Consider the following 56,282-nt stretch of genomic DNA (forward strand, 5'->3'; position numbering starts at 1 on the left):
CAATCGTCTCCTGTGACGAAAAGCCGGGAATCCAGGCTATCGCAACCACGGCGCCGGATTTGCCGCCCGAGCCTGGCGCTCACGCCACCTTTGCGCGGGATCACGAGTACAAACGTCATGGCACGCTCAGTCTGTTGGCCGGGATCGATCTGCTGACCGGCAAGGTCCATGCTCTCGTGAGGGATCGCCATCGCAGCCGAGAGTTTGTCGAATTCCTTAAGCTTCTCGATGCCGCTTATCCGAGAGGCACCGCAATCAAGCTGATCCTCGACAATCATTCCGCGCACATCTCGAGAGAAACCACAGCATGGCTCAACGCCTGCCCCGTCGGACGCTTCGAATTCACCTTCACCCCCAAGCACGGCTCCTGGCTCAACCTGATCGAAGGCTTCTTCTCCAAGTTTGCTCGCTCGGTGTTGCGCCACATCCGTGTAACCTCCAAACACGAACTGAAGGCACGCATCATGGCTGGCATCGACGACGTCAACCGCCATCCGGTCATCCATACCTGGTCCTACAAACTTGCCGAGGCCGCCTGAATATGATTCGAATCAAGGAAACGATCGTCTAGTTCTGCTTCACCTTCTTCGCCGCCGTCACCTTCGGCTCACGGCGCGCGCCATCGAGCGCACTGTCCTTGCCGGCCTTCAGCACCTCGTCCGACAGTTCGCTCGAACCGGCGATGCGCGCCAGCAGCATGGTGCCGGCCATCGTCGCCAGTGTCGCAATCGCCTGCTTGCGTGCGGCCTTGCGCGGCTGGCCGGGAATGTAGTCCGCCATCGTCTCGATCATCTCGTCGAGCTTGCCGGCAAAGGCCTTGCGCGTCTTCGGGCTCTCTCGGGAGATCTCCGCACCCAGCGCCGGAATCGAGCAGCCGTGGCCGGGATTATCGCGATGTAAGGGCGAAAGATAGGTTTCGACGATCTGGGTGAGTTGCTTCTCGGGCGCGACCTGATCGGACTGCTTGCGCCAGTGCTCCATCGAGCGGTCCATGGCGTAGGCAAAGGCCTCAATCACCAGCGCTTCGCGCGAGTCGAAATGCGCGTAGAAGCCGCCATGGGTCAGGCCCGCCTCCTTCATGAGGTCGGCGACACCAATGCCGTGGGCGCCTTTTTCGCGCAGCCGCACGGAAGCCTTCTTCACGATGCGGTCGTGAGTTTCCTGCTTGTGTTCCCGGGAATAGCGCATGCGCGTCTCATTGAATGTCGGAGATCATCTCATAACACAGGAATGACCCGGGCGGTGCATTAATTCACGTCAAGACATTGCCGATCATGGAAAAGATTGCAGTTGCATGGACCGCGAGCGCGCCCTTGCCGTCGTGCACGAAACCCTCGGTGTAGCTGGTCTGGCGTCCCAATTTGATGATCCTGCCTTCGGCCGAGATCAGCCCGGAACGGACCGACAGCGGCCGCAGGAAGGTCATTTTCAGGTCGAGCGTCACGGACGACTGCCCGGCCTCCAGCCGGGTCGAGATCGCGCATCCCATGGCGGTATCGATCAGCGCTGCGGCGGTCGCGCCGTGCAGGAGGCCGATGGTATTTTCGAGGTCCTCGCGCGGCTCCAGTTCCATGACGATCCGGCCCGGCTCGACCACCGCCATAGTGAAGCCGATCAGCTTTGCGAAGGGTGGCGGCGGCAGCCGGCCGTTGCGGATGCCCAGCATGGCGTCCATGCCTGAAAGCCCCATCACCACTTTTGCAACCGGCGCAGGCACCTGCCAGTCCACCACGCGCTCGCGGCGCTTCGCGGGCGAAAACAGGCCGAGTTGATCGTTGTCAGTCATGGCCGGCCCCCATTTATATGATGTAGCTCATACTATGCGGCGGGCTTCGCGATGGCAACTGCCCCTCTTCTGCCTGCTTGACAACCAGAGCGTTTCGGCAGCGAATTGATCCCGACCCCCGCACCTCGCGCATGTCCGCGAAACCTCCGAGATGCCACGATGGAAATGCTCAACAATCACTGCGGCGTGACGCGCGATGCGCGCGGCGTCGTTCATGTCGCGATCTGCAACGCCGGCCCGCTCAACATTTTGGGCTCGCCCGTCACCGATGCGGTGCGCAAAGGCCTGCAGCAGCTTGCCTCCGATCGCAGCATCCGCGTCGTGGTGCTGCGCGGCCAGAGCGAGAAGAGCATGATCGGCGGCGCCGACATCAAGGAGATGGCCAAGCTCGACCAGACATCGGCCGAAGCCTTCATCAGCCGCCTGCGCGATCTCTGCGAGGCCGTGCGCGCCTTCCCCGGCCCCGTGATCGCGCGCATGCCCGGCTGGTGCCTCGGCGGCGGGCTCGAAGTGGCGGCCGCTTGCGATTTCAGGATCGCCGCGCATGATGCGCATTTCGGCATGCCGGAGGTCCGCGTCGGCATTCCCTCCGTGATCCATGCCGCGCTGCTGCCGCGCCTGATCGGCTGGGCCCGCGCGCGCTGGCTGGTGATGACGGCGGAAAACATCGACGCACCGACGGCGCTGGCCTGGGGACTGGTCGACAAGATCGCGCCGAAGGGCGGGCTGGATGCCGAGGTCGAGCACCTTGTGAACGTACTGCTCGAATGCGGCCCCGAGGCGCTGCGCTCGCAAAAGGCGCTGCTGCGGCAGTGGGAGGAACTGCCATTGACGGAGTCGGTCAACCTCAGCGTCAAAGTGTTCGGCGAGTCCTTCCTGACGGAGGAGCCGACGCGGCTGATGCAGGCGTTCGTGAATCGGAAGCGATAGGCTGTATTCGCCTCCTCCGATCGGCCGACCAAATCTCATCCGAGGCACGACAATTTCTCATACCGGGCGCGATTGCTTTTTTTGCGCCGCATCATATGATGATCATAATCTTACATACCGACATCCTACGGAGCTCTACCATGGCCGAAGCCGCCGATCCCGTCGTCATCGTCTCCGCCGTCCGTACCCCGCTCGGCCGTTTCATGGGCGAGCTGTCGCCGCTCCCCGCACACAAGCTCGGATCGCATGTGATCGGCGCGGCGCTGGAGCGCGCCAGGCTCGCGCCCGAGAAGGTCGACGAGGTCTTCATGGGCTGCGTGCTGCCGGCCGGCCAGGGCCAGGCGCCGGCGCGTCAGGCGGCGCGTGCGGCGGGCCTGCCCGATGCCACCGGCGCGACCACGGTCAACAAGGTCTGCGGCTCCGGCATGAAGGCGACCATGCTGGCGCACGACATCATCCGCGCAGGCTCGGCCGACATCGTCGTCTCCGGCGGCATGGAGAGCATGAGCAACGCGCCGTATCTCTTGGCAAAAGCGCGCGGCGGCTACCGTGCGGGCCATGACCGCATCATCGACCACATGATGATGGACGGGCTTGAAGACGCCTACGAGACCGGCCGCTCGATGGGTGATTTCGGCGAGGCGACCGCGGAGGCCTATCAGTTCACCCGCAAGGACCAGGACGCCTATGCGATGGAGACGCTGAGCCGCGCCCGCAAGGCGGTCGAGGGCGGTGCGTTCAAGGCCGAGATCGCGCCGATCACGCTGACCGAGAAGGCGGGCCCGCGCATCGTCGCCAATGACGAGCATCCGCTGAAGGTCGATCCCGCAAAAATCCCCGGATTGAAGCCGGCGTTCCGCGCCAATGGCACCATCACGCCGGCTGCCTCCTCTGCGAACGCCGACGGCGCCGCTGCGCTTGTGCTGACGAAGCGGTCGCTCGCCGATCGCAATGGGCTGCCTGCGCTGGCCGAGATCAAGGGCCACGCCACCCACAGCCAGGAGCCGCAGTGGTTCACCACGGCGCCGATCCCGGCGATCCGCAAACTCCTGGACAAGGTCGGCTGGAGCGCAGGTGACGTCGATCTGTTCGAGATCAACGAGGCCTTCGCCGTGGTGGCGATGGCGGCGCAGCGGGATCTCGGCATTCCCAGAGAGAAACTGAACATCAACGGCGGCGCCTGCGCGCTCGGCCACCCCATCGGCGCCACCGGCGCGCGGCTGATCGTGACGCTGCTGCATGCCCTCGAGGCGCAAAACCTCAAGCGCGGCGTTGCGGCACTCTGCATTGGCGGCGGTGAAGCCACCGCGATCGCAGTGGAGCGTCTGATGCACTGACGCCAGAAACGTCCGAAAATGAGGGAACTCTGTCGTTTCCGCCAAACACGTCCCGTGCCATTCTGCAAGCTCGCTCAGGCCTCCCAAAAGCCTGCCAATCAACATTGAGGTCCAATGATCTCGAACCGGCTCGCGGCAGCGCTTTCTCGCCGCAATATCCACTACGGCTGGGTGATGGTCGGCGTGACTTTCCTCGCCGCGCTGATCAGCGCCGGCACGGTCGGCGCGCCCGGCGTATTCATCGTTCCCCTGCAAAAGGAGTTTGGCTGGAGCACTGCTGAGATCTCGTCCGCGCTCTCGATCCGCTTCATCCTGTTCGGGCTGATGGCGCCGTTCGCGGCCGCGCTTCTCAACCGCTACGGCCTGCGCAACGTCACGCTGACCGCGCAGCTCATCGTCGTATCGGCGCTGGTGGCTTCGCTCGGCATGACGCAAGTCTGGCAGCTCGTGTTGCTGTGGGGCGTCGTGATCGGGATCGGCACGGGCATGACCGCGCTGGTGCTGGGCGCGACCATCGCGACACGCTGGTTCGCGGCGCGGCGCGGGCTCGTGGTCGGCATCATGACCGCGAGCGTCGCCACCGGCCAGCTCGTATTCCTGCCGCTGCTCGCAAGCCTGACCGAACGTTTCGGCTGGCGGCTTGCGCTCGGCTTCGTCTGCATCGCGCTGGGCGTCTCCGCCGTGGCGGTTCTCCTCGTGATGCGCGACCGGCCGAGCGATGTGGGCCTGCGCCCGTTCGGCGACGAGGGCACGGCGCCCCTGCCCGCCCCGCCCGTGAGCCATGGCTCGATCACCGGCGTTGCGCTCGGTACGCTGCGCGACGCTTCGAAGTCGAGCGCGTTCTGGATTCTCTTTGCGACTTTCTTTGTCTGCGGCGCGTCGACCAACGGGCTCGTCCAGGTTCACCTGATCCCGATGTGCCTCGATTTCGGCATCCCGCAGGTGCAGGCCGCGAGCCTGCTGGCGGCGATGGGCATCTTCGATTTCTTCGGCACCATCATGTCGGGCTGGCTGTCCGACCGCTACGACAACCGTTACCTCTTGTTCTGGTACTATGGCCTGCGCGGGCTCTCGCTGATCTTCCTGCCCTTTAGCGATTTCTCGTTTTACGGCCTGTCGATCTTTGCGATGTTCTACGGCCTCGACTGGATCGCGACGGTGCCCCCCACGGTGCGGCTCACCGCGCAGAAATTCGGACCCGAGCGCGCCAATCTGGTGTTCGGCTGGATCTTTGCCGGCCATCAGCTCGGCGCAGGCACCGCCGCCTTCGGCGCCGGTCTGTCGCGAACGGTCTATGAGAGCTACCTGCCCGCGTTCTTCATCGCGGGCGCGCTCTGCGTGTTCGCGTCGTTGATCGTGCTGGCGCTCGCGCGGCATCCGAAGCCGGCCGCCGTGGCGGCCTAGGCTGGTATCTTCCCCTGACGCAGCGCGGCTTACGATGCTGCGCTGCTCAATGGGACCCCGCAGGCCTCGTGCAACCCCGTGTCCCGGCTCTGCACCGCGTCATTGCATGCCGCGCCTTGTCCGGGACACGAGATAAACTCTTACGCGGGGTATGGGCACAAGGTTGCTCGCGGCCGCCGCCTCCCGGCCCCCGCCTCACGACGATCGCGAAACACTCCTTGCGGCGGGCCGAGACGCGATCTGATACGCCAATTCCAATTGTGGTGAGGCGAATCTTCGTTGCAGCTTGACAGTGTTTCGCCCGACAGACGATGTTTTGTCCGACGGCTAAGTTTGTAGGCAGCGCCCACCCATCAGCTCATGGAAAGCGCGTTGTTACAGATCAAGCCGGCGCCAGGTGCAACCGTCGTCCGCGGCCTCTCAGCGAAGACCACCGTCACCGTGCTCGAAAGCAAGAACGGCTGGTCGCTGATTGCGCGCGAAGGCAAGCCACTTGGCTACGTCGCCACCCGCGATCTCGCGCCGGTGCGATGACGAGGAGCAGCTACCCGGGCACGCGTCTGTCCTGCACATGCTTGGGCGCGCGGCCCGCGCTTGCGGGGCGGGTTACGCTGTTGCGATGCGGCTCGTCAGTCTTGCCCAACTGACATCCTGCGGCGCCGGTGAAGAGCACCCGCGGAGCGAGTTCTTCCCGGCTTCCCGGTTCGAGCCACATTGCCGTTAGACTCCCCGGCCCAAACGTGGACAATACCCCTCAGCACGTCACGTGCGCAGTGCACACCAAGATGCGCCAGGGGAAACAAAATGCCGGCTGCCTTCCCGTCGTCCGAACCCGTTATCCCGACTGCTCCCTTGACCGCCCCAATGCGCAATGCGTTGCGCGCGATCGTGGGCGAGAAGGGTTTTATCGAAGACGAACATGGCAAGCAGCCGTTCGTGACCGACTGGCGTGGATTGCTGGTTGGCGCTGCCGGCGCCGTCGTTCGTCCAGGCAGCACCGAGGAAGTCTCGAAAGTGGTCCGGCTTTGCCATGAATACGGGGTCGCGATCGTGCCGCAGGGTGGCAACACCGGTCTGATGGGTGGGGCCACGCCCTGGCCCGCGCACACCGGCATCGTGTTGTCGCTCGGCCGCATGAACCGCGTGCTGGATGTCGATGCCGTCGGATACGCGATGACGGTCGAGGCCGGCTGCGTTCTTCAGGCGCTTCAGGAGACTGCAGCCGATCACGACAGGTTCCTGCCTCTCAGCCTCGGCGCCCAGGGCTCATGCATGATCGGCGGCAATCTGTCGACAAACGCCGGCGGCGTGCAGGTGCTCCGTTATGGCAATGCCCGCAATCTCGTATTGGGGCTCGAGGTCGTGCTGGCCAACGGCGAGGTCTGGGACGGATTGCGTGCGCTCAAGAAGGACAACACCGGCTACGACCTCAAGCACCTCTTCATGGGCGCCGAAGGGACGCTGGGCATCATCACCAAGGCGGTGCTCAAACTGTGGCCTGCGCAGAAGGACGTCTGCACAGCGTGGCTGGCGATCCGCGATCCGCGCGCGGCCCTGGAGATCCTGTCCGAAGCGCATGCGGCATCCGCGGACAATGTCGGCTCTTGCGAGCTGATGAGCCGCAGCGCCATCGACATGGTGCTCCGCCACATCCCCGGCACCCAGGACCCTCTCAAGGCGGACACGCCATGGTATCTCTTGCTTGAATGGTCGTCCGCGCGGGCACGCCACGACGGGACTGAGGGCATGTCGGAGAAGCTGGAGCAGTTTCTCGCCGATCAGCTCAAGGCCGGTCGCGTGCTCGATGCGGTGATCGCGCACACGGGACAGCAATCGCGCAACATGTGGCGCATCCGGGAAAGCGTCGCCGAGGCCTCCCGGGCCGAGGGGCCGGGGCTGAGCTACGACGTGTCGGTGGCCATCTCCAAGATTCCGGAGTTCATCGATCGGGGCCTCAAGTCCGTGCTCGACATTCTCCCGAGCATTCGCCCTTTGGGACACATCGGCGACGGCAATCTGCATTTTTCGTTCATGGGGCCCGAGGGCATGGATCAGCAGACGCTGACCCAATATTCGGCCGCCATCACGCGGGCCGTGAACGATCTCGTCACCTCCATGGGCGGCTCGATCTCGGCGGAACACGGCATCGGCATGGACAAGCTCGACGAGCTCGGTCACTACCGCTCGAAGACCGAGCTCGACATCATGCGGACCATCAAACGCGCACTCGATCCGCAGAACATCATGAATCCCGGCAAGGTGCTGCGGCTGTGAATGATTCCGGGCAACCTCGCCATTCTCTCAACTCTTCGAGCCGCGCGGATTGACGACGGTGTAGCCCCGCAGCGAGCGCGCATGCATTCGCGTTGCGTGACCGCCCGAATTGGCGTCGTACGCCATCCACGTGTCGCCTCCGAGGTGCTGCTCCAGAACGAAGACATGCCCGCGTCGCGCTGCGACCATTCCCGGTGCCGGCGACGTGCGCGGAAAGCGCAGCCAGTTGGACGCGAGATTCAATTCCGGAACCAAATGGCCGAACACACGCAGTGCCGCGCCGCAGCCACAGAAAGACGATGGGCAGCCGGCCGGCCGACCGCCCATCACGCGATCCCCACCGGCAGCGGTCATCGTGGCGGCGCCGGGGTCCGTCACTGTCAGTTGCGTCGAGCGATATGCTTGTAGCGAATGCCTGGGAGCGCGCTCGCGGCGCGTTTGCGAATACGAGAAGTCGCAGGGCATGGTGACGTTGCATTCGGAAGCTTGGAGAATGCGATAAGGCCGCGCTTCAGAGGCGACGGAACTGACGGCAACAAACAGACACGCAGAAAGAACTTGCTTGATCATTGCAGGACTCTGAGCTGGAGGGTCCTGCCCCGATCAGGAGCAACCAATATCGATTTGGCCGAAATGCGCCCGAAGAGCGGCGGAAAATGGCTGCCGTGGTGCGCTCCTAACCTGGATCATGTCCCCGATTGGAAACCAGGACGAACGTTGCGATGTTTGACGGCCTCGGCGAGGCCTCGAGACAGATCATGAAAGAGTACGGGCGGCGACGGCCGAACTTACGGCCTGATCGTCATGTTCTCCGGCGGCCCCACTTTTCGCAGCGGCTCCGCCAGCCGCGCGAACTCGCACAGCAACGACCGCGTCTTCCTGGGATCGATGATCTCTTCGACCCAGAATTTTTCGGCCGAGCGGAACGGCGAGCGCAGCTTGTTGAGGCGATCCTCGATCTCCTTCAGCTTGGCCGCGCCGTCCTCGGCCGCGTCGATGTCGGCGCGGTAGGCGGCTTCGATGCCACCCTCGAGCGGGAGCGACCCCCAATAGGCTGACGGCCAGGCGTAGCGGATCGAAAAACGGTCGGCCGGCTGATGCACTACGCCGGCAACACCGAAGGCGTTGCGCAGGATCACGGTGCACCAGGGCACCGTGGTCTGGTTGACTGCGGCCATGGCGCGGACGCCGTGGCGGATGGTGGCCGCCTTCTCCGCATCGAGGCCGATCATGAAGCCGGGGCAATCCATCAGATAGACGATCGGCAAATGGAAGGTCTCGGCGAAATCGACCCAGCGCACCACCTTCTGGCAGGCATCCGCCGTCCAGGAGCCGCCATAGTGAAAACTGTCGCTGGCGAGCAGCATCACCGCCCTGCCCTCGAGCCGCGCCAGCCCGACGATGATCGGCTTGCCGAAATTCTTTGCGACCTCGAAGAACGAGCCCTTGTCGACGACCGACTCGATGATCGGCCGCATCTTGTAGACCTGCTTACGGTTGCGCGGCACCGCGTTCATCAGCGCTTCTTCTGTGCGGTCGGGATTGTCGGTGCAGGGCAACGTGGGCGGAAGCTCATGGACCGACGACGGCAAATAGGAGAGGAAGCGGCGCGCGCAGGCAAAGGCCTCCTCCTCGGACTCGACGGCATGATCGACCGCGCCGGCGCGGGTCTGGATATCGGCGCCGCCGAGTTCCTCCTTCGAGAGGTCCTGCCCCAGCGCCTTCACCACCGGCGGACCCGCGACGAACATCGCGGATTTCTTGGTCATGATGGAATAGTGGCTGGCGGCAAGGCGTGCGGCGCCAAGACCCGCGACCGAGCCGAGGCCGAGCGCCACCACCGGCACGCGCGACAAATTCTCCGTCGTGAAGCGATACCAGCGCGTGCCGCCGATGCCGCCCGGCAGATTGGCCGCTCCCTTGGTCTCGATGGTCTTGACCGAGCCGCCGCCGCCGGAGCCTTCGATGATGCGGACGATGGGCAGACGGAAATCATGCGCCATCTCCTCCGCCATCAAGGGCTTGGCCGAGATCGACGCATCCGCCGAACCGCCGCGCACGGTAAAGTCGTCGCCGACCACGACGACGGTGCGGCCGTCGACGCGCGCGCGGCCGAACACGCAGTTCGCCGGCGTCAATTTCTGCAGCTCGCCGCTGGTATCGTACTCGCCGATGCCGGAGACGGCACCGATCTCGTGAAAGCTGCCTCTGTCGATCAGTCTGTCGATACGCTCCCGAACAGTCAGCCGGCCCTGGTCATGCTGACGCTTGACCTTGTCAACGCCGCCCATCTCCCGCGCGAAGGCTTCGCGCCGGGCGAGCTCGTCGAGTTCCGGCTTCCAGTTCATCCACTCCCTCCGAATTGATCGGCTTGTTATTGTTAAGCACGGCCATCGCGACCGGTTTACGCGAGATCCGGGCGTTGAAGACATCGCCTTCCGCGCCCTCGAGCAGGCTGCCGAGCGAGCGGCCGAGCGCCACCATCAGCGGCGCGACCTCCGCATGCAGACGCTGCTCGTCATATATCGCCGACAGAAGACCGATCGTGATCACCACGAAGGTCTGATACTGCGGCGACCAGATCGGCACCGCGAGCCCGTTGATGTGCGGGCTCCACAGACCGCAGGCCACGACATAGCCGCGCTCGCGCAGCAATTCGCGGTTGGCCTCGATGCGGGGCTTGAGGATTTTCGCAGCCTCGGGCGCTTCCCGCTCCATGTCCGCGATGAAGGCATCGCCGACCTCGGGCGCCAGCGCCGCGGTGTAGGCCGCACCCGCAGCGGTCGAGGCCATAGAGATGCGGCTGCCGGTGCCCTCGTGCAGGCCGAGCGCGGTCGCCGAGCGCGCGAACTGGAGATAGACGAGATGGAAGCGATCGGGCACGACGAAGCCGACAGTGCCCGGCAGTTGCTCGGCGATCTCCTGGAGCCGCTGCCGGATCATGCTGCGCAGCTGCGCACCCTTCATCATCGAGGCGCTCATCGCCACTGCGCTCGGGCCGATGCGATATTTCTGATCGCGCGGCAGATAGACGAGCTGTCCCATCCGCGTCAGCGTGTGCGTGAGTCGCGACACCGTCGAGCGCGGCAGGCCGCAGCGATTTGAAATTTCGAGATTGCCGAGCCTGCTATCGTGGCCCTCGAAGCATCGCAACACGTCAAACGCGCGCGACACCACCTGGATGACATCACCCTCACCGGCATCGCCGGCGAGCGCACCTTGCCTACTCAACCGCTCTGAACGTCGTCCCATGTTCCCTACCACTTGTTCCGCTGTGCGGAATTAAATTCCACTTGCAGACGACGCTACCTCAGGCATTTTGCAACGACAACAAAAAGGCGATGGCATGCCAGAAATAAAGATCGTCACTGAAGTTGCGGGACGCATCTGCGCAACTCCCGTGCAAGTTGGAGGAACCGTTGCGGATGGGGATGAAATTGTAATCGTCGAAGCGATGAAGATGGAGATACCTGTGCCCTCGCCCGCGAGCGGCACAATCACGTCGCTGCTCGTGAAACTCGACGACGTCGTTGCCGAGGGACAGGCGATCGCGATCGTCGCGAACTGACTGCATTACCCGCACTTTCCGCGACATTCTGTCAGCCTGATTCCTGCGCTCGCGGTACGGCGTTGCCATCGCCGATGCCCGGTGACATGATCCGATTCAAGCAAGAAAATCTTCGCGGCAAAAGCGAGGATAATGTAGGAGGGAAAACATGTTTCGTGGGCTGATCATGCTTGCGCCTGCCTTGGTGGCGGGCATTTCTTTTGTGTCTACACGCTATGCATTCGCCGAAGACATCAAGCTGCCGGCGACATTAACCTTCACCGCCTACGACACCGGCACCGCCGGCTTCAACATCGCGGTCGGCGTCGGCAAGATGATGAAGGACAAATACAGCACGGACGTGCGCGTGCTGCCGGCCGGCAACGACGTCGCGCGTCTGGCGCCGCTGCGCGCCAAGCGTGCCGCCGCATCGGCAATGGGATCCGGCTCCTATTTCGCGCAGGAAGGCGTGTTCGAGTTCGGCTCCCGGGAATGGGGTCCGCAGCCGCTTCAGATCCTGCTCTCGTCGGTCGATTGCAATTGCGGCACGCTCGGCGTTGCTGCCGATGCCGGCGTGAAGGAGCTCAAGGACCTCAAGGGCAAGCGCGTCGGCTTCGTCGTCGGCTCGCCCGCGCTCAACCAGAACTCACTCGCGGTGCTCGCCTTCGCGGGGTTGACGCAGAAGGACGTCAAGGTCGTCGAGTTCGCAAGCTACGGCGCGATGTGGAAGGGCCTGATCAACAACGACACCGACGCCGCCTTCGGCACCACCATCACCGGCCCCGCCAAGGAAGCCGAGACCTCGCCGCGCGGTCTGGTCTGGCCACCACTGCCCGCCAAGGACAAGGAAGGCTGGGCACGGATGCAGAAGGTCGGCTCGTTCTTCTTCCCGCAGACTGCCACCTGCGGCGCCGGCATCTCGCCGGACAAGCCGATCGAGCTCGGCAACTATCCCTACCCGATCTTCGTCGCCTACGCCTCGCAGCCGGCCGATCAGGTTTATGCGATGACCAAGGCGATGATCGTGAATTACGACGCCTACAAGGACTCCGCGCCCGGCGCCGGCGGCCTTGGCGCCGACCGGCAGACCAAGAACTGGGTGGTGCCGGTGCACCCCGGTGCGGTGAAGGCGATGAAGGAAGCCGGGCAATGGAGCGACGCGCAGGACGCGCACAACAACAAGCTGATCAAGCGGCAAGAGGTGCTTGGCGCCGCGTGGGCCGACTACGGCAAATCCAACCCGCCTGCGGATGACAAGGCATTCCTCGACGGCTGGATGAAGGCGCGCGCGGCTGCGCTCACGAAAGCCGACATGCCGAACGGGTTCGAGGACTAATTTTTCGATGGAATTGATTGTTACCCGGACGGCAGTGCGCCCCCTCTCCCGCTTGCGGGAGAGGGTTGGGGTGAGGGTCTCTCCACGGTGGGATTCCCCCAGCGGTGAGAGCCCTCACCCGGCGCTTCGCGCCGACCTCTCCCGCAAGCGGGAGAGGTTAAGCGAGCCCGCGGCCGCATTGGATTCAACCAGCAGTCATTCGCTTTAATCAGCGCCTAGCAGCCTACGCGCGGGGTCGATCATGTCGTCTGCTTCAGTCTCCACCGCCCCGCAGCACGAGGCCAAGCGGATCGTATTCGACGATCCCCATGGTGCCGCCGCCAACATGCAGGAAGCGGAAGTCACGCGCGTCCGCACGTTGCGCGGCGCCTGGCGCTGGACGCTGGTGGCTGCGACGGCCGCGACGATCCTGCTCTGCATCAACCAGCAATTCTCGCTGCGCTTCTTCGTCGGCTACACCCAGCTCAACACGGAGTACTTCTATCTCCTGATCGCGCTGATGCTGCCCTTCACGTTCCTGATCTTCCCGGGAACCACGCGCGCGCCGCTCGACCGCATTCCCCGGTATGACCTTCTCTGCTTCGTCGTGACCTTTGCCGCCGCGCTGCTGCTGATGTCGAACGTGCGCAAGGCCGCGGAGGCCGGCTGGGAATTCGGCGGCGCGCCGAACAGCGTCATCGCCGCCGGCCTCGTGATGTGGGTGATGCTGATGGAGGCGCTGCGCCGTACCGGCGGCTGGAGCCTGCTACTGAGCGTGCTCCCATTCACGGTCTATCCGCTGTTCGCAGAGTCCGGCTGGCTCGGGCCGTTCCGCGGCACGCAATCGACGCTGGAGCAGGCGACCGCCTATCACGTGCTGTCGGGCGAGAGCCTGCTCGGCATTCCCATCCAGGCGTTTGCCGACACCGTGATCGGCTTCCTGGTGTTCGGCACCGCGCTGATGATGACCGGCGCCGGAAAGTTCTTCATCAACCTCGCCTTCGCGCTGTGCGGCACGTTCCGCGGCGGCGCGGCGAAAGTCTGCATCTTTGCCAGCGGCCTGCTCGGCATGATGTCGGGCTCGATCATCTCCAACGTGCTCACTGCCGGCACCATGACCATCCCGGTGATGAAGAAGAGTGGTTTTCGCGCCTCCTATGCCGGCGCGATCGAAGCCTGTGCCTCGACCGGCGCGGTGCTGGCGCCGCCGGTGATGGGCGCGACCGCCTTCGTAATCGCACAGTTCCTCAATGTCAGCTACGCCGACGTCGCGCTTGCCGCCATCATTCCCGCCGCGCTCTATTACATCGGGCTGTTCATGCAGGTCGATTCCTATGCCGCAAGACACGGGCTGAAAGGCATCCCGCGCGCAGAGCTGCCGCGGGTCATGGATACGATCCGGGACGGCTGGTACTACGTCTTCGTCATCGCGCTCCTGATCGTGATGCTGCTCTACTTCAAGCGCGAAAGCCATGCGCCGTTCTATGCCACCGCGCTGCTGCTCGTGCTCAACCAGCTGTTCTCGAAGGACACACGTTGGACTGTCGCGACCATCGGCAAATTCCTCGAGGTCAATGGCCGCACCTTCGTCGAGCTCGTCGGCATCCTCGCCGGCTGCGGCCTGCTGATCGGCGCCTTCTCGATGACCGGCGTGGTGTCGAGCCTCGCCAACGACCTGCTGCGCATCGCCGGCGACAATCCGTTCTTGCTGCTCGGCATGTGCGCCCTCACCAGCCTGATCCTCGGCCTCGGCCTGACCACGACGGCTTGCTACATCTTCCTCGCCATCCTGGTCGCGCCCGCGCTGGAGAAGCTCGGGTTGAACAAGATGGCCGTGCACATGTTCATCTTCTACTGGGGCATGCTGTCGTCTATCACCCCGCCGGTCGCGATTGCTTCATTCGCAGCCGCAGGCATTGCCGGCTCGCCTGCGATGAAGACGGGCTGGGAATCGATGTGGGTCGGGAGCATCATCTATTTCATTCCGTTTTTCTTCGTGCTCAATCCGGCGCTGGTGCTGCAGGGGGAAAGCCCCTATCTCGCCGGCCTCGGCCTGATGGCGCTTGCGGCGTTCGGCACGCTGTTCATCTGCGGCGGCATCCAGGGCTACCAGCCCTTCGTCGGCGATCTCCGCGGCGCCGGTGCGCTGGAATGGCCGATCCGCGTGCTGCTGGTGATCGGCGGGTTCGTGGTGGCCACCCCCGGCGGCGGCATCATGCCGCTGTCGCAGATGCAGGTGACGCTGCTCGGCCTCGCCATCCTCGTGCCCACGGTTTTGCTCGCCCTTGTTCTGGTCCGGCGGCAGACCATGGTGCCGGACGGGTTGCGCGTGCCCTGATTGCGTTGCACAAAGAGAGGCGATGAAACCGCTTTCGCCGCTCGCCACCGCCTGGACCCGCTCAAAGCCGCCTTTGCTGCGGTTTCTGGACAATTGCCTCAACGAATTCTCGGCGGAGACCTCGGGCGCGGTCGCCGACTACATTCCCGAGCTGAGCAAGGCCGATCCTGCCCATTTCGGCATCAGCCTCGCGACCCTGGACGGCCATGTCTACGAGGTCGGCGACTCCAGGGTGCCCTTCACCATCCAATCAATGTCAAAGCCGTTCGTGTTCGCGCTGGCGCTGGACCTGCTCGGCGCGAACAGGGTCGAGAGCGCGATCGGCGTTGAGCCCTCTGGCGATCCGTTCAACTCGATCCGGCTCAATTCCGAAAACCATCCGTTCAACCCGATGGTCAATGCCGGCGCGATCGCCTGCACCGGGCTGATCTACGACAGCAAGGGCGCAGACGCCTTCGAGCAGATTCGCCTCGCGCTCGGTCGTTTTGCCGGGCGCGACCTCGCCCTGGACGAGGCCGTCTACGCTTCCGAAAGCCAGACCGGCGACCGCAACCGCGCCATCGGCTATCTCCTCAAGACCAATGCGGTGATCTCGGACAATGTCGCTGCCGTGCTCGACGTCTACTTCCGGCAATGCGCGGTGCTGGTCACCGCGCGCGATATCGCGGTGATGGCGGCAACGCTCGCCAACCGCGGCGTCAATCCGGTCACGGGCGAGCAGGTGCTGACGCCTTACGCGATCTCGCGCACGCTGTCGGTGATGACGTCCTCGGGCATGTACGACTATGCCGGCGAATGGATCTACCGGATCGGCATTCCCGCCAAGAGCGGTGTCGGCGGCGGGATTCTGGCCGCCCTTCCCGCCCGCCTCGGGCTCGGCAGCTATTCGCCAAAGCTCGACAAGCACGGCAACAGCGTGCGCGGCATCAAGGTCTGCGAGGCGCTGTCCTCGCATTACGACCTTCACATGCTCAACCGCAGTGACGATGCGCGCAACGCCGTCATCGCCGACTACGACATCGGCAAGAGTCCGTCGCGGCGCGTGCGCCGTCCGCAGGAGCGCGATATTCTCGCGGCGCACGAGCAGGAGGTGCGGATCATCGAGCTGGTCGGCACGCTGTCGCTGTCGGCGGTCGACTATGTCTCGCGCCGGCTTGCGGGTCGGCCGCGGCCGCAATTCGTGATCTTCGATCTGCACCGCGTCACCTCCACCACGCGCGCGGGTGCGCGGCTGGTCGCCGAAGCGTTCGAGGAGCTCGCGGCGCTGAATGTGACCGTCGTGCTGTCAGGCGTCAGGCGCGCCTCCAAGGAATGGGACAGCCTGCGGGAATGGACAGCGGAGCTGAAGAACGTCCGCGACTTCTACCTGCTCGACACCGCGATCGAATGGGCCGAAGACCAGATCGTCTATCGCTATGGCGGCTCGATCGATTTCCACGAAACCACCGAGCTTGCCGAACAGCCGCTGCTTGCCGGCATGGGCGAGGAAGAGCTGACGGATCTCGCCTCGATCTGCACGATCAGGACCTATCAATCCGGCGCCAAGATCCTTACCACGGGCGATCCCGCCGATTCCCTGTTCTTCCTGCGCAGCGGCGCGGTGCATGTCACCCTGCCTGACGGCGTGCGGCTGGCGACGCTGACCGCCGGCATGGCCTTCGGCGAGATGGCGCTGCTGGAGCCGACGCGCTCGGCCGACGTGTTCGCAGACATGGCGGCGACCGCATTCGAGGTGCCGCTGAAGGATTTCGAGCGCTTCCGCAAGCAGCACCCGCGCGCCAGCGAGCGCGTGATGCGCAATCTGGCGCAGCTCCTCGCCGACCGCCTGATCGTCGCCAACGCGAAGGTAGATATTTTGACGTCGACGTGAGCGGCAGCCGCCATCTTCATCTCTCCCTACGCGAGGCAGGGCTATCGCATATGAAGAAAAGCGGGCGGGCAGCTTGCTTGCGGCTATCCTTCGAGACGCCCGCCTACGGCGGGCCCTCAGGATGAGGTCGCGTTTGGCGGCGAGATATCAGACCTTCATGGTGAGGAGCCCGCCAAAGCGGGCGTCTCGAACCATGCAGGCCGAGCACGTCCGGCAAGCTCTCAGCTGCCATATGCGATAGCGCTGCTACGGGAGGAGTGAATAGTCCTCAGCTCGCATCTGCCTCAGCGGCTCGCGGCCTCGCCCAGCCGCCGGTTGATCCTGGCCGCGCTTGCCTTGAGCAGCTCCGACGGCTGCTGGCCAGTCGCCGCGCAAAGGCAGGCCCAGTAGTAGATGACGTCGCCGAGCTCGTCGACGAGGCCCGCCTGGTCGAGCCAGCCATCGCGCAACAGCTTCTTGATGTGCTCGGCGACCTCGCCGGATTCGCCGGCGAGGCCGAGCCCGAGATAGGACAGTCGCTCGTTGGAGGGATGTTCATCGACTTTCGCAATCATCGCGGCCCAGGCCGCATATTCATCGATCGTCATCGGCATCTCTCGCGCTGCTTCGGATCAGCCCACCACTTCCGTGACCGGCTGAAGATCGATCTCAAAAGTCTCCAGAAACTTCGAGGTCATGATGTAGAAGCCGACCGAAAGCTGGAGTTCGACCAGCGCGGCAGCCGTCAGCTTCGACGCGATGGTCCTGAAGATCGCATCCGTCGGCTTGTTCAGCTTCACGATCTCATCGGTGAACGCGAGTGCGGCACGCTGCACCTCATTGAAACAGCTTGCGGCCTGCCAGTTCTCGAGCGCTTCGTTCTGCTCGTCGGTGACGCCGACATTCTTGCCGATGCGCTTGTGCGCGACAATCTCATACGGCGCCTCGCACAAAATGCCGGTGCGGGTGATCGCGAGCTCGCGCACGATGGGATCGAGCTCGCCCTTGTGGCGGATGGCTCCGCCGAGACGGCAGTATTGCTCAAAATAGCTCGGCGAATGCGCCATCATGCGGAAGATGTTGGCGTTGCGGTTCTTGTCGAGAATTTCTCGGGTGCGGTCGGATGCCTTGGACGGGTCGCTGTAGTTGATGCGGGCCATGATTTACCTGAAGTTTTTCCCTGAGCCTTTGATGTTTTTTGTCGCTACCGGCGAAAGTTCCACGAAACTGTATTCTGACGCCACCGCAGGAGCAACATTATCGAGTCAAAATGCCGCCGCATTGCTGATCAACCCTGGCACAGTCGATATTCGCTGCATGGGGACACGTTGCAGCGGATACTCGAAATGGGGTGTTCCGAGTAACAAAATATGGCCGCCGTTTGCGCTCGCGCGCAGCGATGAGTCACGCCCAAGTCTAGGGAGAAAACGGCATGAAGGAAGCCACCAAGGGGGCGGCCTCGGGAGCGCTCGCGCATATGCTTGCGGTGACCGCGATGCTCGTCATCGCCAGCATCTTGTTCTACGGGCGTTAGTAAGAGTTATAGGAGTTTTCGTCATTCCGGGGTGGCTCTCCCGGGACCGCGCAAAGCGTGGCCCTAGCAGGCCAAGCCCAGAATTCCCGTTCCAGGCTCGGTCCCGTGGACCGCCCCCGAATGACGAATCCCGCAATTTCTTCTTCATGAAAAACGGCACCAGCTTTCCGGCAAAGGGCTTGAAGCCCGCGGTCACTTCATCGCCGATGGCGAGATCGTTCTCGCCATGCGCCATCATGCGAAAGCCCTCGGCGCAATCGACCAGCAGGATGTTGTAGGGCACGTGCGCACGCGTCTCGGGCGTGGCGGCGCGGCAGACCAGCGAAGTCGCATAGACCCTGCCTTTGCCGCTGGCAGGCTGCTCGCGCGGATCGGGCGCGCCGCAGGCCGCGCAGAAGGCGCGGTGAAAATATTGCACATGGCTGCATGTGCCGCAGGTCTGGTAGGTGATGGCCTGTTCGCCCTTGGTCCAGTCCGCCAGACGCTCGCTCATCGCACCCGCTCCAGAAACATGCTGACGTGGGACGACAGCACGCCGCCGTCGCCGTGCAGCAGCGCAATCGAGGCGTCGCGCACCTGCCGATTCGCAGCCCGCTCCGTCATCTGTAAATGCGCCTCGACCAGATGCGCTATGGCGCCCCCGACGCCGCAATGGCCGTAGCTGAGCAGGCCGCCATGGGTGTTAAGCGGCACCGCGCCGTCGCGGCTGAAATGACCGGCGCACACGTGGGCTGCGGCCTCGCCGCGGCCGGCAAGGCCGAGGTCTTCCAGCAGCATGGCGAGCGTGATCGTAAAACTGTCGTAGATCGCGGCGTAGCGCACGTCGGAGATCGCAAGGCCCGTGGCCTCCTTGGCGCGGGCGATGGAGATTTCAGCACCGAGCTCGCTGAACGCGGGCGCGGCCGTGACATGCTGATGGGTATGCGCCTGGGCGCAGCCGCGGATGCGCACGCCGGCCTCGCCGGTCCGCTCGCGGCTGATGACGAAGGCTGCGCCACCGTCGGACACCGGGCAGCAGTCCAGCAGCTTGAGCGGAATCGCCACCGGCTTCGAGGCCATGACGTCTGCGACCGTGATGGGATCGTGGAATTGCGCGCCAGGATGGGTGCAGGCATGCGCGCGCATCAGCACCGCGAACTCGGCGAGCTCCTCTTCGGTCACGCCATATTCGTGCATGTAGCGGCTGGCGACGAGGCCGTAATAGGCGGGAATGGTCGGGCCGAGCGGCACCTCGTAATCGGGATGACCGACCTGCGCCAGCGCCTGGATCGAGGCGTCGCGGCTCTGCCCGGTGAGACGGTTCTCGCCAGCGACGACGAGCACGTTACGCGCGACGCCTGATACAACGAGGTGATGCGCCAGCATCGTCATCGCGAGCCCCGTCGCGCCACCGACCTGCACGGCGTGAGCGTAAGCCGGGCGGATGCCAAAATGCTCGGCGAACACTGTTGCCAGCATGATGTGCGGCGAGACGGTGGAGTAGCCGCAGAGGATGCCATCGATGTCCGAGCGTTTCAGCCCGGCATCATCGAGCGCGAGCTGGGCTGCCTTGCTCATCAGGTCGAGCGATGACGAGCCTTCATGCTTGCCATAAGGCGTGAGGCCAACGCCGGTGATGAAGCTCATGGTGTCACCTCTCCGCTGTCGTTCCGGGGCGCGCCGTTAGGCGCGAGCTCGGGCGGGCGGACGTTGTAGACCAGCACGTCGGCGTCCTTCAGCAGCCGCAGCACGGCGTCACGGCCGATTGCGCGGATTCAAGGCGCGGCCCGCGATTTCGGTCCAGCTAAATGCAGCGGCACCCTGCGCGCAAGGGCGGCGGGCGTATGGCCGCATGCGCTGCATGGCGAAGCTGCTGCTATTTCTTCAGGCGGGATTCGCGGACCTTCAACAGCCGATCGAGCTCGTCATTCTGCTGATTGATGCGGTCGGCGATACGCGCCTCGTTCCGCTCGCCCGAAGCGGCGGCAGCCTGCTCGATGAGCTGCCGGATATTGTCTTCGAGGATTGCGATGCGGTCGTTGAGTTCGTCCATCGACAGCGAGTCTTCGTAGTCATTGCTCATGATGCATTCCCCGTGGGCAAAGCGCAGCGTGCCCACCATGATCTAGCGCAAAAAGAGGTGGGCACGGCGCAAGTGCGCCTTTGGCCATCCTACAAGAATCAAATCTATTTCAGCGGCTCCAGCACGGAGACGTAGTTCGCGACGGCGGCGCCGCCCATGTTGAAGATGCCGCCGAGCTTGGCATTCTTGATCTGCATGCCCTCGGGCGCTTGCCCAGCGAGCTGCATCGCAGTCATCACGTGCATGGACACGCCGGTGGCGCCGATCGGATGGCCCTTGGCCTTCAGGCCGCCGGACGGATTGATCGGCAGCTTGCCGTCCTTGAGGGTCCAGCCTTCCTTGATGGCGCGGGCGCCCTGCCCCTTCGGGGTCAGGCCCATCGCTTCATATTCGATCAGCTCGGCGACCGTGAAGCAGTCATGGGTTTCGACAAAGGAGAGATCGCTGAGCGCAACACCCGCCTTCTCCAGCGCGCGCTGCCAGGCGACCGTGCAGCCCTCGAACTGGAGGATGTCGCGCTTCGACATCGGCAGGAAGTCCTGGGCATGCGCAGTGGCGCGGAAGCCGATCGACTTGCTCATGCCCTTGGCGGTCTCGGCATCGGCCAGCACCAGCGCCGCAGCGCCGTCGGAAACCAGCGAGCAGTCGGTGCGCTTCAGCGGACCCGCGACGTAAGGGTTCTTCTCGCTCTCGGCGCGGCAGAACTCGAAGCCGAAATCCTTGCGCATCTGGGCGAAGGGGTTCGCAACGCCGTTCTTGTGGTTCTTGGCCGCAATCAGCGCCAGCGCATCGGACTGATCGCCGTATTTCTGGAAGTAGGAGCTTGCGATCTTGCCGAACACGCCGGCAAAGCCGCCGACGGTGTCGCCGTCCTCGGGCAGGTATGAGGCCTTGAGCAGGTTCTTGCCGATCTCAGGCCCCGGCGTGCGCGTCATCTGCTCGACGCCGACGACCAGCACGATCTTGGCCGCGCCTGCGGCGATCGCGCGAACACCCTGATGCACGGCGGCCGAACCCGTGGCGCAGGCGTTCTCGACCCGGGTCGTCGGCTTGAAGCGCAGCTTCGGGTCGGCCTGGAGCACCAGCGAGGCGGTAAAATCCTGCGGCGAGAAGCCAGCGTTGAAGTGGCCGAGTACGATCTCGTCGACGTCGGAAGCGGAAATGCCGGCATCCGCCAGCGCCTCATTGGCAACGCGGGTGACGAGGCTTTCGACGGTCTCGGTGTCGAACTTGCCGAACGGCGTATGGGCCCATCCGACGATGCTGGCGGTCATGGTCTTTTCTCCTGGGATCTCTCACCTGAGCTAAGTCTTAGCGCAGGGATGGCAAGACTTCACGCAGCTTTCAGGGCCTTGAGGGTGCGCTGGCAGATGGCAGTTATGCCGGCCCAGTTCCCGGCTCTCACCTCCGCCGCCGGGCACAGCCAGGAACCGCCGACCGCCACCACGTTGGGCTCGGCGAGCCAGGTCGCCGCATTGGCTTCGCCGACCCCGCCTGTGGGGCAGAACCGCACATTCGGGAACGGACCGCCGAGCGCGCGCAGGCCCTTGATGCCGCCGGCCTGCTCGGCCGGGAAGAATTTTGCGACATCGAGGCCGTGCGCCAGCGCCATCATCAGTTCGGAGGCGGTCGCGATGCCCGGCGCGAACGGCAAGGCGCTGTCGGCGGCAGCCTTCAAAAGGTCGGGGGTCAGGCCCGGGCTGATGCCGAACTTGACGCCGAGCTTCTCGACACGGGCGAAATCGGCCGGATTGAGAATCGTGCCGATGCCGACGATCGCCTCGGGTACTTCGGCCATCATCGCCCTTGCTGCCTCGATCGCAACAGGGGTGCGCAGGGTCACCTCCAGCGTGTGGACGCCGCCGGCGACCAGCGCGCGCGCCAGCGGCACAGCATCCTGGATACGCTCGATGGTGAGGACGGGAATAACGGTCGCTGCCTTGAACAGCGCGACGAGGTGGTTCTGTTGGGCAGTTGTGGTCATCTCGTGGATCTTGGCCTTCGTTTCACTTGGTCGCCTGGCGAGAGGTCGCCGGTCGGTGCCGCTTCTTCGGCGGCATGGCATAGCCCGGAATGATGGCGCCGGGATAGCAGATCACGAGGCTCGCCAGGCGATGCCCGGCCTGGGCGGCCTCGACGGGGTCGGAACCGCCGAGCCGGGCGGCGATATAGGCCGCGGCAAAACTGTCGCCAGCGGCAGTGGTGTCGGCCACGGGCCTGGTCATGGGTTCGGCGCGGACCTCGCTGGTGCCGCCGGGGAAGCGCAGCAGGCTGACGGGCTCGGCGAGCCGGAACACCAGCTCGGGCGACGGTATGCGCGCCATCAGTTGGTCGTGGCTCTCGCCGGGATAGAGCGCAAGCAGATCCTCGGTCGAGGTCAGCACGATGTCGGCGGTCGCGAACGCCGTGGCAAAGACCTCGCGCGCGAGGTCGCGATCGGGCCAGCCGCGCGCGCGAAAGTTGGTGTCGAACACGAAGCGGGTGCCGAGCAGGCGCGCGCGCTTGATCGCGGCGAACAGGCGCTCGCGCCCGGGCGCATCGTAGATCGAGAGCGTGATTGCCGAGAGATAGACGATGTCGTAGCTCATCAGCGAGTTGAGGAGCTCGTCCGTCTCCGGCAGGTTCATCAGAAGGCGCGCCGCCGCACTGTCGCGCCAGTGGAAGAACTGGCGCTCGCCCTTCGCATCCGTCTGGATCATGTAGAGCCCGGGCAGCTTGCCCGGCAGCCGCATGACGCGGCGGGTCCCGACCCCCTCCGCATTCCAGGCCGCGATCATCTCATCGCTCAAGACATCATCGCCGAGCGCGGTGAGATAGTCGACCTTGACCTCGAGCCGCGCCAGATACACGGCCGTGTTGAGGGTGTCGCCGCCGAAACCGCGCGAGTACAAGCCGCCGCCCTGCCCTTGCCCGCTGGACTGTCCAGCAGAATGTCCCCCTTGGGCCTGCCGGAGCTCGACCATGCATTCGCCGACGCAAGCAACGCTCGCCATCACCTTGCCCGCTCAGTCAGAGATCACGCGACGAAATTGCCGCCGAGCTCGTCTTCGATGTGAATGCGGATGATATCGTCGAAGGTCTTTTCTTCGGTGGTGAAGCCGAGCTCGAGCGACCGCTTTGCATTGAAATTACGCGGCCAGCCGCCGACGATGCTGACGATGAAGGGATCCGGCTCCCGCTTGATGCGGGCGGCGACCTTGTCGCCCGCAACCCGCTTCAGGGCGGCGATTTGCTCGCCCACCGTGGCCGAGAGACCCGGCATGGTCAGGTTGCGCCGCGGGCCGACAGCAGCGAGGTCTATGGTGCCGGCATGGAGCAGGAATCCGACGGCGGAGCGCGGCGTGGCGTGCCAATGGCGGACGTCCTCGGAGACCGGAAGCACGATCTCCTTGCCAGCGAGCGGCTCGCGCAGGATGTTGGAGAAGAAGCCCGATGCCGCCTTATTGGGCAGGCCGGGCCGGATGCAGATGGTCGGCAGGCGGATGCCGATGCCGTCGAGGAAGCCGCGGCGCGAATAGTCGGCCAGCAGCAGTTCGCCAATCGCCTTCTGCGTGCCGTAGCTCAAAAGCGGCGTGTGGAAGAACTCGTCGCCGATCGCCTCCGGGAACGGAGCGCCGAACACCGCGATCGAGGACGTGAAGACCACGCGCGGCTTGTAGCCGCCGCCGGCGAGGCGGATGGCATCCAGCAGCATCCGCGTGCCGTCGAGATTGATGCGGTAGCCCTTGTCGAAATCGAGTTCGGCTTCGCCGGAAACGATCGCGGCCAGATGGAAGATCACGTCCGGGCGGCCTGCGATCAGCCTCTCGGCCGCGCCCGGCACGGCGAAATCGCCGGAGACGGTCTCGACGGCAAAACCGGCTTTTTCCGGCGTCTTGGGCTCGACCACGTCATGCATCGTCAGCTTGGTGATGTCGCTCTTGCCGAGCCGGCCGTCGCGCAACAGCCGTTCACACAATTTGCGGCCGACCATGCCGGCGGCGCCCAGAACCAGAATGTGCAAGAGCCTACTCCTTCTTATTGGCCGGAACGCGCCGCTCTTGGCACGTTCGCTTCGGTTTCCCTTGGCGCGCTCTCAAGGCAGGCCCCGCGATTACTCCTTTACGGCGCCGGTCATCGCCGACACATAATACTCCACGAAGAAGGAATAAAGGATAACTACCGGGACCGAGCCGGTCAGGGCCGCCGCCATCAGCGCGCCCCAATGGTAGACGTCGCCATTGACGAGCTCGGTGATGGCGCCGACCGGGATGGTCTTGTTCTCGGACGAGGAGATGAAGGTCAGCGCGTAGATGAACTCGTTCCAGGACAACGTGAAGGCGAAAATGCCCGCCGAGATCACTCCCGGCAGCGACAGGGGCAGCGTGATCTTGGTCAGGATCTGGAGCCGCGTCGCGCCATCGATCAGCGCACACTCCTCCAGCTCATAGGGAATGGTGCGGAAATAGCCCATCAAGAGCCAGGTGCAGAACGGGATCAGGAAGGTCGGATAGGTCAGGATCAGCGCCAGATTGCCGTCGAACAGGCCAAGCTGGAACACGATCGCCGCCAGCGGAATGAACAGGATCGAGGGCGGCACGAGATAGCCGAGGAAGATCGCAAGGCCGATATAGCGCGAGCCCTTGTAGCGCAGCCGCTCGATTGCGTAAGCCGCGCACACGCTGGCAAACAGCGAGATGCAGGTCGAGGACACCGACACGATCACGGTATTCCACATCCAGAGCGGATAGTCGGTGTCGAAGAACAGCTTCTTGATGTGCTCCAGGGTCGGATGCACGATCCAGAACGGATTGTATCTCTCGTAGTCGTACATCTCCGCGTCCGGCTTGAAGGTCGCAACCGCCATCCAATAGAACGGGAACAGCAGGAAAAATACGATCAGGCCAAGCGGGAGATAGACGCGGAGAAACCGCCGCGGCAGGCTTTCCAAATAGGACATTCCGACGGTTTGGTCGTCCACAGTGGTCATGATCAGTCCCTCCCGCCCTGCTGCCAGCGAGAACGCTGAAGTCCGAAGAAGCTGAGCAGAATCGCCGCGACCAGGAACGGAATCATCGCGTTTGAGATCGCCGCGCCCTCGCCAAGATTGCCGCCGGTGATCGCGCGCTGGAACGATAGCGTCGCCATCAGATGCGTGGAATTGATCGGCCCGCCCCGCGTGATGGTGTAGATGAGCTGGAAGTCGGTGAAGGTCATCAGCACCGAGAACGTCATCACGACCGCGATGATGGGCGACAACATCGGCAGCGTGATGTGGCGGAAGCGCTGCAGATTGGTGGCGCCGTCGAGATTGGCGGCCTCATACAGCGAGGGCGAGATGGTCTGAAGTCCCGCCAGCAGCGTGATCGCCACGAACGGCACGCCGCGCCAGATATTGGCGGCGACGACCGACCAGCGCGCATTCCAGGGATCGCCGAGGAAATCGATATAGCGCGTGATCAGGCCGGCCTTGATCAAGACCCAGGAAATGATCGAGAACTGGCTGTCATAGATCCACCAGAACGCGATCGCGGAGAGCACCGTCGGCACCACGAAGGGCAACAGAACGATGGCGCGGATCATCGACTTGAACGGCAGCCGTTCGTTGAGCAGCAGCGCCAAGTAAAGTCCGACGGCGAATTTCACGACGCTCGCGGTCACCGTGTAGAAGATGGTGTTGAACACCGACAGCCAGAACACGGAATCTTTCGCAAGCGAGACGAAGTTCTGGAAGCCGATGTAGCGCCCCGCCCCGCCGATCTTGGTATCGGTCAGGCCGAGCCAGAACCCCAGCGCCAGGGGATAGGCCAGAAACAGGATGAGGATGGCGATTGCCGGCACCATGAACATCGCGCCGAGAAAATTCCGGCTCTCGAATGCTCTGGTCCACAGGCTGCTGCGCTTGACCTGCGCGGCAACGGACTCGGCCATAACTGCCATGTCGGATTCCCCTCGACGAAGAGTCGCGGCGTCCGGCGAACCGGACGCCGCGCGGATTGGAGCTGATCAGACCTGGTAGTAGCGCTTGGCGCGCTCGGCAGCGCGTGCGGCCGCCTGCTTCGGCGTCGCAGAGCCTGAGGCTGCCTCGGCGAACATATCGACGACAACGAAGTCGCCCATCACGGCGGCGGAGGCATAACCGAGATCGCCGGCAAAGCCATTGTCGCGGCAGCGCTTCAGGCAGTCGCGGTACGGGGTGATCTTGGGATCGGAGGTCCACACAGGGTTGTCGTTGTAGGCCGGTAGCGGCGGCGACACGTAGCCGTTTGAGGCGACCTCCCAGGCGTCGTAGTTCTCCTTGTCCCACATGAACTTGATGTATTCCTTCACCGCCTTGGGATATTTGGAGTGCTTGTAGCCGTAGGCGACCAGCACGTTCTGCTGTTCGGTCGGCACGCCGACGGGACCGATCGGCATCGGCGCGTGATCCATGTCCTTGGCGATCTCCTGCTGCTTCGGATCCGTGGAGTTCTTGCCGACGGTCCAGATCGAGATGCCGTTCAGGGTCAGGCTGAGTTCGCCGTTCAGGAACGCCTTGTTGTTGTTGCTGTCGTTCCACGACAGCACGCCGGGGATGAAGGTCTCGTAGAGTTGCTTGACGTATTCGAGCGCCGCGATCGTTTCCGGCGAGTCGATCACGACCTCGTTCTTTTCGTTGACGACCTTGCCGCCGTGCGACCACAACGCCCACTGGCACCAGCCGTTGGCATCGCCCGTGGCGTGACCCAGCGCGAAGCCGGCGGGCGTATTGTTCTTCTTCAGGGCCTGGCAGAGCTTGAGGAAGCCGGCAGTGTCCTTGGGGAATTGCTCGAAGCCCGCAGCCTTCATGTGGCTGACGCGGTAGTTCAGGCAGCCGCCGGTTGCACCCTGCGGAATGGCGATCCAGCTTTTGCCTTTCTTGCCGTACTTTTCGGCGACCGGATACCAGCCGCCATACTGAGCACCGAGATAATCGGCGACGTCAGTCATGTCGATCAGCTTTTCCGGGAATTTGTGGGGATCGTCGAGCGTGCCGATGATGAGGTCGGGACCGGCGCCGACATTGGCAGCGACAGCGGCCTTCGGACGGATGTCTTCCCAGCTCTCGGCTTCCAGCTTCACCTTGACGCCGGTCTTTTCGGAGAACTTCTTGGTCTGCTCGGCGAACTTGTCGAACTCGGCCTGAATGAACTGCTTCCAGCGCAAGACGCGGATAGAGGCGTTCGGCTCCGGCACGTTGGTCCACCCCGCCGCGCGAACCGGGACGATGCCCGGGCCGGCCAGCAACGCGGCGCCGCCCAGGCCAGCTTTGAGCACACTACGCCTGTCGAAATCGCTCATCGTTCTCTCCCTGATTTTTTATATTTGTATTGGGTCGTTCTGACGTCGCTACAAATCGCTACATGCGTTTACCGGTCGCCTCGTCGAACAAGTGAACCACGGAAGGATCGGGCTTCAGCCGGACCTTGTCGCCGGGGTTGAACTGATGACGTTCGCGGAAGACCGCGACGACCTGCTCACCACCGACCTTTGCAAACACCTGCGTTTCGGAGCCGGTCGGCTCAACCACGACGATCTCGGCCTCGGCGCCGTCGTCGGCGATGGTGAAGTGTTCGGGCCGTACGCCGTAGACTGCGGGACGGCCGTCAGACGCCGCCGGCGCGTTCTTGAGCGGCAACTTGACGCCATTCGGACCTTCGAAGGTCGCAACGCCGTTGACGCGGACATGCCCCTTCAGGAAGTTCATGGCGGGAGAGCCGATGAAGCCGGCGACGAACTGGTTCTCCGGCTTGTCGTAGAGCTCGAGCGGCGTGCCCATCTGCTCGACGATGCCATCATGCATCACGACGATCTTGTCGGCCATGGTCATGGCCTCGATCTGGTCGTGGGTCACGTAGACGGTGGTCGTCTTCAGCCGCTGATGCAGCTCCTTGATCTCGGTGCGCATCGCGACGCGCAGCTTGGCGTCGAGGTTCGACAAGGGCTCGTCGAACAGGAAGACCTGCGGATCGCGCACGATGGCGCGGCCCATGGCGACGCGCTGGCGCTGGCCGCCGGAGAGCTGGCGCGGATAGCGCTCGAGCAGCGGCGACAACGCCAGGATTTCGGCAGCGCGCTTGACGCGCTTGTTGATCTCGCCGGTGCTCTCGCCGCGCAGCTTCATGGAGAAGCCCATGTTCTCGCCGACGGTCATATGCGGATAGAGCGCGTAGTTCTGGAACACCATCGCAATATCCCGCTCCTTGGGCTGGATATTGTTGACGACGCGGTCGCCGATCGAGATCGTGCCGGAGGTGATGTTCTCGAGACCGGCGAGCATGCGCAGAAGCGTCGACTTGCCGCAGCCGGAGGGACCAACCAGGACGACGAACTGGCCGTCCTCGATCGGAATCGAAACGCCGTGCAGAACTTCAAAATTGCCGAACGATTTCCGCACGTCGCGGATTTGCACAGACGACATCTAGCTCCCTCCTCCGACTCGACGGCGCAATTGTCGCGCCGCCACCGTCTTGTTTTTCAGACTTCACCGAACGAAACCCGATCTTAGCGGGCGATATTGTCGGCAGTTTGCGCGGCTTTGGCAATTTGTCTTTGGTTAGTCGGTGCTGGTAGCGCTGTCAACGTTCCTTTGTTTGCAGGAGTGACTGTGTTAAGAGCAGAAAATGGGTCGAAAACGCACCAAGTCAGGCAAAATCCGGCTGGCGGAAGTCGCCGAGCTTGCCGGCGTGAGCCCGATTACAGCGTCCCGCTTCTTCCGCAATCCCGACGCCCTGTCGCTCGCCAAGCGGACCCGGGTCGAAAGCGCCGCCAAGGAGCTCGGCTATGTGCCGAACCTGGCCGCACGCGCACTGGCCTCGCACCGCACCGAGGTGATCGGCGTGCTGATCCCGTCACTGACCAACAACGTGTTCTCCGACGTGTTGCGCGGCATCTATGACGCGTCCGAGGGCAGCCCTTACTCGATACAGCTGTCCAACACCCGCTACAGCATCCTCCAGGAGGAGAAGCTGTTGCGCCTGTTTCTTGCGCAGAAGCCGGCCGGCCTGATCGTCACCGGCATCGACCAGACCGCGGAATCGCACGCGATGCTGGAGGCAGCCGATTGCCCGATCGTGCAGATCATGGAGATCGGGCCCAATCCCGTCGACATGATGATCGGCTTTTCGCACTATGAAGCGGCCCGTGCCGCGGTTGCACACCTGTTCGGACAAGGCCACCGCAAGATCGGTTTCGTCGGCGCGCGCATGGACCCAAGGGTGCAGCGGCGTCTCGACGGTTACCAGGCCGCGATGAAGGATGCCGGCCTGTTCGATCAGCGCCTGATCGTCGCGACGGCAACGCCGACCTCTGTCACGCTGGGTGGCGCGCTGTTCACGGATCTCCTGGCCAAGTCGCCCGATCTCGACGCGGTTTTCTGCGCCAATGACGACCTTGCGCTCGGCGTGCTCTTCGAATGCCGCCGCCGCGACATCGCGATCCCAGAACAGATCGCCATTATGGGATTCAACGACCTCGAATTCATGGCGTCGGCCGTCCCCACCCTCACCAGCGTGCGCACCAACCGTTACGAGATGGGCCGAACCGCCGCCACCATGCTGATTGATGCGATCGAGGGACGGCGCCCCGAGCGGCTGGTGCTCGATCTCGGCTTCAAGGTGATGGAGCGCCAAAGTTCGTCATTGCGACGTTCAGAGATCAGGCCGGCCCTGTCCGGCGCGGCCACCGCGAACAAAATGGTAGCGTTACCAAGTAGCCGTGACTAGTATCGGACTTGTGAGGAAACGCCCCGCCAAGGGGCAGGCTTACCATTGCTCAGGCCGTTGGGCATCGCACAAGCCGACCCCCCAAGGACCGACGCCAGTGCGTTTGCATTGCAGGAGAAACCAATGACAAAAAAGCCAACCAATGGGCACGCGCCCGCCGGTAACGGCACTCGCCGCCATCTTCGTTCGCAGGAATGGTTCAACAACCCGCATAATCCGGGAATGACCGCGCTCTATCTGGAGCGCTATTTGAACTACGGCCTCACCCGCGCGGAGCTTCAGTCCGGCAAGCCGATCATCGGCATCGCCCAGACCGGCAACGACCTGTCCCCCTGCAACCGCCATCACATTGAGCTCGCGCACCGCGTCCGCGAAGGCATCCGCGAGGCCGGCGGCATCGCGATGGAATTCCCGACCCATCCCATCCAGGAGACTGGCAAGCGCCCGACCGCCGCGCTCGACCGCAACCTCGCCTATCTCGGCCTGGTCGAAATCCTCTACGGCTATCCGCTCGACGGCGTGGTGCTGACCACCGGCTGCGACAAGACCACGCCGGCCTGCATGATGGCGGCCGCGACCGTCAACCTGCCCGCGATCGTGCTGTCGGGCGGCCCGATGCTGAACGGCTGGCACAATGGCGAGCGCACCGGCTCCGGCACCATCGTCTGGAAGTCGCGCGAACGGCTCGCCGCCGGCGAGATCGATTATGAAGAGTTCATGGAGATCGTGGCGTCCTCGGCGCCGTCGGTCGGCCATTGCAACACCATGGGCACCGCCTCGACCATGAACGGGCTTGCCGAAGCGCTCGGCTTCTCGCTGCCGGGCTGCGCGGCGATCCCGGCGCCCTATCGTGAGCGCGGCCAGATCGCCTACGAGACCGGCAAGCGCGCCGTCGAGATGGTCTGGGAGGATCTAAAACCCTCGGACATCCTGACCCGCAAGGCATTCGAGAACTGCATCGTGATCAACTCGGCAATTGGCGGCTCGACCAACGCACCGATCCACATCAACGCGCTGGCGCGCCACATCGGTGTCGAGCTGTCGATCGACGACTGGCAGAAATTCGGCCACGACGTGCCGCTGCTCGTCAACATGCAGCCGGCCGGCTTCTATCTCGGCGAGGAATTCCACCGCGCCGGCGGCGTGCCGGCGGTCGTGCGGGAACTGATGAAGCACAAGCGCATCCATGAGGACGCAGTCACGGTGAACGGCCGCGGCATTGGCGAGAACTGCGCCAATGCGCCGGTGCCCGACAACGACGTGATCTGGGCTTACGACAAGCCGCTGGTGAAGGACGCCGGCTTCCTGGTGCTGAACGGCAATCTGTTCGATTCCGCCATCATGAAGACCAGCGTGATCTCCAAGGAATTCCGCGACCGCTATCTCAGCAACCCGAAGGATCCCAGCGCATTCGAGGGCCGCGCCGTCGTGTTCGAGGGTCCCGAGGATTATCACGCGCGGATCGACGATGCCTCGCTGGATATCGACGAGCGCTGCGTGCTGTTTATCCGCGGCACCGGGCCGATTGGCTATCCCGGCGGCGCCGAGGTCGTGAACATGCAGCCGCCGGCGGCGCTGATCAAACGCGGCATCCTGTCCCTGCCCTGCATCGGAGACGGCCGCCAGTCCGGCACCTCGGGCTCGCCCTCGATCTTGAATGCCTCGCCGGAGGCCGCCGCCAATGGCGGGCTTGCGATCCTCAGGAACGGCGACAAAGTGCGCATCGACCTCAACAAGGGGAGCGCCAATATTCTCATTTCGGACGACGAGGTGAAGAAGCGTCATGCCGAGCTCAAGGCCAACGGCGGTTTCAAGCACCCGGCGAACCAGACGCCGTGGCAGGAAATCTATCGCAACACCGTCGGCCAGCAGTCGACCGGCGCCTGCATGGAGCTCGCCACGCGCTACCAGAACGTCGCCGGCACCTTTGGTGTGGCACGGGATAATCACTGAGGCACACGCAGCGCGGATGGAGCGTAGCGCAATCCGGGGTCACCATCCGCGAATGCAATATCCCGGATTATGCTGGCGCTCCATCCGGGCTACGGCGCTACGGCAATCAGAAAATCAAGGAGAACAAGAAAATGGCAGACCGCCTCAAGGGTAAGCGCGCCGTCGTCACGGCTGCTGCGGCAGGCATCGGGCGCGCATGCGCCATCGCTTTCGGGCGTGAAGGCGCAACCGTCATCGCTACCGACATCAACGTGTCAGGCATCGCGAGCCTGGCCAAGGAAGGCATCGCCGAAACCGCAAAGCTCGACGTCCGCAACACCGCCGACGTCAACGCCTTCGCCAAGCGCATCGGCAAGGTCGACATCCTGCTCAATGCGGCGGGCTTCGTGCACCACGGCACCATTCTGGAGTGTTCGGAAGAAGATTTTGATTTCTCGTTCGACCTCAACGTCAAGTCGATGCACCGAACCATCAGGGCGTTCCTGCCCGAGATGCTGGCCGGCGGCGGCGGTAGCATCGTCAACATCTCCTCTTGCGCGGCGCTGCGGCCGCCGGCCAACCGCTATGTCTACAGCGCGTCGAAGGCGGCGGTGTCGCTGCTGACGCGCGCGGTCGCGCTCGACTTCATCACCAAGGGTATCCGCTGCAACAGCATCTGCCCCGGCACCGTCGAGACCCCGTCGATGCTCGACCGCGCCGCCGCGCAAGGTCCGCAGGGCAAGGACATGTTCATCTCCCGCCAGAAGATGGGCCGGCTCGGCACCGCCGACGAAATCGCGTCCATGGCGGTCTATCTCGGCAGTGACGAAAGCGCATTCACGACCGGTGTCGACCTCGTCGTCGACGGCGGCTACATGCTCTGATCACTCCTCATCCCGAGGAGGCGCGACAGCGCCGTCTCGAGGGATGGGCCACGGGACTCTATGGTTCGAGACGCGCGCCAAGTGCGCGCGCCTCACCATGAGGGATAGAGAAAGGGATTTTTCCATGAACAAGATCGATCTCAACGGCCGTGTCGCAATCGTCACCGGCGGCGCGCAGGGCTTTGGCCGCGCCATCGTTCAGCGTTTCGTCGATTCCGGCGCCAAGGTCGCGATCTGGGATTTTGACTCGGCTCTCGCCGAGAACACCGCCAAGGAGATCGGCGACAACGTCCGCGTCTTCAAGGTCGATGTCACCGACGCCGCAGCCGTCGAGCAGGCGCGCGATGCGACGCTTGCCGCCTTCGGCAAGATCGACATCCTCGTCAACAATGCCGGCATCGCCGGTGTCAACAAGCCGGTCTGGGAGACCGATCTCGATGAATGGCGGAAAGTTCTGCGCATCAACCTCGACGGCCCCTTCATCTGCTGCAAGGCGGTCGTGCCCGCGATGCTCAAGCAGAAATACGGGCGGATCGTGAACATCGCCTCGATCGCCGGCAAGGAAGGCAATCCGAACGCCTCGCACTATTCGGCGTCCAAGGCCGGACTCATCGCGCTGACGAAATCGCTCGGCAAGGAGCTCGCCGCGCACGACATCCTGGTCAACGCAGTGACGCCGGCCGCGGCGAAGACCGCGATCTTCGACCAGATGACGCAGCAGCATATCGACTTCATGCTGTCGAAAATCCCCAAAGGCCGCTTCGTACTGGTGGAAGAGCTCGCCGCGATGGCCGCCTGGCTCGCATCCGAGGACTGCGCGTTCTCGACGGGCGCCGTGTTCGACATCTCGGGCGGGCGCGCAACCTATTGAGGATACCATGATCCGGCAAGGCGGATGCCTGTGCGGCGCAGTGCGGTTCAAAGCGGAGGGCGAACCGCTCAACGTCCGCATCTGCCATTGCCGCATCTGCCAGAAGGCGATGGGCTCGCCCTATTTCGCGCGCGCGCAATTCGACCAGCGCGCACTGACGGTCGAGGGTGACACCGAGCGTTATGCGTCGTCCGCGCACATCGATCGCGTGTTCTGCAAGCGCTGCGGCACGCGCCTGTTCGCCTGGCGGCGCAACGGCACGCTCGCGGGTGTCTCGCTCGCCACCTTCGACGACCGCAACGCCTTTGCGCCGACCGAGCACATCTGGGTCTCGGAAAAGCTCGCCTGGGTGAAGCTCGACGACGGCTTGCGGCAATATCAGACGACGCTTCCTGCGTAAATTCGGACAGCGCCAGAACAGGCTCGGCACGCCGGCTACGCGTCCGGCCGCTTTGCAGCGTGGCATTTCAGAATCGGCCACCCTATGTTGAGGTAAAGCGTCGCTGTACCGCCGGTCTGGCTGGAACGGCTGCAAGGCCAAAGGCAAACCGGAACGGATGAGCTGGTGAACATTTCCATTTATGATCTCTCCGTCTGGGTGCTGCCGCTGGTGCTCGCCATCACCTTCCACGAGGCCGCGCACGCCTTCGTCGCGCGTCAGCTCGGGGACAACACGGCCTCGCAACTCGGCCGCGTCAGCTTCAACCCGCTCCGCCATATCGATCCGTTCGGCACGCTGATCCTGCCGGCGATGCTGCTGTTTGCGCATTCGCCGTTCCTGTTCGGCTATGCCAAGCCGGTACCGGTGAACTTCCGCAAACTCAACAATCCCAGGCTCGACATGGTCTGGGTGGCGCTGGCCGGGCCGGTCACCAACATCCTGCTGGCGCTCGTGGCGGCCCTTGCCCTCCATGCGCTGCCCTGGGCGCCGGCCAGCTCGGCGCAGTGGATCTTCGACAACCTCAAGAACGCACTGCTCATCAACGCGGTGCTGGCGGTGTTCAACATGATGCCAATCCCGCCGCTCGATGGCGGGCGAGTCGCGGTCGGGTTGTTGCCCCGGCCGCTCGCCCTGCCGCTGGCCCGGCTCGAACCGTTCGGGATGCTGATCCTGATCGGCCTGTTGATCCTGCTGCCGCTGGCGGGCTCGCAGTTCGGTCTAAATCTTGATGTTATTTCAGCAATACTGCGAACGTTGACCGGTTATGTGATTCAGGCTGTTCTCTTCCTGACCGGCAATGCGTAGCTGAACAGCGACACCCGAACACACGCCGAAGGGCCAGAGGCCGACTTGGTCAAAGCTGCCGATATGCTGATCGCGCGACGCGCCGACACCCGCGCCCGCGCCGATTTTGCCACCTGGAAGATGATGGCCAAGCTCAACGGGTCGTCCGCGCTGCCTCTGGAGGCGCAGGAGTTCCTCGTCAGCTATAAAAATCTGCTGGCGCAGATGAGCGAGAGCGAGGCCAGCGAGACCACCATCGGCGCGATCTACAAGTCCTACTATGCCGAGATGGGCGGCACGGGAACGCCACCCGATGTCCGCACCCGCCCGGCCGAGCCAGCGGCGGACAATGTTACCGCTTTCCGCCGCCAAGCCCCGAAGGCGAAGAAGAAGGCTGCCTCCTCCGGCGCGGCGGCGTTCGATGGAACCCAAAAGCGGCCGCTCCCGGTGGCGCTGATCTTCGCCTGCCTGGTCGTGGTCTATGTCGGGATCCGGCTCTACTGGCCCTGAGCTGTCTTTTTCTTTTTCTTCGCGTCCGGCGGCGTAAAGATGATGTCAACCGTGCGCTCGAACCGATCTTCGGTCAGTCCGGCAGGCGGCTGCGGGACGGGATCGGACTTACGGACAATCGAGATCGCGGCCGCATCGTAAGCTGCATCCCCGGACGACTCCACAACGTCGACCGAAAGCACGTTGCCCCGTCGGTTGATCGCGAAGCTGACCTTCACCTTCTGATTGCTGGGCTCCTTGCCCTCCGGGTTGACCTTGTGGGCCGCCAGGTGGGCGCTGATCTTGCGGTTCCAGTCGACCGTCAGCTTCAGGATGTCCTTGCCCAGGCCAATCACAGGCGCCAGGGCCTTTTCGGCCTCGCGCGCGTCCTCATCGAGTGTCTGCCGCGCCGTTGCTACCGACTTCGGCGAGGCCTCCGCAGCAGGCGTTTCGACAGCCGCAATCTTCGGATCCTCGTCCTGCGGCTTCCTTGAGATGTTTTCCGTGACGACCCGATCGGGATCATCGACCTGTTGCGACTGATCCTTTAGAAGCTCGGTTTCCTTGGTCTCGGCTTTTTGCTCGGGAAGCGCCTGCTGCTCCTGCATCGCTTCGCTGTCCGGTCCTGCCGGAAGGTCGGTGTCAGGCGCCTTTGGCGAAGCCATCTCGACAGCGAATTCCGCGCCGGCCGCACCAAGGCCGTCGCCCTCGTCGTCGGTGCGCAAATGAGCCAGTGCAAGCGCGGCACCACCCAAATGCAGCGCGAGCGCCGCCACCGCTGCCACAATCCAAAGCTTCCGGGATGGTCTGGATTCGTCGGACATAGCGGGGGACCCTAAGGCTGAGCGGTGCCTGCCGCAGGCGCCCCCGGAGCGCCTTCCAGCGCAACCAGTTTCACCCGCGTATAGCCGCCTGCGCGCAAGAGCTCCATGATGCCCATCAACTCGCCATACGGCACCGAGCGATCGGCGCGCAGGAAGACATACTTGTCCTTGCTCATGTCGGACAGACCGTCGAGGCTGCCAATCAGCTCGGCCCGGTGGACCGGGTTCTCTCCGATCGCGAGCGTCAAATCGGGCTTGATGCTGAGATAGGTCGGCTTGTCCGGCTTTTTCTGCGGCGTCGCGCTCGACGTCGGCAAATCGATCGGCAGATCGACCGTGGAGAGTGGAGCTGCGACCATGAAGATGATCAGCAGCACCAGGATGACGTCGATGAACGGCGTGACGTTGATCTCGTGCGTCTCGGCGAAATCGTCGTCGTCATCATTGTCTGCGAGCGAAACGCCCATGGTTCACTCCGCCGCGCGCGAATGCACGCTGCCGTGGCTGCGGTCGAGATCGCGCGAGAGCAACCGCCCCGCCGCACCCGCGGCACGGCTGACGAGCTCGAGATAGCTCTTCGTCACGCGCGAGAAGTGGTTGTAGATGATGACAGCGGGAATGGCGGCGACCAGACCGATCGCGGTGGCGAGCAGCGCCTCGGCGATGCCGGGCGCGACGACGGCGAGATTCGTGGTCTGCGACTTCGAGATGCCGATGAAGCTGTTCATGATGCCCCAGACCGTGCCGAACAGGCCGACGAAAGGCGAGGTGGAGCCGATGGTCGCGAGCACGCCCATGCCGACGCGGATGCGCCGCGCCTCCGCGCGCACGATCTCGGAAAAGCTCGAGGCTGCGCGCTCCTTGATGCCGGCATCGCTGGACAGGCCGGCCGACATCCGCGCCTCACGCAGCGCCGCCGCCAGGAACGACGGCAGGATGCCCTCCTTGGAGCCGAGCGCCATCTGCGCTTCCGCGAGCGAGCGCGCCTCCGCGATCTTCTTCAGTGCCGAACGCAGCTTGGTCGAGGCGACCGACAGCTCGATCGATTTTGCGATCAGGACGGTCCAGGTCACGATGGAGGCAAAGGCGAGCCCGATCATCACCGCCTTCACGATGATGTCCGCCGACTGGAACATCAGCCAGGGCGACAATTCCTTCATGGCGGGCGCGACGCCAGCCGCCGCATCGGGCTTTGCGGCCGCCGGCGCGGTCGCTGAGGGCGCCGCAGGCGCTGCCGCGGTTGGAGTTGCAGCCGGAGCTGGGCTGGCCGCGGACGGCTGAACTGTCGATTGAGCCGGCGCCGCCGGCTGGGTTTGTGTCTGGGCAGAAACAGGGGATGCAAGCCAGGCGGCCGCCAGCATCAAAGCTGCGGCAAGGCTTGCTTGGAAGGAGATGATCTTCATACTTCGGCCCAGTAGCGAATGAGGTTGTGATAGATACCCGTCAATTTGACCGTTTCGGGATCGTCACGCCCGAGCCGTTCCACCAGCGCCTGAATCGCGGTGTCGAGGTCAAAGATCATGCTCCGGGCTTGATCGTCCCGTATCATGCTCTGAAGCCAGAAGAAAGAAGCAACCCGCGTTCCCCTTGTCACCGGCGTGACGAGATGGAGGCTGGTCGAGGGATAGAGCACGCAGTCGCCTGCTGGCAACTTGACTTCGTGCGAACCGTAGGTGTCCTCGATCACAAGTTCGCCACCATCATACTCTTCCGGCTCGGCCAGGAACAGCGTGACCGACAGGTCTGTGCGGATGCGAAGACCGGTCAGGCGGTCGCCGCGGATCGCATTGTCGACGTGCAGGCCGAAATGATGGCCGCTGTTCGCCGCATAACGGTTGAACAGCGGCGGGAAGATCTGGAGCGGGATCGCCGCCGCGAGGAACCGCGGGTTCGACGTCAACGCCGAAATGATGCGGTGACCGAGCTTGCGCGCGACCTCGCTGTCGGGCGGCAATTGCTCGTTGCGCTTGACCATCGCCGACTGCGCGCCGGCGGTGGAGCGCCCGTCTTCCCATGCGCTGGCGTCCATGATGCGACGGAAATCCGCCACGTCATTTTTGCTGAGAACACCAGGCAGGCACACCAACATGATCAGAACTTCGCCGTTGTCACAAGATAGAACGCCCGGCCCGGTGCGACCGCCACGAACGGCACAGCGCTGCGATAGAACGTATCGTAGTAGAGCTTGTTGGTCAGGTTCTGCGCGTAGAACTTCATGGTCCAGTTCTGGTCGATCTTCTTCTCGACGAACGCGTCGAAGCGCCAGTAGCTCGGCAGCTCGTTGGTGTTGGCCGCGAACGTGCCGCCATAAACTTTCGAGCGGTACACCGCCTGCCCGCCGAGCTCCCAGCCGCCGTCGAACTTGTATTTGGTCAGCATGCTGAACGACTGGTGGGCAATATTGGCGAGCTGAAGGCCGATGTTGGAAGCGATGTTGCTCTGCGTGACCCTCGACTGCATCAGCACCAGGCCGCCGAAGATGCTCCAGCGATCGGTGATCTTGCCCTCGGCCTCGATGTCGATGCCCTGAATGCGGTAGGCCGCGTTCGAGGTGAGCAAGCCCGCGGCATTGTTCTCGCGCGCATTGTCCTTGGTGGTCTGGAACAGCGCGCCGCTCACCAGCAGATGGCGGTCGGCGAGCTCCCATTTGGTGCCGAGCTCGACGGCCTTGTTACGCTCCGGTCCCAGCAAAATCGCCGTGTTGGGCGGAACACCACCGTATTCGGTGCCGGTCGCGTCAAGCTCCGACCCGAACGGATTGGCGGAGGTCGCATAGGCCGCATAGACGCTGCCGATCGACATCGGCTTGTAGACCAAGCCGACGTTGTAATTGACGAGATCGGCGTTCATCTTGAGGAATTTCGGCGAATTGGTCGACGCGCTCATGTTGTAGCCGTCGTAGCGGACGCCGCCGTTCACAATAATGGTGTCCTGCCAGTTCGCGGTGTCCATGACGTACACGCTGCTGGTGTTGACACCATAGCGCGTCGGGTTTCCAACCAGCGACGGCGTATTGCCGAATGGAATGTAGGTGTACTGGGGCGAGTAGACATTGACCCCCGAAATGGCGCCGTTGCTCGTGAAGCCGGCGCCGGCCAGTTCCGAGGAAAGGCCGGTGTAACGGTCGATCGAGATGTTCTCGTTCGAATATTCGACTCCGAGCACCGCGGTGTGCTTGACCCCGCCGGTGTCGAGCTTGAACGCGGCCTCGTTCTGGTTGGCCCACACGTCCACGTTCTGGTAGCGGCTCTGCGCGCTCGCCGTTGTGGTCCAGAGCAACGGATTGGGGTTGGTCGTAATCGGGTTCTGCGGCAGCGTGCCGATGTAGTTGAGCAGCGAGTGCTCGCCGCGCACCTTGCTGCTCAGCGTGATGGCCTCGTTGACCTTGTACTCGATCGTGCCGGTGCCGAAATCCTGTCGCGCGGTCTGGAAGTCGCGATTGAGGAAGCCGTACCAGTTTCCGCGCGGAATGCCGGCCGACGTCACCGGCACGTTGCCCTGCTTGTAGTAGGGCACGCCAAAGTCCGGATAGCCGCTGAGATCGGTGTGGACGTAGTTCGTCGTGATCTTGATGTCGTTGGTCGGAGTGTACTTGGTCGAGATGAAGCTACCCCAGCGGTCATCGGTCACGTAATTGCGGCCGGCGACGTTGGCGTCCTGGAACAGGCCGCCAACGCGCACCGAGAAGGTCGGATCGACGACCTGGTTGACGTCGAGCGTGACGCGCTTGGTCCTGTCGGTGCCGAACTCGGTATCCATTCGCTTGAAGTTGACGTCGCCGGCCTGCTTGGTGACGATGTTGATGGCGCCGCCCGCGGTGCCGCGGCCGGCGTAGGAGGATGCCGGTCCGCGCAGGATCTCGATCTGCTCGGTGAAGAAGTTCTCGCGGATGGAAACGGCGGGATCGCGGATGCCATCGATGAAGACGTCGTTGCGCGCGTCGAAGCCGCGGATGAAGAAGCGGTCGCCGAACGCGTTGCCGCCCTCGCCCGAACCCAGCGTCACGCCGGCGGTCGAGCGTCCGATCTCCTTCAGCGTCGTGGCGTTCTTGTCCTCGAGCACTTCCTTGCTGAGCACGGTGATGGTCTTGGGCGTGTTCAGCATCTTTTCGGGAAACTTGCCGGAGGCCTGGACGTGGTCGACCTTGTAGGGCGCCGCCGGATCGGAATACGGATTGCGATCTACTTCGCCGGCCGGGACGGCGGGAGAAGCCTGCTGCGCCTGCTGCCGCTGCGCGGCGCGGCGAAGCGCATTGCGGGCGCGGACCTGATCCGGCGTCGGCTTGGAGGCCGTCGGACGCGGGCGCTGGATCGGAGCATCGACCGTCACAGGCGGCAGGTTCGACTGCTGCGCCTGCGCGCCGCCCGATACCGACGCCACCGCGATCAAGCTCGCGACTGCCGAGACCTTCTTGCCGGAAGTTCCCGCGGACTTGTCATCCATCGGATTGAACGCTGCGACCGAACGCAACGACTTCGGTGCGACCACCTGCCCCATTACCCAACGCCCCATCTTCTTGTTCGCTCATTCACTTCGACGAACGACGGGTGTTGGTATCGGCCGCAAAATAGCGGGTCAATGCGGGCAAGCGGCGAGAACGCTTGAATAAGTCCAGATCAAAACGATTCTAAATTGGCCTTTGAAATCGTTCTAAATCAAGATTGGATTCGTTCTAAGCGAGCACAAAAAATACCGCCAAGTCAGCGCCGCGCGGGGCATCAATCGCTGCTCGGCGGCTTCATCAGCGAGAACAATTCGTCGACGGTCTGCCGCGCGACTGCGCGCACGCGGTCGCTGTTGTCCATGCCGGCGATATTGACGCCGTTGACGACCGCTTTGATCTCGTCGCGAAAGTCGGTCAGGAATCGCAAGGGATCACGCTGCTCGTTGGCGACGCGCGCGATCAGTCCCGTGATCAGAATCTGACACGCGATCAGCTTGCCGTTCAGCTCGTCCATCCTGCGCTCCCGTTGTGGCGGAGCCGATATGACCGATGCTGATTTTCCTGACAACCGAAACGCCGCGCACGCGATTTAGAACCGTTCTTGCAACCCCTCGCACCCTGCTGCTCTGTGCGGCGCGACCCGGCCTGCACACACCGCTTCCGAGCATTGCACAAGATCTGCGCGCAGATCGTTCGCGGCGGGAAAATGCAGCACTGCACACCGCCGCGCCAGAAGGCTGCCTAAGCGGTGCAAAGCTTTCCAATTGTTTAGGATTCTCAACTCATAGTGCTGTTTACACTGGAACTTGGCGTGTATTATACAAGCGCGCTGGAACCCTATGATTGCTCCATAATTCGTTGCTTAGGGCATACGAGCCGACACGAGACGATATGAACAAGTCCCGGCCGATCCTTTGGATTCTGATCATCGCGGCCGTGACCTCCGCGGGTTACTATGGCTGGCAGAAATTCGGCTCGCCGGGGACCGGGAAAACCCAGACCGCGCAAAAGGGACCGCCCCGCGCGCCCGCCGTCCCGGTGAGCGTTTCGCCGGTCCAGAAGGCCGATTTTCCGGTCTACCTGACCGGTCTCGGCACGGTTCAGGGCTTCAACACCGTACAAGTCCGCAGCCGGGTTGACGGCCAGATCGACAAGATCGCCTTCACCGAAGGTCAGATCGTCAAGCAGGACGAGCTTCTGGTCTCGATCGATCCCCGGCCCTATCAAGCCACGCTCGACCAGGCCAAGGCTAAGAAGGCCCAGGACGAGGCCAATCTGGCCAACGCCAATCTCGAACTTCAGCGCGCCATGAAGCTCGGCGAATTCGCGACCGCGCAGCGGGTCGATACCCAGCGCTCGACGGTCGCCCAGCTCAACGCCCAGATCGCGGCCGACGAGGCCTCGATCTCCAACGCCCAAACCCAGCTCGACTACACCAAGATCAAGGCGCCGATCACCGGCGTGGCCGGGCTGCGCCTTGTCGACATCGGCAACATCGTCAACGCCTCCACGCAGACGGGCATCGTCACGATCTCGCAGGTCGAGCCGATCTCGGTGATCTTCACCGCGCCGGAGGATCAGCTTTCCTACATCGCCGAGGGCCAGAAGGCCGGCGCGCTCAAGGTGATCGCGTTCACCACCGACGGCAAGAAGACGCTGGCCGAAGGCAAGCTCGCCGTCATCAACAACCAGGTCGACACGACCAGCGGGACCATTCGGCTCAAGGCGGTGTTCGACAATAAGGACCACGCGCTGTGGCCGGGCCAATCGGTTTCGACGCGCCTTCTGGTGCGCACTCTGAAAGACGCGACCGTGGTTCCGGATGACGCGGTTCAGCATTCGACCAACGGCCTCTATGCCTATACCGTCAATCAGGACAACAAGGCCGAAGTGCACAAGATCAAGGTCAGCTACGCCATCGACGGTCGTTCGGTCGTCGATGAAGGCTTGAGCCCGGGTCAGCAGGTGATCACCGGCGGTCAGTTCAAGGTACAGCCCGGGAGCCTCGTCTCGACGGCCGTGGCAAGCTCGGATCCAAGCCAGAACAAGGCACGACAGGAATGACCGCGGGCGGGATTTCGGCACCTTTCATCCGTTATCCCATCGGCACCTCGCTGCTGATGGCCGGCATTCTCTTCGTCGGCCTCGTCGCCTATCCCCTCCTACCGGTCGCACCGCTGCCCCAAGTGGACTTCCCGACCATCCAGATCACGGCCAATCTGCCGGGCGGCAGCCCCGAGACGATGGCCTCGTCGGTGGCCCAGCCGCTCGAGCGGCAATTCGCCCAGATCCCCGGCATCGCCCAGATGACCTCGACGAGCTATCTGGGCACCGCGTCGATCACCATCCAGTTCGACCTCAATCGCAGCATCGACGGCGCCGCCAATGACGTGCAGGGCGCCATCAATGCCGCAAGCGGGCAGTTGCCGAAGAATCTGCCCTCGCCGCCGACCTATCGCAAGGTCAACCCGGCCGACGCGCCGATCCTGCTGCTGTCAGCGACGTCAGATACGCTGCCGCTCACCAGCGTCAGCGACGCGGTTGATGCCCAGCTCGCCCAGCAGATCAGCCAGCTCTCGGGCGTCGCGCAGGTGTTCATTGGCGGCCAGCAGAAGCCCTCCATCCGCGTTCAGATCGACCCGGCGAAACTCGTCGCCAAGGGCCTGTCGCTGGAGGATGTGCGCAGCCAGATCGCGATCACCACGGTCGATAGCCCCAAGGGCAACATCGACGGTCCCAAGCGCGCCTACACGATCTACGCCAACGACCAGCTCACCCAGTCCAAAGACTGGAACGACGTCATCATCGCCTATCGCAACGGCGGCCCCTTGCGAATCCGCGACATCGGCCAGGCGGTCAGCGGGCCCGAGGACGCCAAGCAGGCGGCCTGGGCCAACGGCAAGCGCGGCGTGTTCCTGGTGGTGTTCAAGCAGCCGGGCGCCAACGTCATCGAAACCGTCGACCGCATCAAGGCGACCCTGCCTCGCCTCGTGGCGGCGATCCCGCCCGCGATCAAGATCGAGGTCATCAGCGACCGCACCACGACGATCCGCGCCGCGGTCGAGGACGTCCAGTTCACGCTGCTCCTGACCATCGCCCTCGTGGTCATGGTCATCTTCATCTTCCTGCGCAGCTTCTGGGCGACGGTCATCCCCACGATCACGGTCCCGCTGGCCCTATTGGGCGCGTGCGCCCTGATGTGGGTATTTGGCTATTCGCTCGATAATCTGTCGCTGATGGCGCTCACCATCGCGGTCGGATTCGTCGTCGACGATGCCATCGTGATGCTCGAGAACATCACGCGCTACATCGAGGAAGGTGAATCGCCGATGGCGGCCGCCTTCAAGGGTTCCAAGGAAATCGGCTTCACCATCGTCTCGATCAGCATCTCTCTGGTCGCGGTGCTGATCCCGCTGCTGCTGATGGGCGGCATCATCGGGCGCCTGTTCCGCGAGTTCGCCGTCGTGCTGGCAATGACCATCTTCGTCTCGATGTTCGTGTCGCTGACGCTGACGCCGATGATGGCCTCGCGCTTCCTGCGCGCCCATGGCGAGGTGACTCACGGCAAGTTCTACCAGTGGAGCGAGCGCGCCTTTGACGGCATGCTGCGCGGCTACGAATACATTCTCGATCATGCCCTGGCCTGGCGCCGCACCACGCTCCTGATCTTCTTCGCCACGCTCGCGCTGTCGGTCTACCTGTTCGTGCTGATCCCGAAGGGCTTCTTCCCGCAGCAGGACGTCGGCCTGATCACCGCGACATCCGAGGCGTCCCAGGACATCTCCTTTGCCGAGATGCAGCGCCGCCAGGTCGAGCTCGGCAAGATCGTGATGGACGATCCCGACGTCGCCACGATCGCGATGAACATCGGCGGCAGCGGCCGCGCCGGCAACAACGGCAACATGTTCATCACCCTGAAGCCGCGTAACGAGCGCAACGCCTCGGCCCAGGAGATCATTGCCCGGCTTCGTCCCAAGCTCGATAAGGTGTCGGGCGCCCGCCTCTATATGCAGGCGGCCCAGGACGTCCGGCTCGGCGGCCGGCCGACCCGCACGCAGTTCGAATTCACGCTACAGGATGCCGATCTCACCGAGCTCAACGACTGGGCGCCGAAAATCCTGGCCAAGATGCAGACGCTGCCCCAGCTGCGCGACGTCGCAACCGACCAGCAGACGCAGGGCACCACGGTCCAGCTCAAGATCAACCGCGATACCGCAGCGCGCTACGGCATCCAGCCGCAGCTGATCGACGACACGCTGTATGACGCCTTCGGACAACGGCAGGTCACGCAATATTTCACCCAGCTCAACACCTACAAGGTGATCCTCGAGATTCTGCCGGAGATGCAGGGCAATCTCGACAGCCTGAACAAGCTCTATCTGAAGTCGCCGCTGACCGGCGACCAGGTGCCGCTGTCGACCTTCGCGACCTGGACCACCGATCCGGTCCGGCCGCTCTCGATCAGCCATCAGGGCCAGTTCCCGGCGATCACCATCAGCTTCAACCTCGCGCAGGGTGTTGCGCTAGGTCAGGCAACGGAAGCCGTGCAAAAGGCGATGGCCGATCTCGGCGCGCCGCCGACGCTGAACTCGAGCTTCCAGGGCACCGCCCAGGCGTTCCAGCAATCGCTCGGCACCGTGCCGCTGCTGATCCTCGCAGCCCTCGTCGTGGTCTATTTGATTCTCGGCATACTCTACGAGAGCTACATCCATCCGATCACGATTCTGTCGACCCTTCCCTCGGCCGGCGTCGGCGCGCTCCTGATCCTGATGGCGGCCGGTTTCGACTTCAGCCTGATCGCACTGATCGGCATCATCCTCCTGATCGGCATCGTGAAGAAGAACGGCATCATGATGGTCGACTTTGCGATTGCCGCCGAACGCGACGAGCACAAGACGCCGGCGGAATCGATCCGTCAGGCCGCGCTGCTGCGCTTCCGGCCGATCATGATGACGACGATGGCCGCCCTGCTCGGCGGCGTGCCGCTGATGCTCGGCCATGGCACCGGCGCCGAGATCCGCCAGCCGCTCGGCTACGCCATGGTCGGCGGCCTGATTGTCAGCCAGGCGCTGACGCTGTTCACCACGCCGGTGGTCTATCTCTATCTCGACGAGCTCAACAACTGGTTCTCGGGCTGGGGCCGTTCGGGTGACGGCGAAGGTCACGAGGCGCGCGAGCACGGCACCGTCAAGCAAGCCGCCGAGTAAGCTTGCGCCGCGGCTCCCGCGACGCTACAGCGAGGCCGACGGTTCACGCCAACGCGGTTTCGCCATGTCCATGCAATCCAGACTTGTCGCCCTCGCCGCCGCTCTCCTGTTGTCGACAGGCGCCGCGTATGCGCAGCAGAGCGCCAAGAAGAACGCCGCGCCCGCCGCCCCGACCGCACAGCCCGCGGCTGCCCCGACGCAGCCGCAGGCTGACGGTGCTCCGGCGCAGCCCGGCTGGATCGTGCGCTGCACCAGCGCAAGCCGCGACGCGCCGCTCGAATGCGCGATGGAGCAGAACGCAGTGCTGACCAAGACCGGCCAGACCATCGTGCTGATCAACATCCGCATCGCGCCCGACACCCGCACGCCGGTGGCGCTGCTGCAATTGCCGCTCGGCCTCAACCTCCCCATCGGCGCCAAGCTCCAGGTCGACGACGGCAAGACAGTCGACCTCCAGATCCAGACCTGCGAGAACCGCGGCTGTTACGCCTCAACGCCGATCGCGACGGACCTGCTGGGCGCTTTGAAGTCCGGCAAGCAGTTGAAAGTATCCTTCCAGAACATGGCCAAGGAGACGATCGCCATCCCGATGCCGCTGGGCGATTTCGCGGCCGCCTACGACAAGATCAAGTAAGCGCTACTAGAAGCGCGTTCCGATGGGACGGGCTTCCAGCTTCTATCTTTGGCGCGTTTTCTTCACGCGAACCGGAATCCACTTCGCTCGAAAACGCTGTCGCTGCCGATGGCGTCGCCGTCGAGCCTCTGGTCGTTGTGCATGGTGACGGCGACGCGCAACAGTCAGCCGACAATGTCGCTCGCCTGAAGCAGCGTCGTGAAGCCGCCATAGATCATCCGCTTGCCGTCGAAGGGCATGTCGGCGCCCTTGAACTGCGGGTCCGCCATCACCTTCTTGTTGACGGCATCCCGGGTTTCCCGGTCGCGATAGACGATCCAGGAGAACATCACGATTTCATCCTCCTTCGCGATCACTGCGCGCGGAAACGACGTCAACTCGCCATAGGGCACGTCGTCGCCGATGCACTCGACGTAATCGAGCGCGCCGTGCTTCATCCACACCGCACAGGCCTTATGCGCCAGCATCTTGTAGGCCTCGATCTTGTCCTTCGGCACGGCCAGCACGAAACCATCGACATAGGGCATCACGAATCTCCTTGAGTGGCATGAGCCCGGAGGACGAAGCGACGCCCGGCAATCCGACTCGTCATGGCGTTCGCAAGGTGAGGCAAACTGTCGCGAGCAATTCGTGCGCTACTTCACATTCGCGGGTGGCGGTTCTGACCTATCCGCTTGATATCCGGGCCGATAATTATCAGCAGGTCACGGTTGCGTTCGACGTTCCCAACGACGCGCTCAATCACGATGCGACCTGGTACCTGTCGCACACCGGCACCGTCGCGACGGTCTGGCATGATGCGGCCCCGGCGCCTGCACCGCGCGCGATCCTGAGCGCTGCCCGCGAGATGGCGAGCCTTGCGGTCAAACCCGGCCGGCGCGCCCTGCTGATCGGCATCAACGACTACCCCGACCCGGCCAGCAGGCTCGAAGGCTGCGTCAACGATGTCTTTCTCATGAGTTCGGTGCTCCAGGAAAGCGGTTTCGAGCCGGAGGACATCCGCATCGTCCTCAACGACCGCGCGACGACGCAAGGGATCATGGATCGGCTGCACTGGCTGCTCGACGGCGCTCGCGACGGCGACGAGCGCATGCTGTTCTATTCGGGACACGGCGCCCAGATTCCGCGCTACAGCATCCAGGGCGAGCCGGATCACGTCGACGAATGTCTCGTGCCCTATGATTTCGACTGGTCGTCGGCTCACGCGATCCTGGACCGGCAGTTCGCCGAGCTCTACTCGCAACTGCCCTATGACAGCTATTTCGTTGCGATGCTCGATTGCTGCCATTCGGGCGGGTTGACGCGCGACGGCGGTCCCCGTGTCCGGGGCTTGAGCCCTCCAGACGACATCCGCCACCGTGCGCTGAAGTGGGATGCGGCCGAGCGGATGTGGGTGCCGCGGGATTTCACGCCTCTGAACAGAAGCCTGAAGGACAGGAAGAACGGCGCCGATTTCCTGGGGCAGAACGGGGCCACGCAACGGCTGGGGCGCGCGATGATGCTGCGCACCAAGCCGGACAAGGACTACGACAAGACGCGCAAGGAGCTCGACCATTTCGGGCCATACATGCCGACCCTGCTCGAGGCCTGTCAGGAGCAGCAGCTCTCCTACGAATACCGGGATGGCGTGACGTCTTACGGCGTCTACACCTATTCCATGGCCGGCACGCTGCGCGAGCTGAGAGCCAAGGCGAAAATCCCTCGTTCAAGACGCTGAACGATCTCGTCACGGAGAAACTGAAGCGGATGAGATACAACCAGACGCCCAATCTGGTTGGCGCCAGGATTCGCTGCAACGCTCCCGTGCCGTGGGGCAATTCGCAAGGCGCGGCTCCCGCGAAACCCACCACGCAGACCGGTCCGAAGACGTCATCCAGACGACCGCGCAAGACCAGCAGCAAGCAGGGGCGGGCAGCGAAGAGGACGAAAAGGAAGAGATAGCAGGACTTAGGCATAGAGCGATCAGGCTTTGGAGAAGTGATCATGGCGACAGGCATGTCCCTGCACATCGGGTTGAACTCGGTCGATCCGCAGCATTACGAAGGCTGGAGCGGCCCCCTCAACGCCTGCGAGGCCGACGCCAACGACATGGCGGACCTCGCCCACACAAGCGGCTTTGCGCCGACCAAGCTCCTCACCCGCAAGGCGACGCGCGCGGTCGTCCTGGGCGGCATCGCCCACGCGGCCAAGACCCTCAAATCGGGCGACATGTTCTTCCTGACCTATTCGGGGCACGGCGGTCAGCTGCCAGACCTCAACGGCGACGAGCCCGATGGCAAGGACGAGACCTGGTGCCTCTACGACGGCGAGCTGGTCGACGACGAGCTGTATTCGTCATGGGGTGCATTTGCGGCCGGCGTGCGCATCCTGCTGCTATCCGACAGCTGCCATAGCGGCAGCGTGAGCAAGGCCCTGCATTATCAGGCCAGGACACGCACCGCCCCCGGCACCGTCTATCGCGCCATGCCGGACGAGGTGGCGCTGCGCGTCTATCAGAGCAACAGGAAGATCTATGATCCGATCCTGAAGCGGCGCGATTTGTCCGAGGCCCTCGGCAACGTCAAGGCTTCGGTGCTGCTGATCTCCGACTGCCAGGACAACCAGCTCTCGCAGGACGGCACATTCAACGGCCTGTTCACCGGAACGCTGAAGACGGTCTGGAACGGGGGGACGTTCAAGGGATCCTACCGCCGCCTTCATACCGCCATCGCCAGCAAGATGCCGCCGGACCAGTCGCCAAAACTGTCGCTGGTGGGCGCCGGCAATCCGGCCTTCATGGCGGCGCGCCCCTTCACCCTGAAAGACGCCAAGAAGAAAACCGCAGCGAAGAAACAGACAACAGCGGCGAAGAAGGCGAAGAAGAAGCCGGCTCGAAGCAAACCAGGCTAGCGCCAAGGCGGCGCGCCGGGCCAGCATATTCATCTATGGACGTCGCCCGGAATTGGCTGGGGAACTAGGATTCGAACCTAGACAAACAGAGTCAGAGTCTGTTGTGCTACCGTTACACCATTCCCCAACGGAATAGCCAAACAAATTCAACGTCTTACTGATTTGTTTGGCTGCGGCCGGAAGGCGTTTTGGCGCAAATCACGGCTCAGGCGTGGCAGGGTTCTACCCGCTCGGCCTTTTGCTGGCAAGCACTGCGGCGCACGGGCCTGCTCACCAGCTGCCGCAGGCACCGCCCGATCCAGTTCGCTGATGCCTGCAGCCGAAGATGCCTGGCTTTAGGCCTGGGCTGCGTCGTCGATCTGATCGGCGGACCCATCGGCTTCCGAATAGAGGAAATGGAGCTTGTGGACACCGGCCTGCCCATAACCTGAGTGACCAGCTCAGGTCGGTGCGCATAGAGCAGTTTCAGCGGATCGGGAATGTCCGGCGCCGGAGGACGCTCCCACACCTGCCCGTCGCATGCTGGCAACGCCGACCCAGGGTGTTGTGATCCGCGGATTGAGCGTTACCGTCGACGCAATGCGCATGGACATGCCCACCTTCCGCGACCAGGCATTGCCGAGGCGGTCCTGAAAGACCACACCTAGATCACGATGCGGTCGAAGTCAGCAGCGATCCGCGTATTCGGAAACACCTTTGTCGCTTCGGCCGATATCTCGTCGTCCCGATAGCGTCCCGACATATGGATCAGGACGAGCTGCTGCACGGCGTTTGCAGCCGCAAATGAGGCCGCCTCTGCCGCGGTGAGATGGCCGTACCCCCGCGCGGTCGACGCGTCGCGATCGAGGAACGTCGCCTCGATCACCAGCATGTCGGCGTCAGCGACATGTCTGGACAGACCATCGGTGGTTTCGGTGTCGCCAATCACCACAAGCTTCCTGCCGCCGCTCGGCGGCCCCAAAACATCTTCGGGATCGATCGTTTGGTCGGCGATCACGACCGGCCGTCCCGCAGCCAGCTCTCCGCGCATCGGCCCGTCTGGGACACCAAGCTCAGCGAGGCGCTCCGGCCGAAGATGGCGACGTGCCGGACTTTGGAAAGAGAAGCCAAAGCTGTTGGTGTCGCGGTGGCGGACCGGAAAGCAGTCGATAGTGAATTCACCGGCATCAATGACCTGCCCCTCGGTCAGCGGGGCGAACTCCACCGCAATCGGAGCCGTGCCCGCGCCCCACAGGCCTCCAAGCATGCGGATGACGATGTCGAGCGTATCCGGGCCTGCATGAACGGTCATCACATCGGAGTTCTGCCGCAAGCCCAACGTCGAAAAGAGACCGGGGATGCCGAGCACGTGATCGAGGTGACCGTGCGTTAGCAGGATGCGGTCGAGCCGCCGGAAGCCGGCGCCACTGCGCAGCAACTGGCGCTGCGTGCCCTCGCCGCAATCAACCAGGATACGCTTGCCCGCCGCCTCCACCAGGAGCGCCGGATGGTTGCGTTCCGCCGACGGAACGCTTGCCGAGGTCCCAAGAAATGTCAGGGCGAACATGGTCGTCGGTGTCCAAGCCTCACCGTCCCCCATGCCACGCGAGCAGCAGCGCGTACAGGCCCATCGATCCGGCATAGAGCCCGGCAAGGAGTGCGTATCCCGCGATCTGGCGGCCGAGCGCTGCCTTCGGCGTCATCCACCAGTCGAGCGCCCTGAAGGCGGCGGGCACCAGCCACCAGCCGAGCAGCTGGGTGCTCACGAGATTGCCGACGAACAGCGACAGCCAGAGCGGCACGCCGTGGCTTTCGATCAGCGGCGCGCTGACGAAATAGCTCCAGAGATAGACCACGGGATAGAGCACCAGGAGAACGATAAGATTGCTCTTCCAGATCAGGTTTGGCCCCTGCTCCGGAGCCTGGACCTTACCCGCCGGGAACCAAAAATTGAAGCCGTAGCTTGCCCGCTTCACGCTCATGCCGGCGTTGAAGCGCTCGCCCTCCCTGAGCAGCGTCTGCCGCAACGGCGAGCCGAGCCATGCATTGAGGTTGGCATCGCAGTCGAACGACAGGATGATGATCCATTCGTCATGCAGGCCCGGAATCGGCCGCTCGATCTTGTGACGCAAGAATCCCTTGAACTCGGCTTCCGTGGCCTGGATGCGCTGCTGCCATCTGAGGAATGCATCCTCAAGCCCGTCGGGCACTTTGAAAGAGATGACGGCCGAGACCGCGCTGTCGCGCTGAACGCCGGTGTCCGGGAGGATATGGACGTCCTCCGAACCGACGAAGAAGCACTGCACGTCCGCGACCAAGCGCGCCCGCACATCGCTCTGAAGCCAGGCGCGCGCCGCGGCCGGGCTCGCGAAACGCAGGATGGTCACCCAGTCCACATGCGCCGGCGGTTGCGGCGGCACCACCTCCTGCCCCAGGAATCCGGGCCACGCCTTGAGGACCTCGCCGACCTCGCCGTTCCACCGCGCGAACGCAGCAAAGCCATCGTCGGCGATGCGGCGCTGGATGACGAGGGCGACCGGCTGGCCGGCCGTATCAGGAGATGCACTCATCGCGGCCGTCCGCCTCAGCTCTTCTTGTAGAGACGCTTGCCCATCACCCAGGTCTCGTCGACGCAGCGATCGTCGCCGACCATCATGACGGCAAACAGCATGCTCGCGGCTTCGTCGATCGTGCGCGGCCCGCCGCCATCGGCGATCAGCGACTGGTGCCAGGGCTGCGCGGCTTGCCCGCCGTTCGGATCGAGTGCGACGAAATCGGCCTCCTTGCCAGGCTCGAAATTGCCGAGCTTGTCGTCGATGTAGAGGCCTTCGGCACCGCCGAGCGTGATCGACCAGAAGGCGCGATAGGGCGAGAGCTTGTTGCGCTCGGCCTCGGCGAGATCCTTGCGCACCGGATCGATGCTGCCGTCGAGCAGCGTGTTGTTGCACATGCCGACCTTGTAAGCGTCGTCGAGCACGGAGATCATCGAGAAGCGGTTGCCGCCGCCGACGTCGGTGCCGAACGACATCTTCACGCGATGCTCCGGATCGGTGGCGCGGCCGAGGCGGAACAGGCCGCTGCCGAGGAACAGGTTCGAGCACGGACAGAACACCACCGCCGCGCCGCTCTTCGACATGCGGCGGAATTCGCTGTTCGAGAGATAGACGGCATGGCCGCCGGAGAATTTCGGACCGACCAGGCCGAACTTCTCGTAGACGCCGAGATAGTCCTGGCAGTCCGGGTGCTCGGCGAGCACGCCACTGCATTCGGCCGGGTTCTCGGAGATATGGGTGTTGACCCAGCAGTCCGGATGCTCGTGCTTGAGGCGCTGACACGCCTTGAGCAGCTCCGGCGAGGCACCGAAGGCGAAGCGCGGCGTGATGGCGTAGAGGTTGCGGCCCTGATTGTGGTACTGCGCGATCAGCCGCTTGCTGTCGCGATAGAAATTCTCGGGCGTGTCGACATAGTCGGCCGGCGCGTTGCGATCGATGCCGGTGAGGCCCGCGATCACGCGCATGTTGCGGCGGGCAGCCTCGTCGAACAGCTCCTCGGTCGAGACCGGCGAGGAGCTCGTGAACGCCTGGCACGTGGTGGTGCCGGAGGCGAGCAATGCGTCGAGGAAGTGCTTGACGCCCTCGCGCGCATAATTGCGATCCCGGTATTTGAGTTCTTCCGGGTAGATCCACATCTGGAGCCACGGCAAGAGCTGCTCGCCATAGGCGCCGAGCACCCGGGTCTGCGGCAGATGGATGTGGCCGTCGATGAAGCCCGGAACGATGATGCGGTCCTTGATATGGGTGACCTGAACGTCGGGATGCGCGGCGGCGATCGTCTCGCAGGGACCGAACGCCTTGATAACGCCGTCGGTGACGACCATGAGACCATCCTGATGAAAGCGCGCAGCGGCCTGCTCGTTACCGACGTGCTTCCAGGGATCATCGACGAAGTCGAAGAAGGTGCCGCGAATACCGACGGTGGTCATGATTTGGTTCCTTCCAGAAGGCCCGGCGTATAGGCATCGAGCGGGATATGGCTGAACGGCACGACGCACAGCAGGATCGGCACGATCCGCCGCTTCGCGCGACCGGCGTCCGAAGCAAGTGCAGCCATAGGTAACGCCCCCTCGACGCCCGCGGGCCCCGTCTTTTCGTGCGCGTGCGGAGCGCGGCGCTGCGGGTTGCGGGTTTTGACGCGCGGGAGCGTGCCAGAACTGTGTATAAAAACTCTTAGGAGGTCCGGTATCGATACGGATTCTGGCGGCTGATGCTCCGGTCCTCGCTCCCAGGAGGCGCTTTCCGCAAAAAACGCGAAAACAACCCCATGCAAAGTAGAAATCATTGAAGAATTTCGCGCCGCATGGCGCGGTGCCTGCGAGCGAGCACGTTTGACACGTCGGGCAAAACAGGCGCAGGATTGCATCATCGCCGATTTTGAATTCGCTGGTCGCACCGACGCCATTAACCGTTCGGAAGGCATCGCTGACGGCGACCACATCCCGCCCCGAACGGCGGGCAGATCTCGCCCCGCTGTAGGCGGGGCGAGATGGTTGCTCCCAGAGCAACTCGCTCAGATGAGGAAGTCGGTCGGGTGCAGGCTCCCCGCGTGAACACCGTCGAGCGTGATGGTGTCGCTCGCCGACAGATGAATCACGGCATCGCCGGCGGTATTGTCGCTGATCAAGCTCGAGAGCGCCGTCCAGTCCGCAAACCCGTAGTCGTGCACATTGATCAGGTCGTGCTCGGTCACGGTGCTGCCGACCGCCTTGTTTCCCTGATCGAAGTCGGTGATGAGGTCATTGCCGGAGCCGGTGTTGAAGACGAAGCTGTCGCTGTTTCCTCCGCCCGAAAGCTCGTCACTGCCGGCGCCGCCGTTGAGGATATCCCTGCCGCCGGTGATCGAGCCCGGCGTCGCGGGGTTATAGACCGCCGCATCACCATACAGACGGTCGGTGGCCGCTCCGCCGGTGAGGATATCGTTGCCGCCATGTGCATTGCCGGACATGTTCGGAGCGTCGCCGAACAGCACATCGGACGCATCGTCGGTGTACTGGGTGCTGATCTTGACGGTGAGGATGTCGTCGCCGCCCTGGGCGTTATCGGTCAGGGACGTAGAGGAATCTCCCGACAGCGAGGCGCCGGCCCAGACGTTCTCACCGCTCATGATCAAGGTGAGGTTGTCGTTGCCGCCATGCGCATCGCCCTCCACGGAACCGATGGCGTCGCCGCTGATTGTCGCTGAGCCCTCCCGGGTGATCAGACTGATGTCGAGCGTGTCATTGCCGCCCTGCGCCGTGCCGCTCATGGAACCGCCGGCATCGCCGGCGTACACATTGTCGTAGTCTCTCCAGCCCACCGCGCCGATGATGGTGTCACTGCCGCCGTGCGAACTGCCCGATATGTCGCCGGCGACATCGCCGAAAGCATGCACGCTGGTGTACATCGAGCGGTTCTCGACATCGATCGTGTCGTTGCCGCCCCGGGCATTGTCGGTCATCGCCTGGGCATCGCCGACCACGAGGGCGGCGTTCCAGCCATAGTTGAAATTGACCGTGAGCGTGTCGTTGCCGCCGTGGGACTGGCCGTGCAGCGTCGTGTTGTCGTCGCCGAAGATCGTGACCTCTGCTTCGGGCTGGCTGATGGTTGCGGTCACGGTGTCGTTGCCGCCCCAGGCGTCCGTGGTGGTCGGAAAGCTCGGATCTCCGTAGACGGTTTCGATTTGACCAAACTGGTCGAGCAGAACGTCGATGGTGTCGTTGGGCAGATGTTGCATGGCGTAACTCCCAGTTCATTGTCGGAAGCGGGGCTGACGCCGGCAGAATTTTTTGCAAGACGTGTTGTTGAACCCCGCTTCACCGGGAGAAATCTACCTTTGGTAGATGGCAGAGATTTGCAGGAATTCGGGAGAGAGTTTGATTGCATGCATGGAACCGCGGCGGCAATCGTGGAGATCGCCTCCGCAATCTGGCGCATGGGTCGCGCACTCAAGCACGTCGCTGCCTGATCTCGCTGAATCCACGCGGCTCTACATGAAGCTATTGAACGCAGCGCGAAGTCCGCGCCTGACACCCACCGCCCTCGCAGAGGCGCAAGGACTTGGGCGCAAAGACTTGGGCGCAAGGACTTGCCGCTGCATTGGCGCCCGACGACCACAGCCGTTCGACGCGCGGCAACTGGACATCGACGGCAAGGCATACCCCTATGCCGATGCTTGTGTCATCTGGCAGACCCCGCATCGACCTGCGGACTGCCTGCGACCGCCGTTCCGATCGACCGCACACCTTCGGGTTTGCCAATTGGTGTGCAGATCATCGGGCCTTATCTCAAGGACCGCACGACGGTTGCCCTCGCCAAGCTGCTCGAACGCGAGTTCTTCGTCCCGCCGCCGTCACTCTCTGCAATGCAATCCGCGAGATGACGGAGCCGGCTGCCCATCACGTTCTCTCAATCGACTGCGCCTCGACCGCGTGCATGGCCACGCTCGCCACCTGCCGCAGCGCTTCACGATCCGCGCCCGAAGACGCCATCACGCCCATGCCGACCGCGACGGCCGAGACGTAGCGCGCCAGGGCCGCAGGATCGGCACTCGGCTTGAGATCGCCTTCGGCCTTGGCGCGGATGAAGCGGTCGCGGAGCTGGTCCTCGTTCTCAGCGCGGCGGGTGGCGAGCTCGAAGGGGACATTCTCCGAGCCGGTGCCGCAGGCGATGCCGCCCTGCACGAGCAGGCAGCCGGGTGGATTGGCGGGATCGGTCTGCTTGTCGGCGATGCCCATCAGCATCCGCTCGGCGACGTCGCGGGCGGTTGGTGCA

53 protein-coding genes, 1 tRNA gene and 2 pseudogenes (1 of these 56 running past the window's edge) are annotated in these 56,282 nt (G+C 63.7%); 24 read left to right on the forward strand and 32 right to left on the reverse strand.

What is annotated here, in order from left to right; all coding sequences use genetic code 11:
- Positions 1-539: IS630 family transposase (locus IVA80_RS24000; RefSeq protein WP_247436179.1), on the forward strand; the 539-nt coding region annotated here is incomplete at its 5' end.
- 28 nt (positions 540-567) lie between these two features.
- Here IVA80_RS24000 and IVA80_RS24005 read toward each other — a convergent pair.
- Together IVA80_RS24005 and IVA80_RS24010 are read right to left on the reverse strand one after the other, a co-directional pair.
- The gene (locus tag IVA80_RS24005) at positions 568-1,188 is read right to left on the reverse strand and encodes a TetR/AcrR family transcriptional regulator (RefSeq protein WP_247436182.1); all 621 of its coding nucleotides are present in this window, start codon (positions 1,186-1,188) and stop codon (positions 568-570) included.
- 64 nt (positions 1,189-1,252) lie between these two features.
- Complete coding sequence (locus IVA80_RS24010; protein WP_247436185.1) at positions 1,253-1,786, reverse strand: PaaI family thioesterase; 534 nt, start codon at positions 1,784-1,786, stop codon at positions 1,253-1,255.
- Positions 1,787-1,945: 159 nt separating this feature from the next.
- Between IVA80_RS24010 and IVA80_RS24015 the strand changes: the two genes are divergently transcribed.
- From IVA80_RS24015 to IVA80_RS24035, 5 genes are all read left to right on the forward strand, one after another.
- Positions 1,946-2,716: an enoyl-CoA hydratase gene (locus tag IVA80_RS24015; RefSeq protein WP_247436187.1), complete on the forward strand. Its 771-nt coding sequence runs from the start codon at positions 1,946-1,948 to the stop codon at positions 2,714-2,716.
- A 140-nt stretch (positions 2,717-2,856) separates the two neighbouring features.
- Positions 2,857-4,053 carry an acetyl-CoA C-acyltransferase gene (locus IVA80_RS24020; RefSeq protein ID WP_247436190.1) on the forward strand — a complete coding sequence of 399 codons (1,197 nt, stop codon included), beginning with the start codon at positions 2,857-2,859 and terminating at the stop codon, positions 4,051-4,053.
- 114 nt (positions 4,054-4,167) lie between these two features.
- On the forward strand, positions 4,168-5,457 hold the full coding sequence (locus IVA80_RS24025; RefSeq protein ID WP_247436194.1) for an MFS transporter: 1,290 nt from the start codon (positions 4,168-4,170) through the stop codon (positions 5,455-5,457).
- Between the two features lie 372 nt (positions 5,458-5,829).
- Positions 5,830-5,991 carry an SH3 domain-containing protein gene (locus tag IVA80_RS24030; protein ID WP_247436197.1) on the forward strand — a complete coding sequence of 54 codons (162 nt, stop codon included), beginning with the start codon at positions 5,830-5,832 and terminating at the stop codon, positions 5,989-5,991.
- A 270-nt stretch (positions 5,992-6,261) separates the two neighbouring features.
- A complete protein-coding gene (locus IVA80_RS24035) occupies positions 6,262-7,731 on the forward strand; it encodes an FAD-binding oxidoreductase (RefSeq protein WP_247436200.1) in 1,470 nt (489 codons plus the stop codon).
- Positions 7,732-7,758: 27 nt separating this feature from the next.
- Here IVA80_RS24035 and IVA80_RS24040 read toward each other — a convergent pair whose 3' ends face one another.
- The 3 genes from IVA80_RS24040 to IVA80_RS24050 form a co-directional block, all read right to left on the reverse strand.
- Positions 7,759-8,301 carry a hypothetical protein gene (locus IVA80_RS24040; RefSeq protein ID WP_247436203.1) on the reverse strand — a complete coding sequence of 181 codons (543 nt, stop codon included), beginning with the start codon at positions 8,299-8,301 and terminating at the stop codon, positions 7,759-7,761.
- A 218-nt stretch (positions 8,302-8,519) separates the two neighbouring features.
- Positions 8,520-10,079, reverse strand: coding sequence for a carboxyl transferase domain-containing protein (locus IVA80_RS24045; protein ID WP_247436206.1), 1,560 nt, complete (start codon positions 10,077-10,079; stop codon positions 8,520-8,522).
- A complete protein-coding gene (locus IVA80_RS24050; RefSeq protein WP_247436209.1) occupies positions 10,009-10,983 on the reverse strand; it encodes a helix-turn-helix domain-containing protein in 975 nt (324 codons plus the stop codon). Before IVA80_RS24050 ends, IVA80_RS24045 begins: the two co-directional genes overlap by 71 nt.
- A gap of 94 nt (positions 10,984-11,077) precedes the next feature.
- Between IVA80_RS24050 and IVA80_RS24055 the strand changes: the two genes are divergently transcribed.
- The 4 genes from IVA80_RS24055 to glsA all read left to right on the forward strand — a co-directional run bounded on the left by IVA80_RS24055 (position 11,078) and on the right by glsA (position 16,801).
- Positions 11,078-11,299 (forward strand): acetyl-CoA carboxylase biotin carboxyl carrier protein subunit, encoded by a 222-nt coding sequence (locus IVA80_RS24055; protein WP_247437068.1) that lies wholly within the window; start codon positions 11,078-11,080, stop codon positions 11,297-11,299.
- Positions 11,300-11,447: 148 nt separating this feature from the next.
- Positions 11,448-12,614, forward strand: a complete 1,167-nt coding sequence (locus IVA80_RS24060) for a TAXI family TRAP transporter solute-binding subunit (protein WP_247436214.1) — start codon at positions 11,448-11,450, stop codon at positions 12,612-12,614.
- Between the two features lie 241 nt (positions 12,615-12,855).
- A complete protein-coding gene (locus IVA80_RS24065) occupies positions 12,856-14,931 on the forward strand; it encodes a TRAP transporter permease (protein WP_247436218.1) in 2,076 nt (691 codons plus the stop codon).
- Positions 14,932-14,953: 22 nt separating this feature from the next.
- On the forward strand, positions 14,954-16,801 hold the full coding sequence (gene glsA / locus IVA80_RS24070; RefSeq protein WP_247436221.1) for a glutaminase A: 1,848 nt from the start codon (positions 14,954-14,956) through the stop codon (positions 16,799-16,801).
- A 284-nt stretch (positions 16,802-17,085) separates the two neighbouring features.
- On the opposite strand, the gene IVA80_RS24075 is transcribed toward glsA, so the two are convergent.
- The 13 genes and pseudogenes from IVA80_RS24075 to ugpC form a co-directional block, all read right to left on the reverse strand.
- On the reverse strand, positions 17,086-17,388 hold the full coding sequence (locus tag IVA80_RS24075; protein WP_247436224.1) for a nucleoside triphosphate pyrophosphohydrolase family protein: 303 nt from the start codon (positions 17,386-17,388) through the stop codon (positions 17,086-17,088).
- 24 nt (positions 17,389-17,412) lie between these two features.
- Entirely contained in the window at positions 17,413-17,940 is a 528-nt protein-coding gene (locus IVA80_RS24080) for a carboxymuconolactone decarboxylase family protein (protein ID WP_247436227.1), read from the reverse strand.
- Between the two features lie 510 nt (positions 17,941-18,450).
- Positions 18,451-18,807: pseudogene (locus tag IVA80_RS24085) on the reverse strand (OB-fold domain-containing protein); the annotation flags it as partial.
- Positions 18,804-19,940, reverse strand: a complete 1,137-nt coding sequence (locus IVA80_RS24090) for a thiolase family protein (protein WP_247436230.1) — start codon at positions 19,938-19,940, stop codon at positions 18,804-18,806. The gene IVA80_RS24090 and the pseudogene IVA80_RS24085, both read right to left, overlap by 4 nt.
- Positions 19,941-20,169: 229 nt before the next feature.
- Positions 20,170-20,376, reverse strand: coding sequence for a hypothetical protein (locus IVA80_RS24095; protein ID WP_247436233.1), 207 nt, complete (start codon positions 20,374-20,376; stop codon positions 20,170-20,172).
- A 104-nt stretch (positions 20,377-20,480) separates the two neighbouring features.
- The gene (locus IVA80_RS24100) at positions 20,481-21,650 is read right to left on the reverse strand and encodes an acetyl-CoA acetyltransferase (RefSeq protein ID WP_247436236.1); all 1,170 of its coding nucleotides are present in this window, start codon (positions 21,648-21,650) and stop codon (positions 20,481-20,483) included.
- 59 nt (positions 21,651-21,709) lie between these two features.
- The gene (gene eda / locus IVA80_RS24105; RefSeq protein WP_247436239.1) at positions 21,710-22,360 is read right to left on the reverse strand and encodes a bifunctional 4-hydroxy-2-oxoglutarate aldolase/2-dehydro-3-deoxy-phosphogluconate aldolase; all 651 of its coding nucleotides are present in this window, start codon (positions 22,358-22,360) and stop codon (positions 21,710-21,712) included.
- Between the two features lie 22 nt (positions 22,361-22,382).
- Complete coding sequence (locus tag IVA80_RS24110; protein ID WP_247436243.1) at positions 22,383-23,369, reverse strand: sugar kinase; 987 nt, start codon at positions 23,367-23,369, stop codon at positions 22,383-22,385.
- A gap of 23 nt (positions 23,370-23,392) precedes the next feature.
- Positions 23,393-24,379, reverse strand: a complete 987-nt coding sequence (denD, locus tag IVA80_RS24115) for a D-erythronate dehydrogenase (protein ID WP_247436246.1) — start codon at positions 24,377-24,379, stop codon at positions 23,393-23,395.
- 90 nt (positions 24,380-24,469) lie between these two features.
- On the reverse strand, positions 24,470-25,345 hold the full coding sequence (locus IVA80_RS24120) for a carbohydrate ABC transporter permease (RefSeq protein WP_247436249.1): 876 nt from the start codon (positions 25,343-25,345) through the stop codon (positions 24,470-24,472).
- A 2-nt stretch (positions 25,346-25,347) separates the two neighbouring features.
- Complete coding sequence (locus tag IVA80_RS24125; RefSeq protein ID WP_247436252.1) at positions 25,348-26,295, reverse strand: sugar ABC transporter permease; 948 nt, start codon at positions 26,293-26,295, stop codon at positions 25,348-25,350.
- A 66-nt stretch (positions 26,296-26,361) separates the two neighbouring features.
- A complete protein-coding gene (locus IVA80_RS24130; protein ID WP_247436255.1) occupies positions 26,362-27,675 on the reverse strand; it encodes an ABC transporter substrate-binding protein in 1,314 nt (437 codons plus the stop codon).
- A gap of 58 nt (positions 27,676-27,733) precedes the next feature.
- Complete coding sequence (gene ugpC, locus IVA80_RS24135) at positions 27,734-28,795, reverse strand: sn-glycerol-3-phosphate ABC transporter ATP-binding protein UgpC (protein WP_247436258.1); 1,062 nt, start codon at positions 28,793-28,795, stop codon at positions 27,734-27,736.
- A gap of 202 nt (positions 28,796-28,997) precedes the next feature.
- Here ugpC and IVA80_RS24140 point away from each other — a divergent pair, with 202 nt between their 5' ends.
- The 7 genes from IVA80_RS24140 to IVA80_RS24170 all read left to right on the forward strand — a co-directional run bounded on the left by IVA80_RS24140 (position 28,998) and on the right by IVA80_RS24170 (position 35,520).
- On the forward strand, positions 28,998-30,098 hold the full coding sequence (locus IVA80_RS24140) for a LacI family DNA-binding transcriptional regulator (RefSeq protein ID WP_247436262.1): 1,101 nt from the start codon (positions 28,998-29,000) through the stop codon (positions 30,096-30,098).
- Between the two features lie 123 nt (positions 30,099-30,221).
- The gene (locus tag IVA80_RS24145) at positions 30,222-32,051 is read left to right on the forward strand and encodes an IlvD/Edd family dehydratase (RefSeq protein WP_247436265.1); all 1,830 of its coding nucleotides are present in this window, start codon (positions 30,222-30,224) and stop codon (positions 32,049-32,051) included.
- Positions 32,052-32,182: 131 nt separating this feature from the next.
- On the forward strand, positions 32,183-32,914 hold the full coding sequence (locus IVA80_RS24150) for an SDR family oxidoreductase (protein WP_247436268.1): 732 nt from the start codon (positions 32,183-32,185) through the stop codon (positions 32,912-32,914).
- Between the two features lie 124 nt (positions 32,915-33,038).
- Complete coding sequence (locus IVA80_RS24155) at positions 33,039-33,785, forward strand: SDR family NAD(P)-dependent oxidoreductase (RefSeq protein ID WP_247436271.1); 747 nt, start codon at positions 33,039-33,041, stop codon at positions 33,783-33,785.
- A 7-nt stretch (positions 33,786-33,792) separates the two neighbouring features.
- Entirely contained in the window at positions 33,793-34,185 is a 393-nt protein-coding gene (locus IVA80_RS24160; RefSeq protein ID WP_247436275.1) for a GFA family protein, read from the forward strand.
- Between the two features lie 165 nt (positions 34,186-34,350).
- Positions 34,351-35,031 carry a site-2 protease family protein gene (locus IVA80_RS24165; RefSeq protein WP_247436277.1) on the forward strand — a complete coding sequence of 227 codons (681 nt, stop codon included), beginning with the start codon at positions 34,351-34,353 and terminating at the stop codon, positions 35,029-35,031.
- A gap of 63 nt (positions 35,032-35,094) precedes the next feature.
- A complete protein-coding gene (locus tag IVA80_RS24170) occupies positions 35,095-35,520 on the forward strand; it encodes a hypothetical protein (RefSeq protein ID WP_247437069.1) in 426 nt (141 codons plus the stop codon).
- On the opposite strand, the gene IVA80_RS24175 is transcribed toward IVA80_RS24170, so the two are convergent.
- The 6 genes from IVA80_RS24175 to IVA80_RS24200 form a co-directional block, all read right to left on the reverse strand.
- Positions 35,508-36,323 carry an energy transducer TonB gene (locus tag IVA80_RS24175; RefSeq protein WP_247436280.1) on the reverse strand — a complete coding sequence of 272 codons (816 nt, stop codon included), beginning with the start codon at positions 36,321-36,323 and terminating at the stop codon, positions 35,508-35,510. The two genes, IVA80_RS24170 and IVA80_RS24175, sit on opposite strands and share 13 nt — an antisense overlap.
- Positions 36,324-36,334: 11 nt before the next feature.
- The gene (gene exbD, locus IVA80_RS24180) at positions 36,335-36,790 is read right to left on the reverse strand and encodes a TonB system transport protein ExbD (RefSeq protein WP_247436284.1); all 456 of its coding nucleotides are present in this window, start codon (positions 36,788-36,790) and stop codon (positions 36,335-36,337) included.
- A gap of 3 nt (positions 36,791-36,793) precedes the next feature.
- Positions 36,794-37,726 carry a tonB-system energizer ExbB gene (gene exbB / locus IVA80_RS24185; protein ID WP_247436288.1) on the reverse strand — a complete coding sequence of 311 codons (933 nt, stop codon included), beginning with the start codon at positions 37,724-37,726 and terminating at the stop codon, positions 36,794-36,796.
- Positions 37,723-38,412, reverse strand: a complete 690-nt coding sequence (locus IVA80_RS24190; protein ID WP_247436291.1) for a Fe2+-dependent dioxygenase — start codon at positions 38,410-38,412, stop codon at positions 37,723-37,725. The genes exbB and IVA80_RS24190 overlap by 4 nt, the downstream gene beginning before the upstream one ends.
- A 2-nt stretch (positions 38,413-38,414) precedes the next feature.
- Positions 38,415-40,820 carry a TonB-dependent receptor gene (locus tag IVA80_RS24195; protein ID WP_247437070.1) on the reverse strand — a complete coding sequence of 802 codons (2,406 nt, stop codon included), beginning with the start codon at positions 40,818-40,820 and terminating at the stop codon, positions 38,415-38,417.
- A gap of 221 nt (positions 40,821-41,041) precedes the next feature.
- A complete protein-coding gene (locus tag IVA80_RS24200; RefSeq protein WP_247436294.1) occupies positions 41,042-41,281 on the reverse strand; it encodes a hypothetical protein in 240 nt (79 codons plus the stop codon).
- Between the two features lie 377 nt (positions 41,282-41,658).
- Here IVA80_RS24200 and IVA80_RS24205 point away from each other — a divergent pair, with 377 nt between their 5' ends.
- The 3 genes from IVA80_RS24205 to IVA80_RS24215 all read left to right on the forward strand — a co-directional run bounded on the left by IVA80_RS24205 (position 41,659) and on the right by IVA80_RS24215 (position 46,608).
- The gene (locus IVA80_RS24205; RefSeq protein ID WP_247436296.1) at positions 41,659-42,831 is read left to right on the forward strand and encodes an efflux RND transporter periplasmic adaptor subunit; all 1,173 of its coding nucleotides are present in this window, start codon (positions 41,659-41,661) and stop codon (positions 42,829-42,831) included.
- Positions 42,828-45,974, forward strand: a complete 3,147-nt coding sequence (locus tag IVA80_RS24210) for a multidrug efflux RND transporter permease subunit (RefSeq protein ID WP_247436299.1) — start codon at positions 42,828-42,830, stop codon at positions 45,972-45,974. The genes IVA80_RS24205 and IVA80_RS24210 overlap by 4 nt, the downstream gene beginning before the upstream one ends.
- A 64-nt stretch (positions 45,975-46,038) precedes the next feature.
- A complete protein-coding gene (locus IVA80_RS24215; RefSeq protein WP_247436302.1) occupies positions 46,039-46,608 on the forward strand; it encodes an invasion associated locus B family protein in 570 nt (189 codons plus the stop codon).
- 164 nt (positions 46,609-46,772) lie between these two features.
- Here the strand turns inward: IVA80_RS24215 and IVA80_RS24220 are convergent, their stop codons facing one another.
- Positions 46,773-47,135 carry a DUF1428 family protein gene (locus IVA80_RS24220; protein WP_247436305.1) on the reverse strand — a complete coding sequence of 121 codons (363 nt, stop codon included), beginning with the start codon at positions 47,133-47,135 and terminating at the stop codon, positions 46,773-46,775.
- A 125-nt stretch (positions 47,136-47,260) separates the two neighbouring features.
- On the opposite strand from IVA80_RS24220, the gene IVA80_RS24225 reads away from it, so the two are divergent.
- Positions 47,261-48,325, forward strand: a complete 1,065-nt coding sequence (locus tag IVA80_RS24225; RefSeq protein WP_247436307.1) for a caspase family protein — start codon at positions 47,261-47,263, stop codon at positions 48,323-48,325.
- 266 nt (positions 48,326-48,591) lie between these two features.
- Positions 48,592-49,497: a caspase family protein gene (locus tag IVA80_RS24230; protein WP_247436310.1), complete on the forward strand. Its 906-nt coding sequence runs from the start codon at positions 48,592-48,594 to the stop codon at positions 49,495-49,497.
- Between the two features lie 53 nt (positions 49,498-49,550).
- Here IVA80_RS24230 and IVA80_RS24235 read toward each other — a convergent pair.
- Positions 49,551-49,624, reverse strand: a tRNA-Gln gene (locus IVA80_RS24235).
- Between the two features lie 61 nt (positions 49,625-49,685).
- On the opposite strand from IVA80_RS24235, the gene IVA80_RS24240 reads away from it, so the two are divergent.
- Complete coding sequence (locus tag IVA80_RS24240; RefSeq protein WP_247436313.1) at positions 49,686-49,928, forward strand: hypothetical protein; 243 nt, start codon at positions 49,686-49,688, stop codon at positions 49,926-49,928.
- 212 nt (positions 49,929-50,140) lie between these two features.
- Here IVA80_RS24240 and IVA80_RS24245 read toward each other — a convergent pair whose 3' ends face one another.
- The 5 genes from IVA80_RS24245 to IVA80_RS24260 all read right to left on the reverse strand — a co-directional run bounded on the left by IVA80_RS24245 (position 50,141) and on the right by IVA80_RS24260 (position 55,245).
- Positions 50,141-51,043 carry a ribonuclease Z gene (locus IVA80_RS24245; RefSeq protein ID WP_247436315.1) on the reverse strand — a complete coding sequence of 301 codons (903 nt, stop codon included), beginning with the start codon at positions 51,041-51,043 and terminating at the stop codon, positions 50,141-50,143.
- A 19-nt stretch (positions 51,044-51,062) separates the two neighbouring features.
- Positions 51,063-52,046: an antibiotic biosynthesis monooxygenase gene (locus IVA80_RS24250; protein WP_247436318.1), complete on the reverse strand. Its 984-nt coding sequence runs from the start codon at positions 52,044-52,046 to the stop codon at positions 51,063-51,065.
- Positions 52,047-52,060: 14 nt separating this feature from the next.
- On the reverse strand, positions 52,061-53,458 hold the full coding sequence (gene guaD, locus IVA80_RS24255; RefSeq protein ID WP_247436320.1) for a guanine deaminase: 1,398 nt from the start codon (positions 53,456-53,458) through the stop codon (positions 52,061-52,063).
- Positions 53,455-53,586: a hypothetical protein gene (locus tag IVA80_RS38405; RefSeq protein ID WP_256467514.1), complete on the reverse strand. Its 132-nt coding sequence runs from the start codon at positions 53,584-53,586 to the stop codon at positions 53,455-53,457. Before IVA80_RS38405 ends, guaD begins: the two co-directional genes overlap by 4 nt.
- A 456-nt stretch (positions 53,587-54,042) precedes the next feature.
- Positions 54,043-55,245, reverse strand: coding sequence for a hypothetical protein (locus IVA80_RS24260; protein WP_247436322.1), 1,203 nt, complete (start codon positions 55,243-55,245; stop codon positions 54,043-54,045).
- A 187-nt stretch (positions 55,246-55,432) separates the two neighbouring features.
- On the opposite strand from IVA80_RS24260, the pseudogene IVA80_RS24265 reads away from it, so the two are divergent.
- Positions 55,433-55,890, forward strand: a pseudogene (locus IVA80_RS24265) (amidase family protein); the annotation flags it as partial.
- A gap of 16 nt (positions 55,891-55,906) precedes the next feature.
- Here IVA80_RS24265 and IVA80_RS24270 read toward each other — a convergent pair.
- Positions 55,907-56,282, reverse strand: the 3' portion of a protein-coding gene (locus tag IVA80_RS24270) for a TetR/AcrR family transcriptional regulator (RefSeq protein ID WP_247436325.1). Its footprint extends 230 nt past the window's final position; the window shows 376 of its 606 coding nt (coding positions 231-606); its start codon lies beyond the right edge, outside the window — the gene reads right to left on this strand; the stop codon is at positions 55,907-55,909.

The organism is Bradyrhizobium sp. 139 (assembly GCF_023074175.1).
Classification (GTDB): Bacteria; Pseudomonadota; Alphaproteobacteria; order Rhizobiales; family Xanthobacteraceae; genus Bradyrhizobium.

Excerpts from the sequence above, each read along its gene's own strand:
- IVA80_RS24005 (WP_247436182.1), bottom strand. The coding sequence starts at position 1,188 with ATGCGCTATTCCCGGGAACACAAGCAGGAAACTCACGACCGCATCGTG.
- IVA80_RS24010 (WP_247436185.1), bottom strand. The coding sequence starts at position 1,786 with ATGACTGACAACGATCAACTCGGCCTGTTTTCGCCCGCGAAGCGCCGC.
- IVA80_RS24015 (WP_247436187.1), top strand. The coding sequence starts at position 1,946 with ATGGAAATGCTCAACAATCACTGCGGCGTGACGCGCGATGCGCGCGGC.
- IVA80_RS24020 (WP_247436190.1), top strand. The coding sequence starts at position 2,857 with ATGGCCGAAGCCGCCGATCCCGTCGTCATCGTCTCCGCCGTCCGTACC.
- IVA80_RS24025 (WP_247436194.1), top strand. The coding sequence starts at position 4,168 with ATGATCTCGAACCGGCTCGCGGCAGCGCTTTCTCGCCGCAATATCCAC.
- IVA80_RS24035 (WP_247436200.1), top strand. The coding sequence starts at position 6,262 with ATGCCGGCTGCCTTCCCGTCGTCCGAACCCGTTATCCCGACTGCTCCC.
- IVA80_RS24040 (WP_247436203.1), bottom strand. The coding sequence starts at position 8,301 with ATGATCAAGCAAGTTCTTTCTGCGTGTCTGTTTGTTGCCGTCAGTTCC.
- IVA80_RS24045 (WP_247436206.1), bottom strand. The coding sequence starts at position 10,079 with ATGAACTGGAAGCCGGAACTCGACGAGCTCGCCCGGCGCGAAGCCTTC.
- IVA80_RS24050 (WP_247436209.1), bottom strand. The coding sequence starts at position 10,983 with ATGGGACGACGTTCAGAGCGGTTGAGTAGGCAAGGTGCGCTCGCCGGC.
- IVA80_RS24055 (WP_247437068.1), top strand. The coding sequence starts at position 11,078 with ATGCCAGAAATAAAGATCGTCACTGAAGTTGCGGGACGCATCTGCGCA.
- IVA80_RS24060 (WP_247436214.1), top strand. The coding sequence starts at position 11,448 with ATGTTTCGTGGGCTGATCATGCTTGCGCCTGCCTTGGTGGCGGGCATT.
- IVA80_RS24065 (WP_247436218.1), top strand. The coding sequence starts at position 12,856 with ATGTCGTCTGCTTCAGTCTCCACCGCCCCGCAGCACGAGGCCAAGCGG.
- glsA (WP_247436221.1), top strand. The coding sequence starts at position 14,954 with ATGAAACCGCTTTCGCCGCTCGCCACCGCCTGGACCCGCTCAAAGCCG.
- IVA80_RS24075 (WP_247436224.1), bottom strand. The coding sequence starts at position 17,388 with ATGACGATCGATGAATATGCGGCCTGGGCCGCGATGATTGCGAAAGTC.
- IVA80_RS24080 (WP_247436227.1), bottom strand. The coding sequence starts at position 17,940 with ATGGCCCGCATCAACTACAGCGACCCGTCCAAGGCATCCGACCGCACC.
- IVA80_RS24090 (WP_247436230.1), bottom strand. The coding sequence starts at position 19,940 with ATGAGCTTCATCACCGGCGTTGGCCTCACGCCTTATGGCAAGCATGAA.
- IVA80_RS24095 (WP_247436233.1), bottom strand. The coding sequence starts at position 20,376 with ATGAGCAATGACTACGAAGACTCGCTGTCGATGGACGAACTCAACGAC.
- IVA80_RS24100 (WP_247436236.1), bottom strand. The coding sequence starts at position 21,650 with ATGACCGCCAGCATCGTCGGATGGGCCCATACGCCGTTCGGCAAGTTC.
- eda (WP_247436239.1), bottom strand. The coding sequence starts at position 22,360 with ATGACCACAACTGCCCAACAGAACCACCTCGTCGCGCTGTTCAAGGCA.
- IVA80_RS24110 (WP_247436243.1), bottom strand. The coding sequence starts at position 23,369 with ATGGCGAGCGTTGCTTGCGTCGGCGAATGCATGGTCGAGCTCCGGCAG.
- IVA80_RS24120 (WP_247436249.1), bottom strand. The coding sequence starts at position 25,345 with ATGACCACTGTGGACGACCAAACCGTCGGAATGTCCTATTTGGAAAGC.
- IVA80_RS24125 (WP_247436252.1), bottom strand. The coding sequence starts at position 26,295 with ATGGCAGTTATGGCCGAGTCCGTTGCCGCGCAGGTCAAGCGCAGCAGC.
- IVA80_RS24130 (WP_247436255.1), bottom strand. The coding sequence starts at position 27,675 with ATGAGCGATTTCGACAGGCGTAGTGTGCTCAAAGCTGGCCTGGGCGGC.
- ugpC (WP_247436258.1), bottom strand. The coding sequence starts at position 28,795 with ATGTCGTCTGTGCAAATCCGCGACGTGCGGAAATCGTTCGGCAATTTT.
- IVA80_RS24140 (WP_247436262.1), top strand. The coding sequence starts at position 28,998 with ATGGGTCGAAAACGCACCAAGTCAGGCAAAATCCGGCTGGCGGAAGTC.
- IVA80_RS24145 (WP_247436265.1), top strand. The coding sequence starts at position 30,222 with ATGACAAAAAAGCCAACCAATGGGCACGCGCCCGCCGGTAACGGCACT.
- IVA80_RS24150 (WP_247436268.1), top strand. The coding sequence starts at position 32,183 with ATGGCAGACCGCCTCAAGGGTAAGCGCGCCGTCGTCACGGCTGCTGCG.
- IVA80_RS24155 (WP_247436271.1), top strand. The coding sequence starts at position 33,039 with ATGAACAAGATCGATCTCAACGGCCGTGTCGCAATCGTCACCGGCGGC.
- IVA80_RS24160 (WP_247436275.1), top strand. The coding sequence starts at position 33,793 with ATGATCCGGCAAGGCGGATGCCTGTGCGGCGCAGTGCGGTTCAAAGCG.
- IVA80_RS24170 (WP_247437069.1), top strand. The coding sequence starts at position 35,095 with ATGCTGATCGCGCGACGCGCCGACACCCGCGCCCGCGCCGATTTTGCC.
- IVA80_RS24175 (WP_247436280.1), bottom strand. The coding sequence starts at position 36,323 with ATGTCCGACGAATCCAGACCATCCCGGAAGCTTTGGATTGTGGCAGCG.
- exbD (WP_247436284.1), bottom strand. The coding sequence starts at position 36,790 with ATGGGCGTTTCGCTCGCAGACAATGATGACGACGACGATTTCGCCGAG.
- exbB (WP_247436288.1), bottom strand. The coding sequence starts at position 37,726 with ATGAAGATCATCTCCTTCCAAGCAAGCCTTGCCGCAGCTTTGATGCTG.
- IVA80_RS24190 (WP_247436291.1), bottom strand. The coding sequence starts at position 38,412 with ATGTTGGTGTGCCTGCCTGGTGTTCTCAGCAAAAATGACGTGGCGGAT.
- IVA80_RS24195 (WP_247437070.1), bottom strand. The coding sequence starts at position 40,820 with ATGGGGCAGGTGGTCGCACCGAAGTCGTTGCGTTCGGTCGCAGCGTTC.
- IVA80_RS24200 (WP_247436294.1), bottom strand. The coding sequence starts at position 41,281 with ATGGACGAGCTGAACGGCAAGCTGATCGCGTGTCAGATTCTGATCACG.
- IVA80_RS24205 (WP_247436296.1), top strand. The coding sequence starts at position 41,659 with ATGAACAAGTCCCGGCCGATCCTTTGGATTCTGATCATCGCGGCCGTG.
- IVA80_RS24210 (WP_247436299.1), top strand. The coding sequence starts at position 42,828 with ATGACCGCGGGCGGGATTTCGGCACCTTTCATCCGTTATCCCATCGGC.
- IVA80_RS24215 (WP_247436302.1), top strand. The coding sequence starts at position 46,039 with ATGTCCATGCAATCCAGACTTGTCGCCCTCGCCGCCGCTCTCCTGTTG.
- IVA80_RS24220 (WP_247436305.1), bottom strand. The coding sequence starts at position 47,135 with ATGCCCTATGTCGATGGTTTCGTGCTGGCCGTGCCGAAGGACAAGATC.
- IVA80_RS24230 (WP_247436310.1), top strand. The coding sequence starts at position 48,592 with ATGGCGACAGGCATGTCCCTGCACATCGGGTTGAACTCGGTCGATCCG.
- IVA80_RS24245 (WP_247436315.1), bottom strand. The coding sequence starts at position 51,043 with ATGTTCGCCCTGACATTTCTTGGGACCTCGGCAAGCGTTCCGTCGGCG.
- IVA80_RS24250 (WP_247436318.1), bottom strand. The coding sequence starts at position 52,046 with ATGAGTGCATCTCCTGATACGGCCGGCCAGCCGGTCGCCCTCGTCATC.
- guaD (WP_247436320.1), bottom strand. The coding sequence starts at position 53,458 with ATGACCACCGTCGGTATTCGCGGCACCTTCTTCGACTTCGTCGATGAT.
- IVA80_RS38405 (WP_256467514.1), bottom strand. The coding sequence starts at position 53,586 with ATGGCTGCACTTGCTTCGGACGCCGGTCGCGCGAAGCGGCGGATCGTG.
- IVA80_RS24260 (WP_247436322.1), bottom strand. The coding sequence starts at position 55,245 with ATGCAACATCTGCCCAACGACACCATCGACGTTCTGCTCGACCAGTTT.